Origin of the sequence: Enterobacter sp. Res13-Sevr-PEC09-46 (assembly GCF_015672585.1) — a bacterium.
GTDB lineage: Bacteria > Pseudomonadota > Gammaproteobacteria > Enterobacterales > Enterobacteriaceae > Enterobacter > Enterobacter hormaechei_C.
Genome location: NZ_JADABR010000015.1, coordinates 57,672 through 113,957 on the forward strand (window position 1 = coordinate 57,672; position 56,286 = coordinate 113,957).

Consider the following 56,286-nt stretch of genomic DNA (forward strand, 5'->3'; position numbering starts at 1 on the left):
TGGGATTAGCGCGCGCATTAGCGATTAATCCGGACATCTTATTAATGGACGAAGCCTTCTCAGCGCTCGATCCCTTAATTCGCACCGAGATGCAGGATGAGCTGGTAAAATTACAGGCCAAACATCAGCGCACCATTGTTTTTATTTCTCACGATCTGGATGAAGCCATGCGTATTGGCGACCGTATCGCCATTATGCAAAATGGTGAAGTGGTGCAGGTCGGCACACCGGATGAAATTCTCAATAATCCGGCGAATGATTATGTGCGCACCTTCTTCCGCGGCGTGGATATTAGCCACGTATTCAGTGCGAAAGATATTGCCCGTCGAACACCAAACGGCATTATTCGTAAAACGCCAGGTTTTGGCCCGCGCTCCGCGCTGAAGCTGTTGCAGGACGAAGACCGTGAATACGGTTATCTGGTTGAACGCGGCAATAAATTTGTCGGCGTGGTCTCCATCGACTCTCTGAAAACCGCCCTGAGCGAAAACCTGGGAATCGATGCAGCGTTGATTGACGCTCCGCTTGCCGTGGACGCCGAAACGCCGCTCAGCGAGTTGCTCTCTCACGTGGGTCAGGCGCCGTGCGCCGTGCCGGTCGTCGGTGAAGAACAACAGTACGTTGGCATCATCTCAAAACGGATGCTGCTACAGGCTTTAGATCGCGAGGGGACAAACAATGGCTGATCAATCAAACCCATGGGGCACCACTGAAGCAGCGGACAGCGCGGCGCAATCTGCCGATGCGTGGGGGTCGACGCCTGCGCCTGCCGATGGCGGCGGCGCGGCAGACTGGCTCAACAGCGCACCAGCGCCTGCCCCAGAGCATTTCAATATTATGGATCCGTTCCACAAGACGCTGATCCCGCTGGATAGCTGGGTAACGGAGGGGATCGACTGGGTCGTTACCCACTTCCGTCCGGTGTTCCAGGGGATCCGCATCCCGGTGGATTACATCCTGAACGGCTTCCAGCAGCTGATGCTGGGCATGCCCGCGCCGGTGGCGATTATCCTGTTCTCGCTGATCGCATGGCAGTTCGGCAGCGCGGGTATGGGGATCGCCACGCTCATCTCCCTGATTGCCATCGGCGCGATTGGCGCGTGGTCTCAGGCGATGATCACCCTGGCGCTGGTGCTGACCGCCCTGCTGTTCTGCGTGGTGATCGGCCTGCCGATGGGGATCTGGCTGGCGCGCAGCCCCAGGGCCGCGAAGATTATCCGCCCGCTGCTGGATGCGATGCAGACCACGCCAGCGTTCGTTTACCTGGTGCCTATCGTGATGCTGTTCGGCATCGGTAACGTACCGGGGGTGGTCGTGACCATTATCTTCGCCCTGCCACCGATTATTCGCCTGACCATTCTGGGCATTAACCAGGTGCCTGCGGATCTGATAGAGGCATCGCGCTCGTTCGGCGCCAGCCCGCGTCAGATGCTGTTTAAGGTTCAGCTTCCGCTGGCGATGCCGACCATTATGGCAGGTGTTAACCAGACGCTGATGCTGGCGCTGTCGATGGTGGTGATCGCCTCGATGATTGCCGTTGGCGGGTTAGGTCAGATGGTACTGCGCGGCATTGGCCGTCTCGATATGGGGCTGGCGACCGTCGGCGGCGTCGGGATTGTGATCCTCGCCATCATTCTTGACCGCCTGACCCAGGCTGTCGGTCGTGATTCACGTAGTCGCGGCAACCGTCGCTGGTACACCACCGGCCCTGTCGGGTTACTCACCCGCCCATTTACAAAATAAGGAACAACGATGCGACATAACGTACTTTTTGCCACAGCGTTTGCGACCCTTGTCTCCACCAGCGCAGTTGCCGCTGACCTGCCGGGCAAAGGCATTACCGTGCAGCCGGTGCAGAGCACCATTTCGGAAGAGTCCTTCCAGACCCAGATTGTCAGCCGTGCGCTGGAGAAACTGGGCTATACGGTGAATACCGCCAGCGAAGTGGATTACAACGTGGGCTATACCTCCATTGCCTCCGGTGATGCCACCTTTACCGCCGTGAACTGGCAGCCGCTGCACGACGACATGTATGCCGCCGCAGGCGGTGACAAGAAATTCTACCGCGAAGGCACCTTTGTGACCGGCGCTGCGCAGGGATATCTGATCGACAAGAAAACCGCCGATAAATATCACATCACCAATATTGAACAGCTGAAAGATCCGAAGATCGCAAAACTGTTTGATACCAACGGTGACGGTAAAGCCGACATGATGGGCTGTTCGCCGGGCTGGGGCTGTGAAGCGGTGATTAACCACCAGAACAAAGCCTTCGATCTGGCGAAGACCGTCGACGTGAGCCACGGCAATTACTCTGCGATGATGGCCGACACCATCGCCCGCTTTAAAGAAGGCAAGCCGGTGATCTACTACACCTGGACGCCGTACTGGGTGAGCGACGTGCTGAAGCCGGGCAAAGACGTGGTGTGGTTGCAGGTGCCCTTCTCCTCCCTGCCAGGCGAGCAGAAAGATATCGACACCAAACTGCCAAACGGCATGAACTATGGCTTCCCGGTGAACACCATGCATATTGTGGCGAACAAAGCCTGGGCCGAGAAAAACCCGGCGGCGGCGAAGCTGTTCTCGGTGATGAAACTGCCGCTGGCAGACATTAACGCCCAGAACGCGATGATGCACGCGGGTAAATCATCCGAAGCTGATATCAAAGGCCACGTGGATGGCTGGATCAAAGCCCACCAGCAGCAGTTCGATGGCTGGGTGAAAGAGGCGCTTGAGGCGCAGAAGTAAAACATTTTCCCTCACCCTAACCTCTCCCAGGGGAAGAGGGAACGATGACCACCCTCTCCCCCTGGGAGAGGGTCGGGGTGAGGGGATCAAACCGCACCCAACCTTAACCGCACAATCCACCACGTAACAATTCCCCAACATTCACCATCATTGGTTATTATGTTTCCGGAAAAATAATCACTTAACTCACGATTCCTGAAACTAATGACAAAAACAACTCAAGGGCTTAGCCCCGCACTCATCCTTTTAATGTCCGTGGCAACGGGTCTGGCCGTCGCCAGCAACTATTACGCACAACCACTGCTCGACACCATCGCACGCGCCTTCGATCTTTCAGCCAGCTCCGCCGGGTTTATTGTCACCGCCGCACAGCTCGGCTATGCGGCCGGGCTGCTGTTCCTGGTGCCATTAGGCGATATGTTTGAGCGCCGGATGCTTATCGTCTCCATGACACTGCTGGCGGCGGGCGGGATGTTGATCACTGCCAGCAGCCAGTCGTTAACGATGATGATTATCGGCACCGCGCTGACGGGGCTGTTCTCGGTGGTGGCGCAAATTCTGGTTCCCCTCGCCGCGACGCTGGCTTCCCCGGAAAAACGCGGCAAAGTGGTCGGCACTATCATGAGCGGCCTGCTGCTGGGCATCCTGCTCGCGCGAACCGTTGCCGGGCTGCTGGCGAGCCTCGGCGGCTGGCGCACCGTTTACTGGGTGGCGAGCGTGCTGATGGTTATCATGGCGCTGGCCCTGTGGCGCGGCCTGCCAAAGGTGAAGCAGGAAAATCACCTGAACTATCCGCAGCTCCTCGCCTCCGTTTTCAGCCTCTTTACCCGGGATAAACTCCTGCGCACGCGCGCCATTCTGGGGTGTCTCACCTTCGCTAACTTCAGCATCTTATGGACGTCGATGGCGTTTCTGCTCGCCGCGCCGCCGTTTAACTACTCAGAAGGCGTGATTGGCCTGTTCGGGCTGGCAGGCGCGGCTGGCGCACTGGGCGCGCGCCCGGCGGGTGGGCTGGCCGACAAAGGCAAATCTCATATGACCACCTCCGCAGGGCTGGTTTTACTCCTGCTCTCCTGGGCGGCCATCTGGTACGGACACGTATCTGTGCTGGCGCTGATTGTCGGTATTCTGGTGCTCGACCTCACCGTGCAGGGTGTACATATCACCAACCAGACCGTGATTTACCGCGTGAAGCCGGATGCCCGTAACCGTCTGACGGCCGGGTACATGACCAGCTACTTTATCGGCGGCGCGGCGGGTTCGCTAATCTCAGCCTCCGCCTGGCAGCACGCGGGCTGGACGGGCGTATGCGCCATCGGCGCCATCGTCGCGGCGATAAATCTGCTGGTATGGTGGCGCGGCTATCACCGTCAGGAAGCAATTCACTAAGTTTTACATTGCTTTGGGCCCCCTGGGGTGTAAAGGGGGCCTGCATCTGTTAAGGTAACGGTAATCATTTATCCCAGAAATTTTACTGTGGGTGACATATTTACTACCGGCATGAATAGTTCAGACCCCTGTCCTCACATCCCCTCTTTCGCGGGTACACACCCCACGCTCTCTGTGCTCACCGGGTCACGGATTTACCCGGCGCTTTCTGATGGTGACATACGTTTGGCGGATATAACCGCACAAATAATTCATTTACATTATTTGTCACTGTCGTTACTATATCGGCTGTAATTAATGAGGTTATGCCCAAAATGGATAGTTCGTTTACGCCCATTGAACAAATGCTTAAGTTCCGCGCCAGTCGTCATGAGGACTTCCCGTATCAGGAAATCCTGCTGACCCGCCTGTGCATGCACATGCAGGGTAAGCTGCTGGAAAATCGTAACAAGATGCTGAAAGCGCAGGGGATTAACGAGACGTTGTTTATGGCGTTGATTACGCTGGAGTCTCAGGAAAATCACAGCATTCAGCCGTCGGAACTGAGCTGTGCGCTGGGGTCATCCCGTACCAATGCGACCCGTATCGCGGATGAACTGGAAAAGCGCGGCTGGATTGAACGCCGTGAAAGCGATAACGATCGCCGCTGCCTGCATCTGCAACTGACCGAGAAAGGTCACGAATTCTTGCGCGAAGTGCTGCCACCGCAGCACAACTGCCTGCACCAGCTCTGGTCTGCCCTCAGCACCGCCGAGCGCGACCAGCTTGAGCACATTACTCGCAAGCTGCTCACCCGTCTGGACCAGATGGATGAAGACGGCGTCATCCTTGAGGCGCTGCGCTAACGCGACGATCCGCTCAACATTCCAGATTGCTAAAAAGAAAAACTGACAGGCCAGCACGTGAAACTGCTGGCCTTTCTGACAACAGGTCGGCTCAGCCGATGTGAAAATAAAAAGATCGTGGAGAACAACAATGAGCGCAAATGCGGAGAACACCCTCCCGCAGCAACCGGCCAACAAAAAGGGCAAACGTAAGAGCGCCCTTATTCTGCTGACCTTGCTCTTTATTATTATTGCCGTGGCATATGGGATCTATTGGTTTTTAGTCTTGCGTCATGTTGAAGAGACAGACGATGCATACGTGGCAGGGAATCAGGTTCAAATCATGGCCCAGGTGTCAGGCAGCGTGACGAAAGTCTGGGCTGATAACACCGACTTTGTGAAAAAAGGCGATGTGCTGGTCACGCTCGACCCGACCGACGCCCAACAGGCGTTTGAAAAAGCACAGACGGCGCTGGCCTCCAGCGTTCGCCAGACCCGCCAGCTGATGATCAACAGCAAGCAGCTTCAGGCCAATATCGACGTGCAGAAAACGGCCCTGGCTCAGGCGCAGAGCGACCTCAATCGTCGTGTTCCTCTCGGCACCGCCAACCTGATTGGCCGTGAAGAGTTGCAGCACGCCCGCGACGCGGTGGCCAGCGCACAGGCGCAACTGGACGTGGCGATCCAACAGTACAACGCTAATCAGGCGATGGTGCTGGGTACCTCTCTGGAAAACCAGCCAGCGGTGAAACAGGCGGCGACCGAAGTGCGTAACGCATGGCTTGCCCTGCAACGTACCAAAATCGTCAGCCCGATGACCGGCTACGTTTCCCGTCGTTCCGTACAGCCAGGGGCGCAGATTAGCACCACCACGCCGCTGATGGCGGTCGTTCCGGCAAACAATCTGTGGGTCGATGCGAACTTCAAAGAGACCCAGCTGGCGCATATGCGTATCGGCCAGACCGCGACCGTGGTCAGCGATATTTACGGCGATGACGTCAAGTACACCGGAAAAGTGGTCGGTCTGGACATGGGGACCGGCAGCGCGTTCAGCCTGCTGCCTGCACAGAACGCCACCGGCAACTGGATCAAAGTGGTACAGCGCTTGCCTGTGCGTATCGAGCTGGATCCTAAGCAGCTGGCAGACCATCCGCTGCGAATTGGCCTTTCCACGCTGGTGACGGTCGATACCGCCAACCGCGACGGTCAGATCCTCGCAAGCCAGGTGCGCAGTACGCCAGCTTATGAAAGTAACGCCCGTGAAATTAGCCTCGATCCGGTCAATAAGCTGATCGATGACATCGTGAAGGCAAACGCCGGTTAAGCCGAAGGTGAGCGTTATGCAACAGCAAAAGCCGCAAAAACCGCTGGAGGGGGCGCAGCTGGTCATTATGACCATTGCGCTGTCGCTGGCGACATTCATGCAGGTGCTGGACTCCACCATCGCAAACGTGGCGATCCCTACGATCGCCGGGAACCTTGGCTCATCGCTGAGCCAGGGGACCTGGGTCATTACCTCGTTCGGGGTGGCGAACGCCATCTCCATTCCCATCACCGGCTGGCTGGCGAAGCGCGTCGGTGAAGTGAAGCTGTTCCTCTGGTCGACGATCCTGTTCGTGCTGGCCTCCTGGGCCTGCGGCATGTCCAGCAGCCTGACGATGCTGATTTTCTTCCGCGTCATCCAGGGGATTGTCGCCGGGCCGTTGATTCCGCTGTCGCAGAGTTTGCTGCTGAACAACTATCCGCCCGCCAAGCGCTCCATCGCGCTCGCGCTGTGGTCGATGACGGTGATCGTCGCCCCAATTTGCGGGCCAATCCTCGGCGGCTATATCAGCGATAACTATCACTGGGGCTGGATCTTCTTCATCAACGTGCCCATCGGTGCGCTGGTGGTGCTGATGACGCTACAGTCTCTGCGTGGTCGCGAAACGCGGACCGAACAGCGGCGGATCGACGGCATCGGGCTGGCACTGCTGGTTGTCGGCATCGGCAGCCTGCAAATCATGCTCGACCGCGGCAAAGAGCTGGACTGGTTTGCCTCTACGGAAATCATTGTGCTGACGGTGGTCGCCGTGGTGGCCATCAGCTTCCTGATTGTCTGGGAGCTGACGGACGATAATCCGATAGTCGACCTCTCGCTGTTTAAATCGCGAAACTTCACCATCGGCTGCCTCTGTATCAGTCTCGCCTATATGCTCTACTTCGGCGCGATTGTTCTGCTGCCGCAGCTGTTGCAGGAGGTGTACGGCTATACCGCAACCTGGGCGGGGCTGGCCTCCGCGCCGGTGGGGTTAATTCCGGTTCTGCTGTCGCCGATTATTGGCCGTTTCGCCCATAAGCTCGACATGCGCAGGCTGGTGACGTTCAGCTTCATCATGTACGCCGTGTGCTTCTACTGGCGCGCGTATACGTTTGAACCGGGAATGGACTTTGGCGCCTCCGCGTGGCCGCAGTTTATTCAGGGCTTCGCCGTAGCGTGCTTCTTTATGCCGCTGACCACCATTACGCTTTCCGGCTTACCGCCTGAGCGGATGGCGGCGGCATCGAGCCTGTCGAACTTCACCCGTACGCTGGCGGGCTCCATCGGGACTTCGATCACCACCACGCTGTGGACCAACCGGGAATCGATGCACCATGCTCAACTCACCGAAGCGGTGAACCCGTTCAACCCTAACGCTCAGCAGATGTATAGCCAGCTTGAGGGGATGGGGATGACGGAGCAGCAGGCGTCCGGCTGGCTTGCCCAGCAGATCACCAACCAGGGGCTGATTATCTCGGCAAACGAGATTTTCTGGATATCGGCGGGGATCTTCATCGTCCTGCTGGGGCTGGTGTGGTTTGCCAAACCACCGTTTGGGGCCGGTAGCGGGGGCGGTGGGGCGCACTAGCCCTGTGCACGGGTTGCCGGGTGGCGGCTACGCCTTACCCGGCCTACGATCGTAGGCCCGGTAAGCGCAGCGCCACCGGGCAACAATCGCCCCCCTTGTCCAAAACGCGACAGCGATTGTCAGTTCCGATAAAGCAGCGCGCCTGAAATCGATTCACGATAGTGAAAAGACAACAGGAGCGCACCATGCTGAACACACCCGCCGACAAATACCAGCCTTACCCCACCCTTTCGTTGCCCGACCGCCGCTGGCCGGAGCAGATTATCACCCGCGCCCCGCGCTGGCTCTCGACCGACTTACGCGACGGTAACCAGGCGCTGGCCGAGCCGATGGACAGCGCGCGCAAGCTGCAATTCTGGGATCTGCTGCTGAGCTGCGGGTTTAAAGAAATCGAAGTCGCCTTCCCGTCCGCCTCGCAGACGGACTTCAATTTTGTGCGTCAGCTGATTGAGGAGAACCGCATCCCGGATGACGTCACCATTCAGGTGTTAACGCAGGCGCGGGACGATCTTATCCGTCGCACTTTCGACTCCCTGCGCGGCGCGAAGCAGGCCACCGTTCACCTGTATAACGCCACCGCCCCGCTGTTCCGCCGTCTGGTATTCGGCATGGAGAAAGCGCAAATCGTCGAGCTGGCGACGCGCGCGACGCGCCTGATTCGTCAGCTGTGTGAAGAGAACCCTGACACCCGCTGGCAGTACGAGTACTCCCCGGAAACCTTCTGCTTTACCGAACCGGAGTTTGCGCTGGAGATTTGTGAAGCCGTGGCGGAGATCTGGCAGCCGTGCGCGGCGCGTCCGATGATCCTCAACCTTCCCGCTACCGTCGAAGTGAGTACGCCAAACGTCTATGCCGACCAGATCGAGTATTTCTGCCGTCACTTCAGCCGCCGCAGTGACGTCTGTATCAGCGTGCACCCGCATAACGATCGCGGTACCGGCGTCGCCAGCGCAGAGCTGGCCGTCATGGCCGGGGCTGACCGCGTGGAGGGCTGCCTGTTTGGTAACGGTGAGCGCACGGGCAACGTCTGCCTGGTGACGCTGGCGATGAACCTCTACAGCCAGGGCATTAGCCCGAATCTGGATTTCAGTGATATGAATCGGGTGGTTGAAACGGTAGAAACCTGCAACCAGCTGCCCGTCCATCCGCGCCATCCGTGGGCGGGTCGTCTGGCTTACACCGCCTTCTCCGGCTCGCACCAGGATGCCATCAAGAAAGGTTTCGATGCCCGTAAGCCTGGCGAACGCTGGGAGATGCCCTATCTGCCCGTCGACCCGCAGGATATTGGCTGTACCTATGAAGCGGTGATCCGCGTGAACAGCCAGTCAGGAAAAAGCGGAAGCGCCTGGCTTATTGAGCAAAACCACGGCCTGAAATTGCCTCGCGCCCTGCAACAGGATTTTAGCCAGCACGTGCAGCAGGAAACGGATAACCATGGAAAAGAGATGACGCAGAATGCGCTCTGGCAGCTGTTCCGCGCCCGCTACGGCCTGGTGGCGAGCCCGCCATTAGCGCTGCAATCGTACCGCAGCGACAGCCAGCAGGACGGCCAGCTGCGGCTGACGGCAAGCGTCGCCACGCAAGGGGGCACCCGCCAGCTGGAAGGCCAGGGAAACGGTTTGCTCTCCGCCGCCGCTCACGGCTTAAGCCGCTGGATCAACGCACCGTTTGTGATCAAGGATTATCACGAACATACGTTAGGCGAACGCAGCGACAGCCGCTCGGTGGCCTATATCCGCTGCCTGTTCCAGGATGGGACCAGCCGCTGGGGCGTGGGCATCGACAGCGACGTGGCACGCGCGTCGATTCAGGCGCTTTTTAACGCAGTCAGTCGTTCCTGAAGTAATCGCTGGGTGAGAGACCCATTACCCGGCGAAACATTGCCGTAAAGGCGCTGTGGCTGCCATACCCCAGATCCAGCGCCACGCGTAATACCGGCTGGCCCTGCGCCAGCCGCACTAAGGCTTCCAGCAGTCGCGCCCTTCTCACCCACTCGCCGTAGCTCAGGCCTGTCTGCTGCTGAAAATGGCGGTTCAGCGTGCGTTCGCTCATCCCCACAATACCTGCGGCCTGGGCGCTGCTCCAGCTTTCTCCCGGGGCCATTCGAATCTGCTGGCAGAGGTGGCGCAGCGCTTCGCTTTCCGGCTCGGGCAGGTGAAACGGCAGTACCGGCATGAGGCGAATTTCATCGAGGATCAGCTCATAAACACGTTCATCGCGGCTTCCGGGTGCGTAAGATTCAGGAAGCGTAAGGGAGGTCAGGATCAGCTCGCGCAGCAGGGGCGAGATCTGCACGATCTGGCAGGTCGCCGGAAGATCGGCGCGCGCCAGCGGGTCGATAAACAGCGTGCGGGCAGCAACGTTGCCGGTGATGCGCAAGGCGTGCTGCGTACCCGCAGGTAGCCAGACGCCGCGACCGGGCGGCACCACCCAGCAGCCGGATTCGGTATCGACCCGCACGACGCCGGTGAGGCTGTGCAGGAGCTGCGCGCAGTCGTGCTGATGCCACGGCTCGCTGTCGCCATGAGCATAATCATGCGAAAACGGCACAAGCGGGCGATGGGTAAAGGAGAAGGTGGTGGTTGTCGTCATCAGGATTGTAGGCCCGGTCAGCGAAGCGCCACCGGGCATCCACAGGCACGATACTAAATGTGCAGTTCCTGAAGTTTTTCTTTTGGCAGGGCCAGCTCGTCATTGCTGTTTACACGAACATCACGTTCGATGATATGACGGGCAATCTCCTGAGCTTCTTCCAGAGAGTGCATCTGGTAAGTGCCGCACTGGTAAACGTTCAGCTCAGGGATCTGGTTCTGCTCTTTCACCTTCAGCACGTCTTCCATCGCCGCTTTCCACGCATCCGCGACGCGTTTCTCATCAGGCTGACCAATCAGGCTCATGTAGAAACCGGTGCGGCAGCCCATCGGAGAGATATCGATGATCTCCACGCCGTTGCCGTTCAGGTGGTCGCGCATGAATCCGGCGAACAGGTGTTCCAGCGTGTGAATGCCTTTCTCTGGCATCACTTCTTTATTGGGCACGCAGAAGCGCAGGTCGAAAACGGTGATCGTGTCGCCGTGCGGCGTGTTCATGGTCTTCGCCACGCGGACTGCTGGTGCTTCCATACGGGTATGGTCGACAGTAAAGCTATCTAATAACGGCATACGTCACCTCCGATAGTGATTTTTTTAAAATAAACTGAACTCTTCTACAGAATGCGCGTCTGAGTATATGAAAGACGCGCATTTGTTATCATCATCCCTGAATTCAGAGATGTATATTTTGGCCACAGCGATGTGGCCTTTTTCTTTTGGTTCAGGCCTGCTTCGCCAGAAACGCCTCAAACGACTCCGTATCCGCCGCTTCGACCTCTTTCTGACGCACAACGGACGCATCACGCTCTGCCACAAAATCCGCTTCGCTCAGGATCTCTAACGGCTCCTGCATCAGCATCTCACGGTACTCCGCTGAGAGTGAACGCCCTGTGCCACCAATTCCCTGTTCAATCATAGAACGCAGAATTCGTGCTGAGAATGTCAGTTCCGGGTTATCAAAGCTTTCAACCAGTTCGTCGCAGACCTTCTGGTAAGCTTCGCCGCCGTACACGCTGTCCAGCGTCTGGGCTACGCGCTTCAGGTCATGGAACAGATCCTTCCCTACCTTAGACAGTGGGAACTGAGCCGTTTCACAGCCAATACCTAACGTCAGACCCGGCTTGCGCCCTTCCAGAATCACGCGATTCCAGTTGGCACGGGTACACAGCAGTTCGTCGGAACTCATTTCCGGCGCATCCGCCAGTACGCACCAGACCATAAACAGGTCAAGGAAGCGAACCTGCTGTTCGTCAACGCCAATCGGTGAGAACGGGTTGATATCCAGCGAGCGCACTTCAATGTATTCGATCCCGCCGCGCTGTAGCGCATCCGACGGCGTTTCACCGCTGCGCGTCACGCGCTTCGGACGAATCGGCGCATACAGTTCATTTTCAATCTGCAACACGTTGGTGTTAATTTGCAGGCGCTTACCGTCTTTTTCGAGGCCGATTTTTTCGTACTCTTCCGACGGGGTTTTTATCGCCCGCTTCAAGCCTGCCACATATTCGTGCAGATCGTTAAACGTAATTCCGAGATTACTTTGCGATTTATTGGTATAGCCAAGGTCGCTCAGGCGCAGGGAGGTCGCATACGGCAGGTAATACATGCCACATTCGGTCTTCTCGAACGGCAGCGTGGTCGGTTTCCCTTGCAGGAACGATGAACAGATGGCCGGGGACGCGCCGAACAGATACGGAATAACCCAGCCAAAACGGTAGTAGTTGCGGATCAGGCGGAAGTAGCCCGCGGAGATCGCTTCTTTATCCGTTTCACCGCACTTCGCCTGCCAGAACGCCATCGGCAGAGAGAAATTGTAGTGCACGCCAGAGATCGTCTGCATCAGTGCGCCGTAGCGATTTTTCAGTCCTTCGCGATACAGCGTTTTCAGCCGACCAATATTCGAGGTGCCGTACTGCGCCAGCTCGATATCCTGCCCCTGCTCGATATAGCACGGCATGCTGAGCGGCCACATACGCTCGTCGCCGAGGTTGCGGGCGGTGAAGCGATGCACGTCGCGCATGATCGTCAGCATATGATCAATATCACCGTCTACTGGCGTGATGAACTCCAGCAGCGCTTCGGCGAAATCGGTTGTGATCCATTTATGTGTCAGCGCCGAGCCTAACGCCTTCGGGTGTCCCGTAGTCGCTAAGCTACCATCCGCATTTACGCGCAGCGTTTCGCGCTCAAGCCCACGCTGAATACCCTTCAGTGCCTGAGGGTGATTTTCCAGCCAGGCCAGCGCCTGTGATACGTCCGGGATCAATTTGACCTCCCGCCTGTCAAAAAATTGTCACTCAGCATAATTGTAATGGTTGACGATTGAAGGTCGCGAATTCATTCCACCAATTAGTGCCACCACGTCATACCCTGTAGTGTTACCCATGCCAGTAAAACATAGCGTAACGCCTTGCCAAGGCACAAAAAAAAGAGCACCGGTCCCCAGGAAATGCGCATCCATCCCGCCAGCAGACACAGTAAATCGCCTATTACAGGCATCCAGCTTAATAACAGCGTGGCAGCGCCATAGCGTTTTAGCCAGCCGACTGCCTTTTCCTGCCAGCGAGATTTTTCGCGTAGCGGAAAGAAACGTCCAAGAATAACGTTAGTCAGCCCTCCAAGGCTATTACCCATTGTTGCTATTAAGACCAGCAACCAGGGCTGACTTACGCCGGACAACAGCATCGCCACCAGCACCACTTCCGAATTCCCCGGTAAGAGGGTGGAGCTTAAAAAACTGCTGGCGAATAATGAAGCGAGTGACAGCGCGTCACTCACAGTAAGCGAACGTCCACCGCCGCCATTCCGGCATCACGCGCGGCCTGAATGCCAAAATCAGCATCTTCAAACACCACGCATTTTGCAGGTGGAACACCCATTAATTCTGCACAGAGCAGGAAGGTATCCGGTGCGGGTTTGTGATGTTTAACATGATCGGCGGCAACGACGGCAGAAAAATAGTGGCGCAGGCCAAGGTGGTTGAGTAGCGCTTCAGCAATCGCGCTCTCGCTGCCCGTACCGACAGACATAGGACGACGCCCGTGCCACTCCTTGACGACGTCAATGAGTGGTAAAGGCTGCACGGTGTCTAACAGTATGGCTTTTACCGCGTCGGTTTTTTCACGCGCGAGCTGATGCGGGTCGAGATCGGCCTGATTCAGCTCAATCACGGCCTGTGCGATACGCCAGGTGGGCGATCCATTGAGGGCAATCATCGCCTGTAAATCGAAACGCATACCGTAACGGCCCAGGACTTCGGTCCAGGCCTGACGATGCGTGGGTTCGGTATCCAGGAGGGTGCCGTCCATGTCGAAGATCAAACCGTCATACTGTGCGTACATCGTGCTCTCGCTAAACGATTAACAAAGCATTACTTTATCGTAAAAGGGGATTTTTGTCGCTGATTGCGAAGTGATAACAATGAGAGTGATTAAGAACTAAACATCGAAGGGGATCACAAGAAGAGATGGTGCATCCGGGAGGATTCGAACCTCCGACCGCTCGGTTCGTAGCCGAGTACTCTATCCAGCTGAGCTACGGATGCATCGGGGAAATGCTTTTATAAACAGTAAATGGTGCATCCGGGAGGATTCGAACCTCCGACCGCTCGGTTCGTAGCCGAGTACTCTATCCAGCTGAGCTACGGATGCATCAGGGAACTGCTTTCAGAAATAGTAAATGGTGCATCCGGGAGGATTCGAACCTCCGACCGCTCGGTTCGTAGCCGAGTACTCTATCCAGCTGAGCTACGGATGCATCGGGATTTACTACTGTACTGCTCGATATTCATATCACTTCGAAAGCAATATGAAGTAATAGATGGTGCATCCGGGAGGATTCGAACCTCCGACCGCTCGGTTCGTAGCCGAGTACTCTATCCAGCTGAGCTACGGATGCAAAATGGCGGTGAGGCGGGGATTCGAACCCCGGATGCAGCTTTTGACCGCATACTCCCTTAGCAGGGGAGCGCCTTCAGCCTCTCGGCCACCTCACCACACAACGCCTCTTTCGAGTGCTTCGAGCAACTCGTTAAGAGCTTCTCGTCGCTGCGTGGCGCATATATTACTTTCTGGGACTTATAAGTCAAACAATTTTCCACATGCTTTTTTCGTTTGCACAATTCGCACCCAATTCGCATGTAAAAGCCGCAAAGAGAGTGTTTTATAAGCGGATTTTGCAGGCATCTTCACAGAATTGTGTTGAGAGAAGCGCGTCTTTTGGATGAGATAAAATTATGAGAGTGGTCAAAAACGAAGCGTTTGAAATAGAACGGTAACTTTATGCAGGAAAAATAGCAGGAGGGTTGCGTCTCGCCCGACAGCGAGACGCGACAATATCAGTAACTGGACTGCTGGGATTTTTCAGCCTGGATACGCTGGTAGATCTCTTCACGGTGGACAGATACTTCTTTAGGAGCGTTAACACCAATACGTACCTGGTTACCCTTTACCCCTAAAACTGTCACGGTGACCTCATCCCCAATCATGAGGGTCTCACCAACTCGACGAGTCAGAATCAGCATTCTTTGCTCCTTGAAAGATTAAAAGAGTCGGGTCTCTTGTATCCCGGCATTATCCATCATATAACGCCAAAAAGTAAGCGATGACAAACACGTAAAGTGTAAGCAGTCACGGCATCACATTCTGTTAAACGTAAGTTTAGCCGATATACACAAACTCAACCTGACTTTATCGTTATCGATAGCGCAGTGAGCAAGACGCCATAACGTTACCGCTATGGCGTCTGCTTGTGCTTTGTAGTTATTACAGTTTCGCGCTTACCCAGCTTTCAACGCTGGCTAATGCCGCGGGAAGTGCCGCCGCATCCGTACCACCGGCTTGCGCCATGTCCGGACGACCGCCACCTTTGCCACCCACCTGCTGGGCGACCATGCCAATCAGTTCCCCTGCTTTAACACGATCCGTCACATCCTTAGAGACGCCCGCAATCAGAGAAACCTTACCCTCTGCGACCGTTGCCAGCACGATAACCGTCGAACCAAGCTGGTTCTTCAGATCGTCGACCATGGTACGCAGCATCTTAGGCTCAACGCCCGCCAGATCGCTGACCAGCAGTTTGACGCCCTTAATGTCTACCGCTTTGCTGGAGAGGTTTGCGCTCTCCTGCGCCGCAGCCTGTTCTTTCAGCTGCTGGAGTTCTTTTTCCAGCTGACGGGTACGATCCAGCGCGACACGCACTTTTTCGCCCAGGTTCTGACTATCGCCTTTCAGCAACTGCGCGATCTCGTGCAGCTGGTCGCTCTGCGCATGCAGGCTGGCAATTGCGCCTTCCCCGGTCACCGCCTCAATACGGCGCACGCCTGCCGCCGTCCCCGACTCGGAAACGATGCGGAACAAGCCGATGTCACCGGTGCGGGATGCGTGAGTACCGCCACACAGTTCGGTAGAAAAGTCGCCCATGCTCAGCACGCGAACGCGGTCGTCATATTTCTCGCCAAACAGCGCCATCGCACCTTTCTTCTTCGCTGCCTCAAGATCCATGATGTGGGTTTCGATTGGCAGGTTACGGCGGATCTGGGCATTCACCAGGTCTTCCACCGCACGAATTTCAGACGGCTTCATCGCTTCAAAATGCGAGAAGTCGAAACGCAGCACTTTGTCATTAACCAGAGAACCTTTCTGTGCAACGTGCGTACCCAGCACTTCGCGCAGGGCTGCGTGCATCAGGTGGGTTGCCGAGTGGTTCAGACGAATGCGCGCGCGGCGAGCCTCGTCAACGTTGGCCTGAACGCCCTCGCCCACTTTCAGAGAGCCGGAAACCAGTTTGCCCTGGTGACCAATCGCCTGACCGTATTTCTGGGTATCGCTTACGCTGAAGCTGAAGCCATTGCCTTTCAGTTCGCCTTTATCGCCAACCTGACCGCCCGATTCCGCATAGAACGGCGTTTTATCCAGGATAACAACCGCTTCCTGGCCCGCGCTAATGCTGTCTACGGCTTTACCGTCAACAAACAGCGCGGTTACGTTGCTGGTCAGGGCCAGCTCTTCGTAGCCTTTAAATTCAGACGCGCTATCAACGCGGATCATCGCGTTGTAGTCCGCGCCAAAACCGCTGGATTCACGCGCACGACGACGCTGTTCTTCCATTGCGGCTTCAAAGCCTGCTTCGTCAACTTTGATGTCGCGCTCGCGGCAAACGTCCGCGGTCAGGTCAACCGGGAAGCCGTAGGTGTCGTACAGGCGGAAAGCGGTTTCGCCATCCAGCGTGTCGCCCTTGAGTTTCGCCAGCTCGTCGTCCAGCAGCGCCAGACCGCGCTCCAGCGTACGGGCAAACTGCTCTTCTTCGGTTTTCAGAACCTGTTCAACCTGCGCCTGCTGGCGTTTCAGCTCATCGCCGGCAGAGCCCATCACGCCAATCAGTGGCCCAACGAGTTTATAGAAGAAGGTGTCCTTCGCGCCCAGCATGTTGCCATGGCGGATCGCACGACGAATGATACGACGCAGCACATAGCCACGGTTTTCATTCGACGGGATAACGCCGTCAGCAATCAGGAACGCACAGGAACGAATATGGTCTGCGATAACGCGCAGTGATTTGTTGCTCAGATCGGTTGCGCCCGTTACCTCAGCAACGGCTTTGATCAGGGTGCTGAACAGGTCAATCTCATAGTTGGAGTTAACGTGTTGCAGAACGGCCGCGATACGCTCAAGGCCCATACCGGTATCTACGGACGGTTTTGGCAGCGGCTCCATGGTGCCGTCGGCCTGACGGTTGAACTGCATGAAGACGATGTTCCAGATCTCAATGTAGCGATCGCCATCTTCTTCCGCGCTTCCCGGAGGGCCACCCCAGATGTGGTCGCCATGATCGTAGAAGATCTCGGTGCACGGACCGCAAGGGCCGGTGTCGCCCATCTGCCAGAAGTTATCAGACGCGTAAGGCGCGCCTTTGTTGTCACCGATACGGATGATACGTTCGCGCGGGATACCCACTTCTTTTTCCCAGATGTCGAACGCTTCGTCATCGGTCTCATACACGGTCACCCACAGACGCTCTTTCGGCAGATTGAACCAGTTTTCACCGGTCAGCAGTTCCCACGCGTATTGAATGGCATCGTGTTTGAAATAGTCGCCGAAGCTGAAGTTACCCAGCATTTCGAAGAAGGTGTGGTGGCGCGCGGTGTAACCGACGTTTTCCAGATCGTTGTGTTTACCGCCCGCACGCACGCAACGCTGTGAGGTTGTGGCGCGGGAATAATTACGCTTGTCGAGACCAAGGAACACATCCTTGAACTGGTTCATCCCGGCGTTGGTAAACAGCAGAGTCGGGTCATTGTTCGGTACCAGGGAGCTGCTGGCAACAACCTGGTGTCCCTTACTATGGAAAAAATCGAGAAACGCCTGACGGATCTCAGCGGTGCTCTTGCTCATAATTATCCTGAAATCAAGCTAACGAAATGTCGCAGCAGATCTGTATCTGTAAACAGTTGGACGGACCAGCTACTGGAAAAAGTGGGAATAAGATAAGTTTTCTTTAGTGGGAAGTAAAATCCCGCATGCGTTCAATCGGTAAAATTACGCCAGATATCCTGAATATCTTCCATCAGGAAGCCGCGGTAGAGCAAAAAGCGCTGGATTTTAACTTTTTCTGAAAATTCACGCGGCAGCGGCTCACCGTACTTTCGTACCGCCTGCTCACGCGCCAGTTCGCACCAGTCAATTTCACTTTCGCGCATGGCTTTTTCAATCGATTCACGGGCTACCCCTTTCTGGTTCAGCTCCTGGCGGATACGCGCTGGCCCATAGCCTTTACGACCACGGCTGGCTAGAAAGCGAGCGGCAAAACGGCCGTCATCCAGATAGTGATGCTCGTAGCACCAGGCAACCACGCGGTCATAATCTTCCGCGGTGGCATCAATGTCTTCCGGACCGTTTTTGCTCATGACGGGCGCTGACAGTTTCCGCCGCAGCTCCTGTTCGCTATGGTCACGCACGGCAAGAATACGCACGGCCCGATCCAGCAAGCGTGAGTAGGCTGGTCGGCGTGATGTCGGTTCACTCATAAAAAACCTGTCGATTCAGAAATGCAAAAAGGGCCGCATCAGCAGCCCTTCATTTTTATCCGAGAGGATTAAAAGTCTTCGTTGGTTTCTTCAGCATCCGCGCCGTCGACCACGAAATCAGGTTTAGAGTCCTGGTTGTTCAGCAGGAGTTCACGCACCTTCTTCTCAATCTCTTTCGCCGCCGCCGGGTTCTCTTTCAGCCAGGAGATAGCATTCGCTTTACCCTGACCAATCTTGTCACCGTTGTAGCTGTACCATGCGCCCGCTTTTTCAATCAGCTTCTCTTTCACGCCCAGGTCAACCAGCTCGCCGAGGAAGTTGATACCTTCGCCGTAGAGGATCTGGAACTCAGCCTGTTTGAACGGTGCTGCGATTTTGTTCTTCACAACCTTCACGCGGGTTTCGCTACCGACTACGTTATCCCCTTCTTTCACCGCACCGATACGGCGGATATCCAGACGGACAGAAGCGTAGAATTTCAGAGCGTTACCGCCGGTGGTGGTTTCCGGGTTACCGAACATTACACCAATTTTCATACGGATCTGGTTGATGAAGATCAGCAGCGTATTGGACTGCTTCAGGTTACCCGCCAGCTTACGCATCGCCTGGCTCATCATACGTGCCGCGAGGCCCATGTGAGAGTCACCGATTTCACCTTCAATTTCCGCTTTTGGCGTCAGCGCCGCAACGGAGTCGACGATGATCACGTCAACCGCACCTGAGCGCGCCAGCGCGTCACAAATTTCCAGTGCCTGCTCGCCGGTGTCCGGCTGGGAGCACAGCAGGTTGTCGATATCAACGCCCAGTTTACGGGCATAGACCGGGTCCAGCGCGTGCTCGGCATCGATAAACGCACAGGTTTTACCTTCGCGCTGTGCCGCCGCAACAACCTGCAACGTCAGGGTAGTTTTACCCGAGGATTCCGGACCGTAGATTTCTACGATACGGCCCATCGGCAAACCGCCAGCGCCCAGTGCGATATCAAGAGAAAGCGAACCAGTGGAGATAGTTTCCACATCCATGGAACGGTCTTCACCCAGGCGCATGATGGAGCCTTTACCGAATTGCTTTTCGATCTGGCCCAGTGCTGCCGCCAACGCTTTCTGTTTGTTTTCGTCGATAGCCATTATTACTCCTGTCATGCCGGGAGAAGCAACTGCGCTTCACCATGGACTTCTGTTCTGTTGAGGCAATTATACTGTATAGTCATACAGTATCAAGTATTTTGTAGAAATTGTTGCCAGAGCGTTTTTAACGCGTATTCCGTTGCCTGACGACGCACGCTTTCGCGGTCGCCGCTGAAGCATTCCCGGCGGGTGATCCCTTCACCTTTTGAGGTGGCAAAGCCAAACCAGACGGTGCCGACAGGCTTCACGTCGCTGCCGCCGTCCGGCCCCGCGATACCGCTGATGGAGATAGCGTAATCTGCGCGCGCCTCTTTCAGCGCGCCAATCGCCATCTCGATCACCACCGGCTCGCTGACCGCGCCATGCTGCTCAAGCGTGGCTTCACGCACGCCGATCATCTGCGCTTTCGCCTCGTTACTGTAGGTCACAAAGCCGCGTTCAAACCAGGCGGAACTGCCAGCAATATCGGTAATTGCTTTCGCCACCCAGCCGCCGGTGCAGGATTCTGCGGTCGTGAGAGTCGCGCCGCGCTGTTTCAGCGCCAGCCCCACCACTTCGCTTAGCTGCATCAATTCATGGTCAGTCATTCTCGCTCCAGGCCTTAGAAAAACATGCAGCACAAGATAGCACTTTCTCATCAAATATGGGGATGCGCGTCGGGTTTTACGAGGGGGCTTCAGAAAAAAGCCGATGCGGACGCATCGGCCAGAGAGACGCTTATTTCATGCTGTTAGCGAGGGTGTCCACATTGTGGCGAAACGCCTTGACGTAGGTGTCCGCCACGCCGCCCTTCGCGGACAGCGCTTCCGGGTAAAGTTCACCACCCGGCTGGGCGCCCGTGGCGGTCGCAATCTGCTTCACCAGGCGTGGGTCAAGCTGGTTTTCCATAAACCAGGTTTTCACGCCGTCAGCTTTAATCTGATTGATGATCTCCGCTACCTGCGCCGCGCTGGCTTCACTCTCAGACGACAGCCCCTGCGGCGCCATAAACGTCACGCCGTAGGCGCGGCTGAAATAGCCGAAGGCGTCGTGGCTGGTCAGCACTTTGCGCTTCGCCTGTGGGATGTCGCTGAAACGCTTTTTAGCCCAACCGTCCAGTTGAGAGAGCTGCGCAATATAGGGTTTACCGGTAGCTTCAAGCGCCGCCGTATCTTCAGGATCGGCCTTCACCAGCCCTGAGAGAATATTTTGCGCATACAGCGCGCCGTTCGCCGCGCTGTTCCACGCGTGCGGATCGGTCACGGTTTTACCGTCCTCTTCCAGCGTGTGCGTTTTCACGCCGTCCGAAGCAACCACCAGTTGGCCTTTGAATCCGGAGGCTTTCACCAGACGGTCGAGCCAGCCCTCCAGCCCCAGCCCATTGACCACCACCACGTCAGCTTTACTCAGCGCCGCGCTGTCTTTGGGCGAAGGTTCGAAAGTATGGGGATCACCGTCCGGCCCCACCAGCGTCGTCACCTTCACACGATCGCCGCCAACCTGCTGCGTGATGTCTCCCAGGATGGAAAAGCTGGTCACCACATTAAGCGTTTTCGCCATTACGCCGTGCGTCATCATGCCGAGCGCGAGCGCCACGGCTAATCCTGTACGTTTCATCGTTTCCCCTTGCGTTAAAAAAGCGCCCGCAGGCTATCCGCCAGCCTGCTGCGCGTGCCAAATAAAACTGAAATAAAGAACAATGCGCTGGCGGTCAGCACAATGGAGGGCCCGGCGGGCAGACTCACTGCCCAGGAAAGGCTTAAGCCCAGCCACGCGCAAAAAATACCGCTGATACCCGCCATCAAAAGTAACCCTGGCAGTGTGCGCACCCAGCAGCGTGCCGCCACGGCGGGTAACATCATCAGCCCGACGGCCATCAGCGTGCCGAGCACCTGAAAACCGGCTACCAGGTTGAGCACCAGCAGCGCCAGAAACAGACCGTGTAACATCCCGGGCAGCCAGCGCGCGTTCACCTGCAACCACGCGGTATCAAACGCTTCGCTGACCAGCCCCCGATAAAAAATCGCCAGCGTGAGGAGCGTGAACATGCAAACGCCCGTCACGAACAGGGCTGACGCGCTATCCACGGCGAGAATGGAGCCAAACAGAAGATGAAGCAGATCGACATTTGAACCGCGCAGCGACACCAGCGTGACGCCCAGCGCCAGCGAGCCCAGGTAAAACCCCGCGAAGCTGGCATCCTCTTTAAGCGGCGTGCGGCGGCTGACCAGCCCGGCCACCAGCGCAACGGCGATCCCGGCAATAAACCCGCCGACAGTCATTGCCAGCAGCGACATCCCGCTGAGCAGATAGCCCACCGCGACACCCGGCAAAATGGCGTGAGAAAGGGCGTCCCCCATCAGGCTCATCCGACGCAGTTGAAGAAATACGCCCAGCGCAGTGGTGCTGACGGAGAGCGCCAGGCAAACCACCAGCGCGCGCCGCATAAAGCCGTACTCAATAAACGGCTGGAAGAAGAGATGCCAGATCATGCCACCCTCACCCGCTCGGTTTTCCAGTGCGGCGTATCAGCATCCAGCCGCAGCGTTTGTGGGAAGTGGCGCGAGACGCGTTCGCTGTCGTGCAGTACCGCCAGCAGGGTCTGCCCCTGCATATACATCTCCAGCATCAGATCCATCAGCACGTTGCAGGTCGCTTCATCGACGCCGGTGAAAGGCTCATCCAGCATCACCAGCGGCGCCTGCTGCACCAAAACGCGGGCAAACAGCATGCGCTGAAACTGGCCGCCGGAAAGTTCATCAATGGTGGAGAGCGCCATGGACTCCAGCCCCACGCGCTCCAGCGCGCCAGCAATGCGCATGCGGGTATCCCGACGAAAACCGGCAAACAGAGAAATTGCTGGCCAGCAGCCCATACTCACCACGTCCTGCACGGTCAGAGGAAATTGCGCCTCCAGCGCGTGACGCTGCGCCAGCCAGCCCACCACCGGACGTCTCCCCTGCCAGCGAAACGTACCGCTGACGGGCGGAATAAAGCCGGCGAGCGTTTTCAGCAGCGTGGATTTGCCGCAGCCGTTGGCCCCGACGATAGCGGTCATGCTCCCGCGTTCAATCACGCCGGACAGCGCGCGCGTAACGGGCTGACGTTCGTAACCCGCCACCAGGTCGTTCATCACGATCATGGCAACGCCACCGCCCAGCGCACGGCCAGGCCGAGAAACAGAATGAGCACCAGCGCCAGCAGCAGCCGAACCGGGGATGAGAGCGAAAACAGGGACATGGAAATCTCAATTCAAAAGAATGTTATAACATAACAATAATGAAAGACGATTAAGATGTAAACGGTGGGAGTGAAATGGGAGTGTGGCGAAATGTTTCTGCAAAATTCCCCTCTCCCGTGGGAGAGGGTCAGGGTGAGGGCATCAGGCCGCACCGTGCATGCAGCCATGCCGGGTGGCGGCGTTGCCTTACCCGGCCTACCCGTCAGGGTAACTTACTGGCTAAACGGTGACGCTGCCGGCACACGCGCCTGAGACACCGCCAGCCCCAGCTGCCACACCGCCATCGCATAGTGCGTGCTGTGGTTGTAGCGGGTAATGGTGTAGAAGTTCGGCAGCCCGAACCAGTACTGATAACCGGTTCCGACATCCAGGCGCAGCAGGCTCACCTGGTCAACATTGCCCAGCGGCTGCGACGGCGTTAAGCCTGCCGCTGCCAGCTGCGCCACGCTGTATTTGGTTTTAAATCCGTTTTCCAGACCAAACGCCTCGCCGTTCGCCTGCACCGCCACCTGGCCGCCCGGCGTCCAGCCATGCGCTTTGAAGTAGTTGGCCACGCTGCCAATGGCGTCTTCGGGATCCCACAGGTTGATGTGACCATCCCCGTTAAAATCTACCGCGTACTGCTTATAGGAGGACGGCATAAACTGGCCGTAGCCCATTGCCCCGGCGAACGACCCTTTCAGATCGAGCGGATCGTCCTGTTCGTCTCGCGCCATCAGCAGGAAGGTTTCCAGCTCGGAAGAGAAATACTCGGCGCGGCGCGGGTAGTTGAAGGAGAGCGTCGCCAGCGCATCAAGGATGCGGGTTTTACCCATAATGCGTCCCCAGCGGGTCTCGACCCCAATAATACCGACGATGATCTCCGGCGGCACGCCATAGACCTGCCACGCACGGTTCAGGGCGTCTTCATACTGATTCCAGAACACCACGCCATTCTGCACGTTGTCCGGGGTAATAAACTGTTTGCGATAGCGCAGCCACGCGCCGTTTGGCCCGGTCGGCACCTGGGCTGTCGGCGCCTGCCTGTCCATCAGGCGCAGCACGTAGTCCAGACGCTTCGCCTGAGACAAAATGGCATGCAGCTGCTGGCGGTCAAAACCGTGCTTGCTCACCATTTTATCGATGAACTGTTCGGTCGCAGGGTTATTCGCGAAGTCGCCGCCCATCTGCATCATATTGTGCTGCGGCTCCAGCAGGAATCCTCCGGAAGGCGCGCCCGCCGTTGGCTGAGCGGCTTCGGTCTTGGGTTTGCTACTACAGGCGGACAGGAGAATAAGCGCAGGCAACAGCGCTGCATAACGACGCTTGAACATGTGGCATCCATTTAACGAGTTCGGTAAGAACCCAGTATGGTAAAGCATCCCCAACTCCTCAAGGAAGCGGTACGCACCTCCCCGACGCAAATCCGTGCTTTTTTCCACCAAAAATTATTCACCTCACCAATAAACTTTCAAAATAATACATTTTTCTTTCATTGTGAGATCTGATTAACACTTTAAAACCTTTCAAAGTGATTATTATTAGCCGCAGATAGACAAAAACAAACGCCCTACAGGAGAGAAGAATGATAGAAACCATCACCCACGGCGCCGAGTGGTTCATCGGGCTGTTTCAGAAAGGCGGCGAGGTATTCACCGGCATGGTGACCGGGATCCTGCCCCTGCTGATCAGCCTGCTGGTGATCATGAACGCCCTGATTAACTTTATCGGCCAGCAGCGTATTGAACGCTTCGCCCAGCGCTGTGCCGGCAATCCGCTGTCCCGCTACCTGATCCTGCCCTTCATCGGCACCTTTGTGTTCTGCAACCCGATGACCTTAAGCCTCGGCCGCTTTATGCCAGAGAAGTACAAGCCGAGTTATTACGCCGCCGCCTCCTACAGCTGCCATTCAATGAACGGCCTGTTCCCGCACATTAACCCCGGCGAGCTGTTTGTTTACCTCGGGATTGCCAGCGGTCTCACTACGCTGGGACTGCCGCTCGGCCCGCTGGCGGTGAGCTATCTGCTGGTCGGCCTGGTGACCAACTTCTTCCGCGGCTGGGTAACGGACCTCACTACCGCCATTTTTGAGAAAAAAATGGGCATTCAGCTTGATGAGAAAGTCCAGCTTTCGGGAGCCACAGTATGAACCGGATCCGCATAGATAAAGGCACGGGCGGCTGGGGCGGCCCGCTGGAGTTCGACGCCACCGAAGGCAAAAAGATCGTCTACATCACCGCCGGCACGCGCCCGGCGATCGTCGACACGCTGCGCGAGCTGACCGGCTGGGAAGCAGTCGACGGCTTCAAAGAGGGTGAGCCGCCGGAAGCGGAAATCGGCGTGGCGGTAATCGACTGCGGCGGCACGCTGCGCTGCGGCATCTACCCGAAGCGCCGCATTCCGACGGTGAATATTCACTCCACGGGCAAGTCAGGCCCGCTGGCGCAGTACATCCTTGAGGACATTTATGTCTCTGGGGTGAAGGAGGACAACATCACGCTGGTGAATGGCACATCCGCACCGCAAAAAGCGGCCCCGCGCGAGTACGACACCAGCAAAAAAATCACCGAGCAGAGCGACGGCCTGCTGGCGAAGGTCGGGATGGGGATGGGGTCCGCCGTGGCGGTGCTGTTTCAGTCCGGGCGCGACACCATCGACACGGTGCTGAAAACCATTCTGCCGTTTATGGCGTTCGTCTCGGCGCTGATCGGCATCATCATGGCCTCCGGCCTCGGCGACTGGATTGCCCACGGCCTCGCCCCGCTCGCCAGCCACCCGCTCGGCCTGGTGACGCTGGCGCTGATCTGCTCCTTCCCGCTGCTGTCGCCGTTTCTCGGCCCGGGCGCGGTGATTGCCCAGGTCATCGGCGTGCTGATTGGCGTGCAGATTGGTCTGGGGAACATCCCTCCGCACCTCGCCCTGCCCGCCCTGTTTGCCATTAACGCTCAGGCGGCGTGCGACTTCATCCCCGTCGGGCTGTCACTGGCGGAAGCGCGCCAGGAGACCGTGCGCGTGGGCGTCCCCTCCGTGCTGGTGAGCCGCTTCCTGACGGGCGCGCCAACGGTGCTAATTGCCTGGTTTGTCTCCGGCTTTATTTATCAATAAGAGGTTCCTGCCATGACCGTGATTTACCAGACCACCATTACCCGCATCGGCCAGAGCGCAGCCGATGCGCTGAGCGACCAGATGCTGATCACCTTCCGCGAAGGCGCCCCGGCAGATATCGAAGAGTTTTGCTTTATCCACTGCCACGGCGAGTTAAACGGCGAGCTGAAGGCCGGTGGCCAGCTGGAGCTGGGCAAGGCGCGCTATGCCGTAACCGCCGTCGGTGACGTCGCCGAGCAAAACCTGCGCGAGCTGGGGCACATCACCTTGCGTTTCGACGGCCAGCCGCGGGCGGAGTATCCCGGCACGGTTCACGTTGAGGGGCCGGTTCCACAGGCTGTCACCCCAGGCTGCACGTTAAAATTTATTTCGTAATAAAGGAGAGACACATGAGTCAGGTTGCCGTTGTCATTGGTGGGGGACAAACCTTAGGCGAGTTCCTCTGCCATGGGCTTGCCGCAGAGGGCTACCGCGTGGCGGTCGTGGATATTCAGAGTGAGAAAGCCGCCCGCGTAGCGGACGCCATCAACACCGAATTTGGCGAAGGGATGGCGTATGGATTTGGCGCCGACGCCACCAGCGAGCAGAGCGTGATGGCGCTGGCCCGCGGCGTGGATGAGATTTTTGGTCGCACCGATCTGCTGGTCTACAGCGCGGGGATTGCGAAAGCGGCCTTTATCAGCGATGTCGAACTGGGGGATTTTGATCGCTCGTTGCAGGTGAATCTGGTGGGCTATTTCCTCTGCGCCCGCGAATTTTCCCGTCTGATGATCCGCGACGGTATTCAGGGTCGCATCATTCAGATCAACTCAAAATCGGGGAAAGTGGGCAGCAAGCACAACTCCGGCTACAGCGCGGCGAAGTTTGGCGGCGTCGGGCTGACGCAGTCTCTGGCGCTGGATCTGGCCGAATACGGCATAACCGTGCACGCGCTGATGCTAGGTAACCTGCTGAAATCCCCGATGTTCCAGTCCCTGCTGCCGAAGTATGCCGCCAAACTTGGCATCAAAGCGGAGGACGTCGAACAGTACTACATCGACAAAGTGCCGCTGAAGCGCGGGTGCGATTATCAGGACGTGCTGAACATGCTGCTGTTTTACGCCAGCCCGAAAGCCTCGTACTGCACCGGGCAGTCGATTAACGTCACCGGTGGGCAGGTGATGTTCTGAGTTCATTCCCCGGTGGCGCTGCGCTTACCTGGGCTACAATCCCCGTAGGCCGGGTAAGGCGCAGCCGCCACCCGGCAGTTAAGGAGCCGATATGGTCACCGCACTCATCACCGTCGCCGCCCTCGCCTGGCTTTGCCAGATGGCGTTTGGCGGCTGGCAAATCCATCAGTTTAACCGCGCCTTTGACGCCCTGTGCCAGAAAGGCCGCGTGGGCGTTGGGCGTTCCGGCGGACGCTTTAAACCGCGGGTTGTCGTCGCTATTGCGCTGGATGAAAACAATATGGTTTGCGATTCCCTCATCATGCGCGGCGTAACGGTGTTTGCCCGTCCGACCAAAATCCAGGCGATCGACGGCATTTCGCTGCATGATTTACAACCTGATGTGATCTTCCCCCATGATTCACTCTGTCAGAATGCACTATCATTAGCGCTTAATCTGAAACATGGATAATTTCGTTGTGAAAGTTATAAACTTTCGGAATTATCATTTCGCAACGTAAGGAACGAAGCGCCTATGAAACCACGTCAGCGGCAGGCGGCCATACTTGAGCATCTGCAAAAGCAGGGAAAGTGCTCGGTAGAGGATCTGGCCCACTACTTTGACACCACCGGCACGACAATACGCAAGGACCTGGTGTTGCTCGAAAACTCCGGCGCCGTCATTCGTACCTACGGCGGCGTGGTGCTCAATAAAGACGAAGCCGACCCGCCTATCGACCACAAAACGCTGATCAATACTCACCAGAAAGCGCTGATTGCCGAAGCCGCCGTCAAATTTATCCAGGACGGCGATTCCATTATCCTCGACGCAGGCAGTACCGTCCTACAGATGATCCCGCTGCTCAGCCGCTTTAATAACATCACCGTGATGACCAACAGCCTGCACATCGTCAATGCCCTGTCAGAGTTCGACAGCGAGCAGACCATCCTGATGCCCGGCGGCACCTTTCGTAAAAAATCGGCGTCGTTTCACGGGCAGCTGGCGGAGAATGCCTTCGACCACTTCAGCTTCGATAAGCTGTTTATGGGCACGGACGGCATCGACCTCAACGCGGGCGTGACCACCTTCAACGAGGTGTTCAGCGTCAGCAAAGCGATGTGCAACGCCGCGCGGGAAGTGATTTTGATGGCGGACTCGTCGAAGTTTGGCCGTAAAAGCCCCAACATTGTCTGTAGCCTTGAAAGCGTCGATAAGCTGATTACCGACGCAGGTATCGATCCGGCATTTAAAAAAGCGCTGGAAGCGAAGGGCATCGACGTGATCGTAACCGGAGAGAAAAATGAGTGATTTTCTGTTAAACGCAGGCCGTCAGACCCTGCTGCTGGAGCTACAGGAAGCCAGCCGCCTGCCGGAGCGTCTGGGTGAGGATTTTGTTCGTGCAGCCAACACCATTATCCACTGCGAGGGCAAAGTGATCGTGGCGGGTATCGGTAAATCCGGTCATATCGGCAAGAAGATTGCCGCGACGCTTGCCAGCACCGGCACCCCGGCGTTCTTCGTGCATCCTGCCGAAGCGCTGCACGGCGATCTGGGGATGATCGAAAGCCGCGACGTGATGCTGTTTATCTCCTACTCCGGTTCAGCCAAAGAGCTGGATCTCATCATCCCTCGCCTGCAAGAAAAATCGGTGGCCCTGTTAGCGATGACCGGCAAATCCCGTTCGCCGCTGGCGCTGGCCGCGAAAGCAACCCTGGATATTTCCGTTGAGCGCGAAGCCTGTCCGATGCACCTGGCACCGACCTCCAGCACCGTCAACACGCTGATGATGGGCGACGCCCTGGCGATGGCGGTGATGCAGGCGCGCGGTTTTAATGAGGAAGATTTCGCCCGCTCCCATCCTGCGGGCGCGCTTGGGGCTCGTCTGCTCAACAAAGTTCACCACCTGATGCGCACGGACGATGCCATTCCTCAGGTCAAACTCGACACCAGCGTGATGGACGCCATGCTGGAGCTGAGCCGCACCGGGCTGGGGCTGGTTGCGGTATGCGACAATGACCGCCAGGTGAAGGGCGTCTTCACCGACGGCGACCTGCGCCGCTGGCTGGTGGGCGGCGGCAAGCTGGAGGCGCGGGTATCCGAAGCAATGACCCAGGGCGGGCTGACGCTGAATGCCGACAGCCGCGCGATTGAAGCCAAAGAGGTGCTGATGAAGCGCAAAATCACCGCCGCGCCGGTGGTGGACGAGCACGGCAGGCTGTGCGGCGCGATCAACCTGCAAGACTTCTACCAGGCGGGGATTATTTAACCCTTCAGCCCCAGACGTTTCGCCAGCCTGTGAAGGTTGGCGACGTCCATCTCCAGCGCCCGCGCGCACGCCGCCCAGCTGCGGTTATTCTGCTCCAGCGCGCGGGCGATCATCTGACGCTGGAACGCATCCGTCGCCTCGCGCAGGTTTTCGTTCACGCTCTCAGGTATCACCGGCTTCACGGGCGGCATCGTTTCCTCATGCAGCGCGAAATGGCGCGCATGAATAACCACTTCATCCCCCGAACGCGTTGCCCGCGCCAGCACCACCGCGCGGTGGATCGCATGTTCCAGTTCACGCACGTTACCCGGCCAGCCGTAGCTCAGCAGGTGCGTCCTCGCGCCGGGACTTAGCACCACGCGGGAAAGCCCCATTTTGAGCCGACACTGTTCGCAGAAAAAGCCCGCCAGCAGAACCACATCCTCGCCCCGCTCGCGCAGCGGCGGCACCGTGAGCGGGAACACGCTCAGACGGTGGAACAGATCGGCGCGGAAATTCCCCGCCAGCACCTCTTCGCGCAGATCGCGGTTCGTCGCCGCCAGCACGCGCACATCCACGCGTAAGCTGCGATCGTCTCCCACGCGTTGAATATCGCCATACTGCAACACCCGCAGCAGTTTGGCCTGGAGCGAAAGGGAGAGTTCGCCAATTTCATCGAGGAACAGCGTGCCGTTATCAGCCATTTCGAACTTGCCGCTGCGGTTGCTGATCGCCCCGGTAAAGGCCCCTTTGACGTGTCCGAACAGCTCGCTTTCCGCCACGCTTTCCGGCAACGCCGCGCAGTTGAGATAGACCAGCGGATTCACCGCACGGGGCGAGGCTTCGTGGATCGCTTTTGCCACCAGCTCTTTACCGGTGCCGGTCTCCCCGAAGATCAGCACGTTCAAATCAGACGCGGCGACAATCTCAATCTCTTTTTTGAGCTGCGCCATGCCCGGCGAAAGGCCGATCATTTCGGTGTGCGCCACCTGCTCAAACGCCGTCGGGCTACCCGGAAGAATATTCTGGCTCTCCAGCTGTTCTATCAGCAGGGCGTTGTTCAGCGCCCCGGCCGCCAGCGCAGCAATCAGCCGTAGCTCTTCGTCGCTGAAGGTATCGAACTGATCAGGCGACATGCCGTCGAGGGTTAATGCGCCAATCAGGTTCTGCCCGGCAAACAGCGGCAGGCCGATACAGGCGTGCACCTTCAGGCTCTCCTGTCCGGGGATCAGGCCGTCGTAAGGATCGGGCAGATCGCTGTCTGCCGGGAAACGCACCACGTCACCCGCGCGGGCGATGGTTTCCAGACGCGGGTGGCCCTCCAGGGTAAAGCGCCGCCCGAGTACGTCCTTCGCCAGACCGTCGATAGCCAGCGGAATAAACTGCCGCCCTTCGTAACGCAGCAGCGCCGACGCATCGCAATCCAGCACGTGGCGCAACGTGGAGATCAGCCGCTGAAAGCGGTCCTGATGACCAATACCGGTTTGCAGTTCTATGGCGATCTTCGCCAGCACATCTACGGAAAAGCTCATCTCTGCCTCACTGTCATTTTGACAATACATAGTGTCATATTGACAATTTTTAAGATAGTCAAAATGACTACCCATTAGGGGGCGTTGAAACGAAAACACATTATTTTCAACAAGTTAAAAAGTTGGCACGCAACTTGATATATGACAGTCATCTTATTTGAAAACGCCGTATTAAGTTGAGGTTGCTATGTCTATTCTGGTTAAAAATAACATTCATTGGGTGGGTCAACGTGACTGGGAAGTACGTGATTTTCACGGGACGGAATACAAAACGCTGCGCGGCAGCAGCTACAACAGCTATCTCATTCGTGAAGGTAAAAACGTCCTGATCGATACCGTCGATCACAAATTCAGCCGCGAGTTCGTGCAGAACCTGCGCAGCGAAATCGATCTGAATGAGATCGACTACATTATCATCAACCACGCGGAAGAGGATCATGCCGGGGCGCTGACCGAGCTGATGTCCCACATTCCGGATACCCCGATCTACTGCACCACCAACGCCATTGACTCCATCAACGGCCACCACCACCATCCGGAGTGGAACTTCCACACCGTGAAAACCGGCGACACGCTGGATATCGGCAATGGCAAACAGCTGATCTTCGTGGAAACCCCAATGCTGCACTGGCCGGACAGCATGATGACCTACATGACCGGTGACGCGGTGCTGTTCAGTAACGACGCCTTCGGCCAGCACTACTGTGACGAACGTCTGTTCAACGACGAAGTGGATCAGACCGAGCTGTTCGAACAGTGCCAGCGCTACTACGCCAACATCCTGACCCCGTTCAGCCGTCTGGTCACGCCAAAAATCACCGAGATCCTCGGCTTCAACCTGCCGGTGGATATGATTGCCACCTCCCACGGCGTGGTATGGCGTGAAAATCCAACCCAGATTGTCGAACTGTACCTGAAGTGGGCGGCGGACTATCAGGAAGATCGCATCACCATCTTCTACGACACCATGTCCAACAACACCCGCATGATGGCGGACGCCATTGCCCAGGGCATCAACGAAGTTGACCCGAACGTGGCGGTGAAAATCTTCAATGTGGCGCGCAGCGATAAGAATGAGGTATTGACCAACGTCTTCCGCTCCAAAGGCGTGCTGGTGGGTACCTCCACCATGAATAACGTGATGATGCCGAAAATTGCCGGACTGGTGGAAGAGATGACCGGCCTGCGCTTTCGTAACAAACGCGCCAGCGCCTTTGGTTCACACGGCTGGAGCGGCGGCGCGGTAGACCGTCTCTCCACCCGTTTACAGGATGCCGGTTTTGAGATGTCCCTGAGCCTGAAGGCGAAATGGCGTCCGGATCTCGACGCGCTGGAAATCTGTCGTCAGCACGGTCGCGACATTGCCCGCCAGTGGGCGCTTGCGCCGCTGCCGGAAACCGCACCCGCCGCGGCGGTTACGCCGAAAGCTGTAGCAGAAGCCGCTCCTGCCGCTGCCGACCTCGGCCCTTGCATGCAGTGCAGCGTCTGCCAGTGGATTTACGATCCTGAGCTGGGCGAGCCGTTGCAGGATGTCGCGCCGGGTACGCCGTGGAGCGAGGTGCCGGACAACTTCCTCTGCCCGGAATGTTCCCTCGGGAAAGACGTCTTTGATGAACTGGCAACGGAGGCAAAATGAGCCACGGCATCGTCATTATCGGCTCGGGCTTTGCCGCCCGCCAGCTGGTGAAAAATATCCGCAAACAGGATGCTAACGTGCCGCTGACGGTGATCGCCGCCGACAGCATGGATGAGTACAACAAGCCTGATTTAAGCCACGTCATTAGCCAGAATCAGCGCGCCGACGATCTCACCCGCCAGACGGCGGGGGAGTTCGCAGAACAGTTTAACCTGCGTCTGTTTCCGTACACCTGGGTCACCGATATCGACGCCGACGCCCACGTGGTGAACGCGAAAGATAAAACCTGGCAGTACGACAAACTGGTGCTGGCGACGGGGGCATCGGCGTTTGTGCCGCCGGTTGAGGGCCGCGAGCTGATGGTCACGCTCAACAGCCAGCAGGAGTATCAGGCCAGCGAGACCCTGTTACGCGACGCCACGCGGGTGATGATTGTCGGCGGCGGGCTGATTGGCACCGAGCTGGCGATGGACTTCTGCCGGGCGGGAAAATCCGTCACCCTGGTTGACCACGCGGCCAGCATTCTGTCAGCGCTGATGCCGGCAGAAGTAAGCAGTCGCTTACAGCATCGTCTGACCGACATGGGCGTGCATCTGCTGCTGAAATCGCAGTTGCAGAGCCTGAGCAAAACCGAAACCGGCATTTGTGCGACGCTCGACCGCAACCGCAGCGTGGAAGTGGATGTGGTTATTGCGGCGACGGGGTTGCGCCCGGAAACCGCGCTGGCGCACCGCGCGGGCGCAGAGATCAATCGCGGCGTGAAGGTGGACAGCTACCTGCAAACCACCCGGCCGGACATTTATGCCCTGGGCGACTGTGCGGAAATTAACGGCCAGGTGCTGCCGTTCCTGCAACCGATTCAGTTAAGCGCCATGTTCCTGGCGAAAAACCTGCTCGGCGGCAACGCCCCGGTGAAATTACCCGCCATGCTGGTGAAGGTAAAAACGCCGGAACTACCGCTGCATCTCGCAGGTGAAACGCAGCGTCAGGATCTGGACTGGGAGATTGTCCTTTCGCCTCAGGGCATGGTGGCGCGCGGCACCGATACCGACGGTCAGATGCGCGCCTTTGTCGTCAGCGAAGACAGAATGAAGGAGGCCTTCGCGCTGCTGAAATCGCTACCAGCTTAACCCTCGTCATGCCGGGTGGCGCTCCGCTTACCCGGCCTACAGTACTGCCACGCTTACTTAACCTTTGGATTTTGTTGTCCACCGCCCCGATGTCCCGGGGCTTTTTTTATCGCTACACTTTCAGCGTCAGGAGCGCACCACCAGCGCGTCATAACCGCGCCAGCGATAGTTCGCCATCGAGATCAGCCAGCAGGCGACAAACAGCCCGACCACCACAAATCCGGCATCGCCCAGGTTATCGTTCACCGCGCCAATCAGATCCCACACGCTGCCGCTGAGGGAGAACTTGTCCATCAGCAGACCCAGCGCTTCCAGGCCGCCGATAAACAGCGCCACCACCACCGAAGTCCCGGTGATGGTCATGTTGTAGTACAGCTTGCGCTGCGGCTTGTTAAACGCCCAGCCGTAGGCACCCACCATCAGCAGGTTATCGAGCGTATCGACCAGCGCCATGCCGCTGGCGAAGAGCGCTGGGAAGATCATGATCGACCACACCGACATCCCGCTGGAGGCGCTGGCGGCGGAGATCCCCAGCACGCCAATTTCGGTGGCGGTGTCGAACCCCAGGCCGAACAGGAAACCGACCAGGTACATCTGCCAGCTTTTATTGACGAGGCGGAAGGTTTTGCCGAACAGCCAGTTCATGACGCCGCCCTGTGCAGGCAGCGTGATGTCGCCCTGCACGGGCCTGCCGTGTTTCAGCGCCTGAAAACTGCGCCAGACGCCGCGCAGGATCACCATATTCACCAGCGCCATCGCCAGCAGGAAGGTGGCGGAGACGGCGGTGCCAATCAGGCTGCCGGTTTCGTGGAACCATGCCATGTTTTTCTGAAATGCCGTGGCGGTCGCGGCGATAGCAATGGAGGCCAGCACCACGATGGTGGAGTGTCCGAGGGAAAACCATGCGCCCACGCCGGACGGGCGCTTGCCCTGCTGCATCATTTTACGCGTCACGGTATCAATCGCGGCGATATGGTCGGCATCCACCGCATGACGCAGTCCGTAACACCAGGCCAGCAGGCTGGCCGCCATCAGCGCCGTACTGCCGCTAAAGGTGTGCCACGCCAGCCCCCAGGCCAGCAGGTTAGCCATCCCGAGAGCCAGCAGCAGGCACGCTGCACGAGGTTCATTGCGTAAAAGTCGTAACATTTTAAATCCCTTGTGAACATGATCGGGCGGCAGCAACCACCGCCTGCCCGAAGGAGATCGCTCCGTCGCCTGCGGGCAGGCGCGAAGGAAAAAGAAGCGTGAAATCAGAAAGGTAATGACGAAGGCGCGCGCGCAGCAGGCGGTTGTGAAGGACGCCGCCGCTGAAACACACCGTCGTGAGCGACCGTCGGCGGGCATGCGTTGCCGCCAGTTCGCTCAGCCCTTTTGCCAGCGCATCGTGAAAAGCCCAGGCACGCTCGCCGGGTTCCGCCCGCCAGGTAAGCCACTGTTGCCAGAACAGCGCAAGGTTATCCGTCTGGAGCGTCACGGGATGATCAACCCCTGCGCAGCGTTCGGCCAGCGCCTCCAGCCGGCACGCGGCTTCGCCCTCATAGCGTTGCGTTTCAATGCCCAGCGCACAGGCCACGGCGTCGAACAGACGACCACAGGAGGAGGCCCGCGGCGCATTGATACCGCGCGACACAGCCGTTGCCAGCAGCGGCCAGTTTTGACGCTGTACCACCTCTGTTTCCGGGTACTGCTGCCAGTCAGGTACGAACGCCAGACAGTGGGCGAGCAAATTGCGCCACGGCTGTTTTGCCGCCAGATCGCCCCCCGGCAGCGCAACGGCTGGCAGACCGCCCAGCCGTTCGCAGTCGCGATAGTTCACCCGCAGGCACTCGCCGCCCCACAGCGCGCCGTTCTCGCCCATGCCGATCCCGTCCAGCGTCAGGGCAATAACATCCCCGCCGTCGAGCGGCCAGCCATTCTCCGCCAGACACGCTGCCGCATGCGCATGATGATGCAGCACGGTCTCAACGGGCAGCGCCTGCGTCCGGGCCCACTGTCGGGCGTGATATCCCGGATGGGCATCGCACACCACGCGCTCAGGCTGAAAGGCGTAGATGTCCTGCATCGTCGAGAGCGCACTGCGCCACTGCGCCTCTACCCCCTCGTCGCTCAGATCGCCAAAATGCTGGCTCAGTACCGCCTGGTTGCCACGCACCAGGCAGAAGGTGTTTTTCATCTCCGCGCCGGTGCATAACATGGGCGGAATGTCGCGGAATCCGGCGGGCAATGTGATGGCATCCGGCACAAAACCGCGTGCGCGACGCAGCATCGTGCCCTCCTGGTCCATCACTGAATCATCCATCCGTTGCAGGATGTCGCGGTTGTGCAGCAGGAAGCCGTCAGCGATGTCACTGAGTTCTTCCAGCGCCTGCTGGTTGCTTATGGCGGGTGGATGGCCGCTGAGGTTGCCGGAGGTCATCACCAGCGGGCGCTGGCAGTCCAGCATCAGCAAATGCTGGAGCGGGTTCGCAGGCAGCATCACGCCAACCGTATTCAGCCCCGGCGCAATCTCCTCAGGAAACGCAGGAAGGCAGGCTTTTGGCGTCAGCACAATCGGCGCAGCGGGTGAACGTAACAGCGTCTGGATGGCCTCCGGCAGATCGTCCGCATGCGGGATCATCACCGCCAGCGGCCTGGTCGGGCGCTGCTTGCGTGCCCGTAATTTCCGAATCGCCTGCGGGTTAAGCGCGTCGCAGACCAGGTGAAAACCCCCCAGCCCTTTCACCGCCACAATCCCGCCGCCTTTCAGCATCGCCACCGCCGCGCTTAACGCCGATTCGCGGGTGGCAATAGTGTCTCCGGCTCGCCACTCCAGCTGCGGTCCACAGTCCGGGCAGGCCACCGGCTGGGCGTGAAAACGCCGGTCAGCCGGGTTGCGGTACTCCGTTTCACAGGGCACACAGAGCGGGAATGGCGCCATTGACGTGGCCGGGCGGTCATAGGGCATGGCGCGGATAATGGTAAACCGCGGCCCGCAGTGGGTGCAGTTGATAAAGGGGTAGCGGTAGCGACGTTCGCGGGGATCGCGCATCTCCGCCAGGCATGCGGGACAGGTGGCGGCATCCGGGACGATTTGCGTGTCCATCGCCCCGCTCTCGCTGTGGCGGATGACAAACTCGTCCGGCAGCGTCGTCCAGCTGAACGGCTGTGTTTCAACGCGATCGATGCGCGCCAGCGGTGGGCAGTCCTGGCGCAGTCTCGCGGTAAAGTCACCCCCACTGCCCGCGAGACGCACCAGGACACCCTCTCCGTCGTTGCAGACGTCGCCTGCCAGCCCCAGCTGCTGCGCAAGCTGCCAGACGAAAGGACGAAATCCTACCCCCTGCACCTTGCCGCGTACCCGAAGCTGTACGCCGTTAACGCTCATCGCAATTTAAAACAGCAGCGATGACGAAGTGTCGAACGCCGCGCGGCGGCGTTTTTCGGCGCTCATCTGTTCGAGCTTGTCGCGATCGACGCAGACCAGCGCATGTGTCGGACAGGCTTCCATACACGCCGGACCGGCGTCGCGGTGGTAGCAGAGGTCACATTTATTGGCTTCGGCTTTCTCCGCGCGCACGCTCAGCCCGATACCGCTGTTGCGCACCACCGGGCGAACCACCACCTCCATCGCGCCATACGGACACGCCACCACACAGGTTTTGCACCCGATGCAGCGCTCCTGCATCACATGCACGAAGCCTTTCTCGCGCTTAATCGCCCCGTTCGGACAGACGTTGGCGCACGGCGCATCTTCGCACTGGCGACAGATAGCGGCGGTAGAAATATTCACGCCTTTAATGACGTGGATGCGCGGCAGGAAGGTATCAGGGGTGAGAGAGGCGCAATCCTGCTCTGCCTGATGGGACACCACGCACGCCACTTCACAGGTACGGCAACCAATGCATTTGCTGGCATCGGCCATAATAAAACGGTTCATCTGCTTCTCCGGCATTACTGTTATGCGCGAAGCTATTCATAAACCGTGCCAATATTTAATGCATTGATTTTATAGGGAAATTTAAAAGAGAAGGATCTGTCATCGTCATTAGTGACGATGACAGATGTCGACGTCAGCGATGCAGGCCGTCAATGACGGAGTCGCGCAGGATAAGCTCGCCGGAGAAGGTTTGCTGAGGCTTAAACTCACCGCCGTCGAGCATGAAAATCATACGGCTGATGGTCTCCTGAATCATCTCCGTTACTGGAATACGCACGCTGGAGAGGGACGGCACGATATAGGGCGCGATTGCCACATCGTCAAAGCCGATGACGGACACTGCGCCCGGCGTGGCGACGCCGCTCTCGTGCAGCTGCCTGATGGCGCCAATCGCCATGTCGTCGTTACTCGCCACCAGCGCGGTAAACGTTTCGCCGCGGGTGAGCAACTGAGAGACCGCCGCCGCGCCGCTGGCCGGGTTCCACTTCCCTTCGGCGATCAGCGCGTCGCGAACTGCAATCCCGTGCTGCGCCAGCGCGTCCTTGTAGCCGGAAAGACGCTCCACCCCGGTGGGGGAATCCAGCGAACCGGTGATAAACGCAATCTCCCGGTGGCCTTTCGCAATCAGCTGCGATACTGCGTCCTGACACGACGCTTTATGATCGGACCAGACGCTGTGACTGCTGTTTTTCCGCAAACGGCGGTTGAGCACCATGATCGGCTGCTCGCATTTCTCAATGATCTCGTCCAGCGCTTCCACGCTCAGAAAACGCGGATAGATGATTACCGCGTCGCAGCGCATGTCGAGCAGGTACTGGATCGCCTCGCGCTCCTCTTCGGCGCTGTGCTTGCCGTCCGCCAGGATCAGCTGACGCCCCTTCTCTTCCGTCATCCGCGCGGCGTTAAACAGCAGCTCGCTAAAGTAGACCCCATGGTACAGGGTGTTCGTCACCACCAGCCCCAGAGTCTGGGTGCGTTTGGTCGCCAGGTTTCGCGCCAGCAGATTGGGGCGATACCCGCTCTCTTCGATGGCCTGAAACACGCGGTCTTTCGTCTCCTGGCTGACGTAACCGTTCCCCGACAGTACCCGGGAGACCGTCGCTTTTGATACGCCTGCCCGCTTCGCCACTTCCAGCATCGTGGTCATATTATTATTCCGTCTGAACCTGATGGGCGCAGTGTACTGCACCGCAGAAAAATTGTCGCAGCGGCGTTATCACGCTTTTTACGGCCACGAGTGATCGTCATCACGAAACGAAAAAATGCATAAAAAGTAGTCTTGTTTCATTAAAAGAAACTCATGATGATTATGTGAAACCGGTTTCCTACATTTCACACAACGATAACAGGATCACATCCGATGGCAAAAAATTACGCTGCGCTGGCAAACGACGTTGTCAGCGCGCTGGGCGGTAAAGAGAACATCGTCGCCGTCACCCACTGCATGACACGACTGCGCTTCGTCCTGAAAGACGAAAGTCTCACCGACGCCGCACGCCTGAAAAGCATCAGCGGCGTGCTCGGCGTGGTGCGCAACGACAACCAGTGTCAGGTGATCATCGGCAACACCGTGTCCCAGGCATACCGTGAAGTGGTGAGCCTGCTGCCCGCTAACCTGCAACCTGCCGTAGCGGAAGGTCCACAGAAGCTCACGCTGCGCCGCATTGGCGCCGGGATCCTTGATGCGCTGATCGGCACCATGTCTCCGCTGATCCCGGCGATCATCGGCGGGTCGATGGTCAAGCTGCTGGCGATGATCCTTGAGATGACCGGCGTGCTGGGCAAAGGCGACCCGACGCTGACGATCCTGACCGTTATCGGCGATGGCGCGTTCTTCTTCCTGCCGCTGATGGTGGCGGCGTCCGCGGCGGTGAAGTTCCAAACCAACATGTCGCTGGCAATCGCCATCGCGGGCGTTCTGGTTCACCCGAGCTTTATCGAGCTGATGGCGAAAGCCGCGCAGGGCGAGCACGTTGAGTTCGCCTTCATTCCGGTGACGGCGGTGAAATACACCTACACGGTGATCCCCGCCCTGGTGATGACCTGGTGCCTGTCATACATCGAACGCTGGGTGGATCGCATTACCCCGGCGGTGACCAAAAACTTCCTCAAGCCGATGCTGATCGTGCTGATTGCCGCCCCGCTCGCCATCGTACTGATTGGCCCGCTCGGGATCTGGATCGGCAGCGCCATCTCCGCGCTGGTCTACACCATTCACGGCTATCTGGGCTGGCTCTCCGTTGCCATTATGGGCGCGCTGTGGCCGCTGCTGGTGATGACCGGGATGCACCGCGTGTTTACGCCGACCATCATCCAGACCATTGCCGAAACGGGCAAAGAAGGGATGGTGATGCCGTCGGAAATCGGCGCCAACCTGTCGCTCGGCGGTTCGTCGCTGGCGGTGGCGTGGAAAACCAAAAACCCGGAACTGCGCCAGACGGCGCTGGCCGCGGCGGCCTCCGCCATCATGGCGGGGATCTCTGAACCGGCCCTGTACGGCGTGGCGGTACGCCTGAAGCGTCCGCTGATTGCGATCCTGATCAGCGGTTTTATCTGCGGCGCGGTGGCGGGCATGGCCGGTCTTGCCAGCCACTCGATGGCGGCGCCGGGGCTGTTCACCAGCGTGCAGTTCTTCGACCCGGCCAACCCGATGACCATCGTCTGGGTGTTTGGCGTGATGGGTCTGGCGGTGGTGCTGTCGTTTGTGCTGACCCTGCTGTTAGGGTTTGAGGATATCCCGGTAGAAGACGAAGCCGAAAAAGCACGCGCCCTGCAAACCGCACCGGTACAGAACAAAGCAGCAGAAGCATAAACTGAAAGCGAGGTAAGAATGTCTGTTTTTCCACAAGGATTTTTATGGGGCGGCGCGCTTGCCGCCAACCAGAGTGAAGGGGCTTACCGTGAAGGCGGCAAAGGACTGACGACGGTCGATATGATCCCCCACGGCGCAAACCGTCTGGCGGTAAAAGTCGGCAAGGAAAAACGGTTTTCGTTGCGGGACGACGAATTCTACCCGAGCCACGAGGCGATTGATTTTTACCATCGCTACAAAGAAGACATCGCCCTGATGGCGGAGATGGGCTTTACGGTGTTCCGCACCTCGATTGCCTGGAGCCGCCTCTACCCGAACGGCGACGAACCGCTGCCGAATCAGGAAGGCATTGCCTTCTACCGCGCGGTGTTCGAGGAGTGCAAAAAGTACAACATCGAGCCGCTGGTCACGCTCTGCCACTTCGACGTGCCGATGCACCTGGTGACGGAGTACGGCTCCTGGCGCAACCGCAAAATGGTGGATTTCTTCGCCCGCTACGCCCGCACCTGCTTTGAAGCGTTTAACGGGCTGGTGAAATACTGGCTGACCTTCAACGAAATCAACATCATGCTTCACAGCCCGTTCTCCGGCGCGGGGCTGGTATTTGAAGAAGGTGAAAACGAAGACCAGGTGAAATACCAGGCCGTGCACCACGAGCTGGTGGCGAGCGCGCTGGCGACCAAAATCGCCCACGAGGTGAACCCGGAAAACCAGGTTGGCTGCATGCTGGCGGGCGGCAATTTCTACCCGTACTCCTGCAAGCCGGAAGACGTGTGGATGGCGCTGGAGAAAGACCGCGAGAACCTGTTCTTTATCGACGTGCAGGCGCGCGGCAGCTATCCGGCCTACTCCGCCCGCGTGTTCCGCGAGAAAGGCGTGGTGATTGTGAAAGACCCGGGCGACGATGAACTGCTGAAAAACACCGTCGACTTTGTCTCGTTCAGCTATTACGCCTCGCGCTGCGCGTCGGCGGACATGAACGCGGGCAACACCAGCGCGGCGAACATCGTGAAGTCCCTGCGTAACCCACACATTCAGGTGAGCGAGTGGGGCTGGGGCATCGACCCGCTCGGCCTGCGCATCACCATGAACATGATGTACGACCGCTACCAGAAGCCGCTGTTCCTGGTGGAAAACGGCCTTGGAGCGAAGGACGTCATTGATGAAAACGGCGAGATCAACGACGACTACCGAATCAGCTACCTGCGCGAGCATATTCGCGCGATGGCTGATGCGATTGAGGACGGCGTCCCGCTGCTGGGCTACACCACCTGGGGCTGTATTGACCTGGTATCGGCCTCAACGGGGGAAATGAGCAAGCGCTACGGGTTTGTGTACGTCGACCGGGACGACGCCGGCAACGGCACGCTGGACCGCAAGCGCAAGAAATCATTCTGGTGGTATAAGAAGGTGATTGCGAGTAACGGGGGGGATCTGGCGTAGCCTGTTGCCCTCACCCCAGCCCTCTCCCACAGGGAGAGGGAGATGGGTTTGGTAGGCAGGGTAAGGCGAAGGCGCCACCCGGCACTGCTCAGAGCTGAGGAAATCCTCCATCCCCAACCCACCCGGTAAGCCGTGAATACACCACGTCCACCGCCTCTTTCACCGGCGGCGTCATCGGATAATAAAACCCGACGATGTCCGGCTGAATGCCCAGAAACAGCACCTCGCCCACGTCGTCTTTAATCTGATCCACCAGATAGTTGAGAGGCATGTTGTGGGTGGTCATCATAAACATTTCGGCGATGTCGTCCGGGTCAATCAGGCGGATCTCACCGGGGTTGAGCCCCATATCGGTGGCATCAACGATTAACAGTCTGTCCGGGCGCAGCTCGCGAATGGCCACCACGTCGTTTTCCGGCGCGCTGCCGCCGTCAATCACCACCCAGCTGCCCGGCGGGTTTGCGGCGCACAGTTCCGCCAGCAGCGGACCCGCGCCGTCGTCGCCCATCATGCTGTTGCCGACACACAGTAAAACGTCAGTCACGTAATCTCCTCACCATCAGGTAGATGGCACTCTCCTGATGAATATCGTGCAGCATGCTAAGCAGCGTTTTGCTCCACGCCTGCTGCTCGGGGGTTTGCCTGCTCAGCGCCGCGTCAAAGGCGTTGGCGAGCATCGCAATGTGGTTGGCATCGATGACGATCTCGCCGTATTTCGGCACGCCCTCCATCTTGCGCCGCGCCGTGCTGCCCTCCTCCAGCGTGGCGATCCACGCCAGGTAATCGGCCCACGGGCAGCTCAGCGCCGCCTCCAGGCAGTCGATCACCCCGAGGTGATGCCCAATCGCCAGGCTGTAATAGACCACCTGCTGCGCCGCAGCCGGCGTGGCATCGTTCTCATCAATAAACTTACGGCTCAGCTGGCTGAACACCACCGTTTCACTCATCGGATACGCGCCTCATCCACGATGCTGTTCAGGTTCGCCACGATCTCATTGAGTCGCGGATCGTTTTCCGCCTCCAGCCAGCGCGCCACCTGATGGTCGCCCTGGCTCAGCAGGCGCAGATAATCGTCGGCAATCTGGCGTCCGTAGCGGTAGCCCGCCAGCCTGCGCGCCGTGCGGTCGATCTTCACCCGCAGCGGCTGCACCATATCCGGGTGCAGGATAGTGGCTGGCTGGTTGTCCAGCTCGCCCGGCTCGCGGGCGTGGATTTTCTGCTCCAGCAGGCCGAGCGCCATGGCAAAACCGTACAGCGTCGCGGCGGGCGTCGGCGGGCAGCCCGGAATGTAGACGTCCACCGGCACGATTTTGTCGGTGCCGCCCCAGACGCAGTACAGGTCGTGGAAGATGCCGCCGCTGTTGCCGCAGGCACCGTACGAGATGCAGATTTTCGGGTCCGGCGCGGACTGCCAGGCGCGCAGCGCGGGGGATCGCATGGCGCGGGTGACGGCCCCGGTAAACAGCAGAATGTCCGCATGGCGCGGAGACGGCACCACTTTGATGCCGAAGCGCTCGGCGTCAAACAGCGGTGACAGCGTGGCGAAGATCTCAATCTCGCAGCCGTTGCAGCCGCCGCAGTCCACGCGGTAGACGTAGGCCGAGCGTTTGATTTTTTTCAGCAGCGACGCCTTCATGCTGGCGATGGATTCGTCCACCGTCATCGGCACAGGAATGCCGTTAGCATCGCGCGGGCCCAGTAGGTTTTCCATCAGCTGGCCTCTCTCATATGGCGGGTTAAATCGATGCGGTCAGACGGCAGCAGGCATTTCTGACGCTTGCACTCCGGACAGGTTTCGAAGCTTTCACGGTGATGCTCCGCGCGGACGTCGCCGTTGTGCTTCAGCAGCGCGATGGCGTAGTCGATCTCTTTTTGCACGGCGAACGGACGCTTGCAGACGCGGCAGTTGCACAGCGCAAAGCGCGACTGCTGGAGGAAGTCCTCTTTTTTCCACACCGCCAGCTCGTACTCCTGAGACAGGCGAATGGCGACCGTCGGGCAGACCTCCTCGCAGCGGCCGCAGAAGATGCAGCGCCCGAGGTTAAACTGCCATGCCAGCTCGCCGGTTTTGAGATCCGTTTCCACCGTTAAGGCATTCGACGGGCAGGCGTTGACGCAGGCCGCGCAGCCGATGCACTGCTGCGGGTTGTGCTCCGGCTTGCCGCGAAAGTTTTTATCCACCGGGATCGGCTCCAGCGGATAACTGCTGGTCTGCGCGCCGGTTTTGATCACTTTTTTGATGAAGGTAAACATGGCGAATCCTTATTTCAGCGGCGAGTTCTTACGCTCGATGCTGTAGCGCTCAAGCTCTTTGTACGGCACCACCTGGCTTTTCTTCTTGCGCACGTCCACGACGGTCATGCGGTCGGTGCAGGAGTAGCACGGGTCGAGGCTGCCGATGATCAGCGGCGCGTCAGAGACGGTGTTACCGCGCAGCATGTAGCGCAGGGTTGGCCAGTTGGCGTAGGTCGCCGCACGGCAGCGCCAGCGGTAGAGCTTCTGGTTGTCGCCGGTCATGCTCCAGTGGATGTCGTCCCCGCGCGGCGCTTCGGCAAAGCCGAGGGCAAAGCGGTTTGGAATGTAGGTGAAGCCTTCCACCATCAGCGGGCCGCCCGGCAGATTATCGAGGCCGTAGTCGATCATGTTCAGCGCGGTGAATACCTCGTTGATGCGCACCTTCAGACGGGAGATGACGTCGCAGCCCTGCTCGCTGTGCACGGTCATCGGCAGCAGGCCGTAGCCGACGAACGGGTGATCGGCGCGGGTATCGCGGGCGTGGCCGCTGGCGCGCACCATCGGACCAACGTTACTGAAGTCGCGGGCGATTTCCGGGTCAAGACGACCAATCCCGACGGTGCGCTGCTCAATGTTTGGCGTGCTGAGCAGCATGTCCACCAGCTCCTGCACGTCCCGCCGCATCTGCTGCGCCAGCTGGCGGGTCTGGATCATGTCGTCTTTCAGCAGGTCGCGGCGGATCCCGCCGATCAGGTTCAGGCCGTAGGTTTTACGCGCCCCGGTAAGGATCTCCGCCATCTTCATCGACGCCTCGCGCACACGGAAGAACTGCATAAACCCGGAGTCAAAGCCGACGAAGTGGCAGGCCAGGCCGAGGTTGAGCAGGTGCGAGTGCAGGCGCTCCACCTCCAGCAGAATGGCGCGGATCATCTGCGCGCGTTCCGGCACCACGATCCCCATGCCGTTTTCCACAGAGGTGGTGTAGGCGGTGCTGTGGGCAAAGCCGCAGATGCCGCACACGCGGTCAGAGAGGAACGTGACTTCGTTGTAGCCCATGCGGGTCTCCGCCAGCTTCTCCATGCCGCGGTGGACGTAGAACAGGCGGTAGTCGGCGTCGATAATGTTCTCGCCGTCGACGAACAGGCGGAAGTGGCCCGGTTCGTCGGAGGTAACGTGCAGCGGGCCAATCGGCACCACGTTATTCTTCTTGCTGCCCAGCTCGTTGATGAACTCGTAGGTTTCGCTGTCGGTGGTCGGGGCCGGGCGCTGGCGGTAGTCCATGCTGTCCTTGCGCAGCGGATAGAGTTCATCCGGCCAGTCGTCCGGCAGCACCAGGCGACGCTCGTCAGGCAGGCCAACCGGCACCAGACCATACGTGTCACGCACTTCGCGCTCGCCCCAGACGGCGGCAGGCACGCGCGGCGTGACGGAGGGGTATTCCGGTTTAGCCGGATCGACCTCTACGCGCACGGTGATCCAGCACTTCTCGCCCTGCTCCATCGACATCACGTAGTACACCGCATAGTTGCCGCACAGCTGACGCTCGTCGTTGCCGAACAGCACCGACAGCCAGCCGCCCTGCTGGTAGTAGAGAAACTCCACCACTTCCGGCAGATAGTTCACCTTAATGGTGACGGTGATCTGGTCTTTGGTTTGCCAGGACTCCTCCAGCACCACGCCCGGGAAAGCCTGATGCAATGCGGCGAGATACTGCTGACCTTTCTTTTCTTCAGACATAAACACTCTCTTTAATCACGCCACCAGCAAGGAGACGAACGCTAAAAATGCAAAACCAAAACCGGCCCAGGTGATGCGTGACGTTTCGACAAAACGCAGGCGCGCCATGCTGTTTTCAAACAGGGCAATCACCAGCACGCCGATAAGCAGCTTGAGCGCAGCCACCACCACGGCCAGCAGAAGGCCGCCCGCAGAGAAGTGCGTCATCTGCCCCCACGGGAAGAAAACGCCGACGAACATCTGCAACACCACCAGCTGCTTGAGGCTGATGCCCCACTTCAGCACCGCAAAGCCGTAGCCGCTGTATTCGGTGAGCGGCCCCTCCTGTAATTCCTGCTCCGCTTCCGCGAGATCGAACGGCAGCTTGCCCATCTCGATAAAGGTGGCGAACGCGCAGGCGCAGAGCGCCAGCACCAGCGGGAGCGAACGTGAAACCGGCCAGTGGTAAACGGTGTCGGTGATAAAACTGATGTGGGTCGAGCCTGCAACCTGCGCGGCGACCCACAGCCCCAGCAGCAGAATTGGCTCAACCAGCACGCCGAGCATCGCTTCGCGGCTGGCGCCGATCCCCGTAAACGGGCTGCCGGTATCCAGACCCGCAATCGCAAAGAAGAAACGCGCGATGGCGAAGAGGTAGATCAGCGTAATCAGATCGCCCAGCACCGGCAGCGGCGAAGCCACCGTCACCACCGGCAGCGCGGTGGCGATGGTCAGCATCACGCCCACCATCACAAACGGCGTCAGGCGGAACACCCAGCCCGCGGCATCCGGCGCGACGCTCTGACGGGAGAGCAGTTTGAAGAGATCGCGGTACTCCTGGAGCACGCCAGGTCCGCGACGATTGTGCAGCCGGGCGCGCGCCACGCGCGTGATGCCCGACAGCAGCGGCGCGGCGGCGAACAGCACCAGCGCCTGAAGAATTGCCAGTAACAGACTCATGTCAGGCTCCTCGTGAAATGACAATCACCACCAGCACCGCCAGCTCGATCAGCGCCAGGCGGCGGAACAGTACGGGCACGGCGGCACCCTGCCAGCCCGGCACCCAGCCCACCGGGTTCAGCCAGTGGCGCAGCTTCAGCACGGCGGCAAAGTTCTCCTTCACCGGCATGGCGAAACCGTGGGCGGTGATGACCATCGACTGCTCGTGTTCGTAGCCGCAGGCCCACGCCGCGCCGCGCGAGCGGGAGGCGAGACGGTCGCGTCTGAAGAACAGCATCAGCACGAACGGCAGGAGCGGCGCGGCAATCAGCAGCAGCGCCATCATCGGCTGGGAAACGACGGTATGCGCCGTGACCAGCGGCAGCGGAATGGCGTGGCCCAGCAGCGGCAGCAACCACGGCGCGGCGACGCCGCCCGCGATGCAGCACAGCGCCAGTGCGACCACGCTTACGCCCATCAGTAGCGGTGCGCAGCAGGCGTTCTCAGCCTCACGCGTACGCGGTGCGCCCAGGAAGGTGACTCCGTAAACCTTCGCCATACACATCACCGCCAGCGCGCCGGTGATCGCCAGGCCCACCGCCAGCAGCGGGCCGAGTAAACGCCCGATAAACGCCTCGCTCTGGCCGAGGGCGAAGAAGGACTGATAAATCACCCACTCGCCGGCAAAGCCGTTCAGCGGCGGCAGCGCAGCCATCGCCATCAGCCCGACCAGCATCGCCAGCGAAATGACGGGCATTTTATTGCCAATCCCGCCGAGCTTTTCAATATCGCGGTGCCCGGTGCGGAACCAGACGCTGCCCGCACCGAGGAACAGGGTGCTTTTAAACAGACTGTGGTTGATAAGGTGATACAGACCGCCAATAAACCCGGCGGCAATCAGCGCCGGCTGGTTGAGCGCCAGCCCGGTGACGCCCGCGCCCATGCCGAGCAGGATAATCCCGATGTTCTCCAGGGTGTGGTACGCCAGCAGACGCTGGATGTTGTGCTCCATCAGCGCGTACAGCCCGCCGACGAACGCGGTGATCATCCCCGCAATCAGCAGCGCCACGCCCCACCACAGCGGCGGCTGACCGCCCGTCAGGGTTATCATCAGGATGCCGAACAGACCGACCTTCATCACCACGGTGGAGAACAGCGCAGCGGCCGGGGCTGAGGCATTGGCATGCGCCTGCGGCACCCAGCCGTGCAGCGGGATAATCCCGGCCAGCAGGCCAAAACCGACTACGCCCAACAGCCAGACGTCGTTGCCCAGCGGCTGACCGTTAAGCGCGGCAAAATCCAGCGTGCCGAAACGCTGCCACACCAGCCAGCAGGCCAGCGCCAGCAGCAGCGTACCGAGACGTCCGAGCGCAAACCACAGCTTGCCGGAGGCGCTGCATCCGGTCAGGAACACGCCGCACAGGGCCATGATTTCTGCCATCACCACCAGCGCGCCGAGGTTGCTGGCGATAACGGTACAGACCGCGGCGGCCATCAACAGGTTAACCAGCAGGCCGTTGGCTTTGGTGTGCTGATGTCGGTGCCAGTCGACATTAAACAGGCTGATAAACAGCCCGCACAGGCCAAAGGTTATCAGCCAGATGGCGTTCAGCGGCGTAAGCTCAACGGCGTGGTGAATCAGCGGGATGAGGGTGTCGACGGACTGGCCGTCGATCAGGACAACCCCGCCCGCCGCCAGCGTCATCAGGCTGCCGACCGCCCCACCGATACCGGCGATCACCCCGCTCAGCGTTTTATGGAAGGAGAGGAGCAGCGCCAGGACAGCGGCGGCGGCAAACCAGGCCACACCGCTGGTCATCATAACTATCGCGTTCATTTCGCCCCCTCGTTAAGCGCCCGCAGCAGCGAAAGATCGCCGACGTCGGTATTGATGGTCAGCTCGCGCTTGCGTTTGCTGGTGCGAGCGATGTCGCGGATGTTGACCAGGACCAGCGCCCGGGTCGGGCAGGTCCGCACGCAGGCCGGACCCTGCTCATCGAAGCTGCACAGATCGCACTTCACCGCAACGGCGCGAATGCCCGGCACCCAGTCCAGCAGCGTACTCACGCGTGCCGGAGCCGGTGGCGCAGGCGGCGCTTTCGCAGTATTAGCATTCGCCGGAATATGCAGCGGACGGCTGCCGGAAAACTCAATGGCGCCGAACGGACAGGCGATGCCGCACAGCTTGCAGCTCACGCACAGGCTTTCGTTCAGCTGTACCGCGCCGTCAACGCGGGTGATGGCATTGACAGGACAGACGCCCGCGCACGGGGCGTCTTCACAGTGGTGACAGAGCTGCGGGGCAGACTCTTTCTCATTACGCATGACGCGCAGGCGCGGCATGGACTGTAGCCCGTGCAGGCGGTGCGTTTCTGAGCACGCCGCCTCACAGGTCCGACAGCCAATACAGACCGTCGAGTCAGCAATTACAAAACGGTTCACCGGGTCATCCTCTGGTGATGGTCATTTTTGACGAAAAAAACTGTCTTATCGACACTTCTCGACACTCGCTTTTCAGGCCACGTTCGCGGAGGATTTTCCGTCGATCAGCTGTTTCAGGTTGACTGGCCTGTCATGCTCAACGGCGGCGTAGAGGCCGTTATAAACCGGCGCGATTTTCTCCAGATAGTGCTCCAGCACCTGCTGGCGATCGCGGTTGCTGACGTGACCGTCCACCATGCCGTCCGCCATCAGCTGCGCCCGGGCGATGCAGTGCCTGTCGCCCTCTTTCGTCTCGACGTAGTACTCAATCGTGTGGCTGTTGAAGGTCTCCGCCAGGGTGACGTAAATCGTAAAGTGACCGAACAGGACAAAACGCATATCCCCCTGCGCCGCACAGCTCATGGCGTGATGCAGATGGGCCTTCGACAGCGTGATCCCCTGGATCAGTGAATTGCAGTACAGGTGCCATTGCTCCTGGAGCTGCTGATGACGTTGCGCGATGTAATCCGCTTTTTCGCTAATTTCCCAAATAGTCATAAAAGGTATCCGGTTAATGGAGTTAGCGGCTGTTAAGCAGATTTCGTGCCAGTTTTTAATTTATTGATTTAAATGGATTTTAAAGAGATGCGCACTGTCACCGCCGCGGTGTCGACGTGTCATTTCGACAGCGTTGACATCGTCATGCCGTAACGCAAATCAAGCTGGCACCGTTATTGCATTGAAGGGGCAATTCATTAAGGAGGCGTCATGCACGAAATCACCCTCTGCCAGCGGGCACTGGAACTTATCGAACAGCAGGCAGTGCAAAACCACGCGAAACGCGTCACCGGCGTCTGGCTGAAGGTCGGGGCGTTTTCCTGCGTCGAGACCAGCGCCCTCACCTTCTGTTTTGAGCTGGTGTGCCGCGGCACGCTGGCGGAAGGGTGCGAGCTGCATATCGACGAGCAGCAGGCGGAGTGCTGGTGCGAGCAGTGTCAGCAGTACGTCACGCTGCTGTCATCGAAGGTACAGCGCTGTCCGCAGTGCCAGAGCAGCGGGCTGCGCATCGTGGCGGATGACGGTATGCAGATCCAACGCCTCGAAATCGAGAAGGAGTAATGTATGTGTAGTACCTGCGGTTGCGCTGAAGGCAACCTGTATATAGAAGGGGATGAACACCGTCCCCACTCCGCGTTTCGCTCCGCGCCCTTTTCTCCTGCCCCGCGTCCCGCGGCGGCCCTGACCGGCATCACCTTTGCCCCGCAGCGTTCCGACGCGGGCGACCTGCATTACGGCCACGGCGAAGCGGGTACGCATGCGCCGGGCATCAGCCAGCGCCAGATGCTGGAGGTGGAGATCAACGTGCTGGACAAGAATAACCAGCTCGCCGCCCGCAATCGCGCCCGCTTTGCCGCGCGCGAACAGCTGGTGCTGAACCTGGTCTCCAGCCCCGGCTCCGGTAAAACCACGCTGCTGACCGAAACCCTCAAACGGCTGAATAAACGCGTCTCCTGCGCCGTGATCGAAGGCGACCAGCAAACGGTAAACGACGCGGCGCGCATCCGCGAAACCGGTACGCCTGCGATTCAGGTCAACACCGGGAAAGGGTGCCACCTGGACGCGCAGATGATTGCCGACGCCGCCCCGCGCCTGCCGCTGGCGGATAACGGTATCCTGTTTATTGAAAACGTCGGCAACCTGGTCTGCCCGGCAAGCTTCGACCTCGGCGAGCGACATAAAGTGGCGGTGCTCTCCGTGACCGAAGGGGAAGACAAGCCGCTTAAATATCCGCATATGTTTGCCGCCGCCTCCGTCATGCTGCTGAACAAGGTCGACCTGCTGCCGTACCTGAATTTCGACGTGGATAAGTGCCTGGCTTACGCCCGGGAAGTGAACCCGGACATTGAGATCCTGCTGGTTTCCGCCACGCGCGGCGACGGGATGGACGCCTGGCTGAACTGGCTGGAGAACGAACGATGTGCATAGGCGTCCCCGGACAAATTCATTCCATCGACGGCAATCAGGCCAAAGTGGAGGTCTGCGGCATCCTGCGCGATGTCGACCTGACGCTGGTAGGCAGCCACGATGAGACCGGCGCATCGCGTCTCGGCCAGTGGGTGCTGGTCCACGTGGGTTTTGCCATGAGCGTGATTAATGAGGAAGAAGCCCGCGACACGCTGGATGCGCTACAGAATATGTTTGACGTCGAACCGGACGTGGGCGCCCTGTTGTATGGGGAGGAACGTTAACACATGCGTTACGTTGATGAATATCGCGCGCCTGAGCAGGTGTTGCAGCTTATCGATCGCCTGAAGACCCGCGCCTCGCTGCTGGACTACACGAAAGAAAAACCGCTGCGGATCATGGAGGTGTGCGGCGGACACACCCACGCCATCTTTAAATTTGGCCTCGACCAGCTGCTGCCGGAGAACATCGAGTTTATCCACGGCCCCGGCTGCCCGGTGTGCGTGCTGCCGATGGGGCGCATCGACAGCTGTATCGACATCGCCAGCCGCCCCGGTGTGATTTTTTGCACCTTTGGCGACGCCATGCGTGTACCGGGAAAAAATGGCTCGCTGCTCCAGGCGAAGGCGCGCGGCGCAGACGTGCGGATCGTCTACTCACCGATGGATGCCCTGACGCTGGCGATGGCTAATCCTGAGCGTAAGGTCGTCTTTTTCGGGCTGGGTTTTGAAACCACCATGCCCGCCACCGCCATTACCCTCCAGCAGGCGAAAGCCCGCAACGTCACTAACTTTTACTTTTTCTGCCAGCACATCACGCTTATTCCCACGCTGCGCAGCCTGCTTGAAGCGCCGGATAACGGTATCGACGCGTTTCTGGCGCCGGGCCACGTCAGCATGGTGATCGGCACAGAAGCCTACGGTTTTATCGCTGAACAGTACAATCGTCCGTTAGTGGTGGCTGGTTTCGAGCCACTTGATCTACTGCAAGGCGTGACCATGCTGGTTGAGCAGAAAATAGCGGCCCTGAGTGCGGTGGAAAATCAGTATCGTCGCGTGGTGCCCGATGCAGGTAACAGACGGGCACAGCAGGCCATAGCCGACGTGTTTAGCGTCGAAGGCGACAGCGAGTGGCGCGGACTGGGGCTGATTGCCGAATCCGGCGTGCACCTGACGCCCACGTATCGCGCCTTCGACGCCGAAGCGCATTTCCGCCCGCAGCCGCAGCAGGTGTGCGACGATCCCCGCGCCCGCTGTGGCGACGTACTCACCGGCAAATGCAAACCTCATCACTGCCCGTTATTTGGCAACGCCTGTAACCCGCAAACCGCGTTTGGCGCGCTGATGGTCTCTTCCGAAGGGGCATGCGCCGCGTGGTATCACTATCGCAACCAGGAGTGTGAAGCATGAACACGGTGGAAATGGCGCACGGAAGCGGTGGACAGGCGATGCAGCAGCTGATTAACCGGCTGTTTATGGAAGCCTTTAATAACCCCTGGCTCGCCGAGCAGGAAGATCAGGCGCGTATTGACCTCGCGGCCCTGACCGCCCACGGTGACAGGCTGGCGTTCTCTACCGACAGCTACGTGATTGACCCGCTGTTCTTCCCGGGAGGCGATATCGGCAAGCTCGCCGTCTGCGGCACGGCAAACGACGTCGCCGTCAGCGGCGCGATCCCCCGCTACCTCTCCTGCGGGTTTATCCTCGAAGAAGGGTTACCAATGGAGACGCTCACGGCGGTGGTCAACAGCATGGCGCACACCGCCCGCGAGGCGGGAATCGCCATCGTCACCGGGGATACCAAGGTGGTACAGCGCGGCGCGGCGGATAAGCTCTTCATCAACACCGCCGGGATGGGGGCGATCCCTGCCGACATTCACTGGAGCGCGCAGCAGCTTTGCGCAGGCGACGTGCTGATTGTCAGCGGCACGCTGGGCTGCCACGGGGCAACCATCCTGAACCTGCGCGAAGGCCTGGGGCTGGATGGCGAGCTGCGCAGTGACTGCGCGGTACTCACGCCGCTGATCCAGACGCTGCGCGACATGCCGGGCGTAAAAGCCCTGCGCGACGCCACGCGGGGCGGCGTGAATGCCGTCGTGCACGAGTTCGCGGCAAGCTGCGGCTGCGGGATTGAGCTGACCGAGCGCGGCCTGCCCGTTAAGCCCGCCGTGCGCGGGCTGTGCGAGCTACTAGGTCTAGACCCGCTTAACTTTGCCAATGAGGGCAAGCTGGTGATCGGCGTGGAACGCGCGGCGGCGGAAGCCGTACTTGCACAGCTGCGCGCACATCCTTTAGGGAAAGACGCGGCCATCATCGGCGACGTGGTTGAGCGCAAAGGGGTGCGCCTGACCGGGCTTTACGGCGTGAAGCGCACGCTGGATCTGCCGCACGCTGAACCGTTACCCCGAATTTGCTAGACCGCGCCAAAAGCGGTCAGCGCTGAATTTCTCTTTTTGCCAGTTTCTATTGGAAAGCAACAATGCCGTATACACCGATGAGTGATCTTGGACAGCAGGGCCTGTTTGACATCACGCGCACACTTTTACAACAGCCCGATCTCGGCGCGCTGAGCGATGCCCTGACGCGGCTGGTCAGGCAATCAGCGCTGGCGGACAGCGCCGCCATTGTGCTCTGGCATAGCGCAACCCACCGCGCGAGCTATTTCTCAACGCGTGATAACGGCAAAATCTTCGAATATGAAGATGAAACGTTTCTGGCCCACGGCCCGGTGCGGCGTATCCTCTCCCGCCCGGAAGCGCTGCACTGCAATTTTGACCAGTTTCGCCAGGCCTGGCCGAAGCTGGCAGAGAGCAATCTTTACCACCCGTTCGGCCACTACAGCATGCTGCCGCTGGCGGTGGAAGGGCAAATTTTTGGCGGCTGCGAGTTTATCCGCGATACCGACCAGCCCTGGAGCGAGGCGGAGTACGAACGCCTGCACACCTTTACCCAGATTGTGGCCGTTGTCGCGGAGCAGATCCAAAGCCGCGTCACCAATAACGTGGATTACGACCTGCTGAGCCGCGAGCGCGATAACTTCCGCATTCTGGTTGCCATCACCAACGCCGTGCTCTCCCGCCTGGACATGGATGAGTTGGTCAGCGAAGTGTCAAAAGAGATCCATCACTATTTTAAAATCGATGCCATCAGCATTGCGCTACGCGGCAACCGGAAAGGCAAGCTGAACATCTACTCCACCCACTACCTTGATGAAGCCAACCCGGCGCACGAGCAGAGCGAAGTGGACGAAGCGGGAACGCTGTCCGAGCGGGTATTTAAAAGCAAAGAGATCCTGCTGCTCAATCTCAATGAACAGGATCCGGTAGCCCCCTACGAGCGGATGTTGTTCAACACCTGGGGCAACAAGATCCAGACCCTGTGCCTGCTGCCGCTGATGTCCGGCAACACCATGCTCGGCGTGCTTAAACTGGCGCAGTGCGATGAAGCCGTATTTACCACCGCTAACCTGAAGCTGCTGCGCCAGATCGCCGAGCGTATCTCCATTGCGCTGGATAACGCCCTCGCCTATCAGGAGATCCATCGCCTGAAGGAGCGGCTGGTGGACGAAAACCTGGCGCTGACCGAGCAGCTCAACAACGTGGACAGCGAGTTTGGCGAAATCATCGGGCGCAGCGATGCCATGTACAGCGTCCTTAAGCAGGTGGAAATGGTGGCGCAGAGCGACAGCACGGTGCTGATCCTCGGTGAAACCGGTACCGGGAAAGAGCTGATTGCCCGGGCGATCCACAACCTGAGCAACCGCAATAGCCGCCGGATGGTGAAGATGAACTGCGCGGCGATGCCTGCGGGCTTACTGGAAAGCGACCTGTTCGGCCACGAGCGCGGCGCCTTTACCGGCGCCAGCAGCCAGCGGCTGGGCCGTTTTGAACTGGCGGATAAAAGCTCGTTGTTCCTCGACGAAGTGGGCGATATGCCGCTGGAGCTTCAGCCCAAGCTGCTGCGCGTTTTGCAGGAGCAGGAGTTCGAGCGCCTCGGCAGCAACAAGCTGATCCAGACCGACGTGCGTCTGATTGCCGCCACCAATCGCGATCTGAAAAAAATGGTCGCCGACCGCGAGTTTCGCAGCGATCTTTACTATCGCCTGAACGTCTTCCCGATCTGCCTGCCGCCGCTGCGCGAGCGCCCGGAAGATATTCCGCTGCTGGTGAAAGCCTTTACCGCGAAGATTGCCCGCCGGATGGGGCGAAATATCGACAGTATTCCTGCCGAAACGCTACGCACACTCTCGGCGATGGAGTGGCCGGGGAACGTGCGCGAGCTGGAAAACGTCATTGAGCGCGCGGTCCTGCTGACTCGCGGGAACGTGCTCCAGCTCTCCCTGCCAGAGGTTACTCTCTCTGAAACGACCGTGACCGCAACCGAGCTTGCGAAAGAGGGAGAAGATGAATATCAGCTCATTATGCGAGTGCTGAAGGAGACCAACGGCGTGGTAGCCGGACCGAAAGGTGCGGCGCAACGGCTGGGGCTGAAGCGTACCACCCTGCTCTCGCGCATGAAGCGTCTGGGAATCGATAAAGAGAGCCTGAATTAACCCGTCATTCCGGCGACGTCGCCCTGCGCGTAATTTGTCGCCCACTGCGGCGCGGAGCCGGTTATTTTTTGGGCCGATACTTTTCGGGTAATTCCGGAACCGGACGGCGATCGTCGATCAGATGACGGATGGTCAGAATCGGATGGCGCCATAACATACGTGGCCCTGCCCAGCGCATCACCTGCTTCATCTCTTCCCGTCGGGCGGGCTGATAACAGTGCACAGGGCACTGTTTGCAGGCAGGTTTTTCCTCACCAAACACGCATTTATCCAGCCGCTTATCGGCATAAGCCTTGAGCGCCGAATAGTGCCCCTCTTCTTTTATGGCGTGCGGACACCTGTTTTCGTACAGGGCGATCATTCTGGCGATCGTCTTTTTTTCTCGTGAAATACGTTTACCGGACATAACGTCGTCCTCAACAATAAAGTGCATTTATAATACCCTTTTATCCGCACATTTTCAGTCATTGCATTCCATTTTCTGAAGCGCCCTTCCAGAATTACCCCGCCCCCCGCTGCGTTTTACTGGTATTTTATACAGGCATAAATAACCACCTTTGACCGCATTCACCGGAGAGCTTATGCAAGAGATCGCGATCGCCAAACCCTATCGTCACTTGAAAGTGGGTTACTTCAGAAAACGTCATGAAGACCGTAAAACGAAAATTCCAAAACGCTACAGCGTACACGCAGCGCTGA

Annotated in this window: 55 protein-coding genes and 5 tRNA genes (2 of these 60 running past the window's edge); 26 read left to right on the forward strand and 34 right to left on the reverse strand. The window is 58.8% G+C overall.

The annotated features are described in order from the left end of the window. The 8 genes from proV to leuA form a co-directional block, all read left to right on the forward strand. On the forward strand, positions 1-686 hold the 3' portion of the coding sequence (proV, locus tag IMQ56_RS08280; RefSeq protein WP_047718539.1) for a glycine betaine/L-proline ABC transporter ATP-binding protein ProV. The gene continues 517 nt to the left of window position 1, outside the view; the window shows 686 of its 1,203 coding nt (coding positions 518-1,203); the start codon falls outside the window, past its left edge; its stop codon occupies positions 684-686. Beyond that, entirely contained in the window at positions 679-1,743 is a 1,065-nt protein-coding gene (proW, locus tag IMQ56_RS08285; RefSeq protein ID WP_015571659.1) for a glycine betaine/L-proline ABC transporter permease ProW, read from the forward strand. Before proV ends, proW begins: the two co-directional genes overlap by 8 nt. Positions 1,744-1,752: 9 nt before the next feature. Beyond that, on the forward strand, positions 1,753-2,748 hold the full coding sequence (gene proX, locus IMQ56_RS08290; RefSeq protein ID WP_017382774.1) for a glycine betaine/L-proline ABC transporter substrate-binding protein ProX: 996 nt from the start codon (positions 1,753-1,755) through the stop codon (positions 2,746-2,748). Positions 2,749-2,952: 204 nt separating this feature from the next. Beyond that, the gene (locus IMQ56_RS08295; protein WP_017382775.1) at positions 2,953-4,137 is read left to right on the forward strand and encodes an MFS transporter; all 1,185 of its coding nucleotides are present in this window, start codon (positions 2,953-2,955) and stop codon (positions 4,135-4,137) included. 314 nt (positions 4,138-4,451) lie between these two features. Further along, on the forward strand, positions 4,452-4,982 hold the full coding sequence (gene emrR / locus IMQ56_RS08300; RefSeq protein WP_017694792.1) for a multidrug efflux transporter EmrAB transcriptional repressor EmrR: 531 nt from the start codon (positions 4,452-4,454) through the stop codon (positions 4,980-4,982). Positions 4,983-5,112: 130 nt separating this feature from the next. Beyond that, entirely contained in the window at positions 5,113-6,285 is a 1,173-nt protein-coding gene (emrA, locus tag IMQ56_RS08305) for a multidrug efflux MFS transporter periplasmic adaptor subunit EmrA (protein ID WP_017382776.1), read from the forward strand. 16 nt (positions 6,286-6,301) lie between these two features. Next, on the forward strand, positions 6,302-7,849 hold the full coding sequence (emrB, locus tag IMQ56_RS08310; RefSeq protein WP_006811709.1) for a multidrug efflux MFS transporter permease subunit EmrB: 1,548 nt from the start codon (positions 6,302-6,304) through the stop codon (positions 7,847-7,849). 185 nt (positions 7,850-8,034) lie between these two features. Then, positions 8,035-9,690 carry a 2-isopropylmalate synthase gene (gene leuA, locus IMQ56_RS08315; RefSeq protein ID WP_126498820.1) on the forward strand — a complete coding sequence of 552 codons (1,656 nt, stop codon included), beginning with the start codon at positions 8,035-8,037 and terminating at the stop codon, positions 9,688-9,690. Here the strand turns inward: leuA and IMQ56_RS08320 are convergent. The 19 genes from IMQ56_RS08320 to mltB form a co-directional block, all read right to left on the reverse strand. Then, on the reverse strand, positions 9,677-10,441 hold the full coding sequence (locus IMQ56_RS08320) for a helix-turn-helix transcriptional regulator (RefSeq protein WP_032104524.1): 765 nt from the start codon (positions 10,439-10,441) through the stop codon (positions 9,677-9,679). The genes leuA and IMQ56_RS08320 overlap by 14 nt on opposite strands. A 53-nt stretch (positions 10,442-10,494) precedes the next feature. Next, a complete protein-coding gene (gene luxS / locus IMQ56_RS08325; RefSeq protein WP_017382778.1) occupies positions 10,495-11,010 on the reverse strand; it encodes an S-ribosylhomocysteine lyase in 516 nt (171 codons plus the stop codon). Positions 11,011-11,161: 151 nt separating this feature from the next. After that, a complete protein-coding gene (gene gshA / locus IMQ56_RS08330) occupies positions 11,162-12,706 on the reverse strand; it encodes a glutamate--cysteine ligase (RefSeq protein ID WP_022649137.1) in 1,545 nt (514 codons plus the stop codon). An 83-nt stretch (positions 12,707-12,789) separates the two neighbouring features. Further along, the gene (locus IMQ56_RS08335) at positions 12,790-13,218 is read right to left on the reverse strand and encodes a YqaA family protein (RefSeq protein WP_017692791.1); all 429 of its coding nucleotides are present in this window, start codon (positions 13,216-13,218) and stop codon (positions 12,790-12,792) included. Further along, on the reverse strand, positions 13,215-13,781 hold the full coding sequence (gene yqaB / locus IMQ56_RS08340; RefSeq protein WP_015571665.1) for a fructose-1-phosphate/6-phosphogluconate phosphatase: 567 nt from the start codon (positions 13,779-13,781) through the stop codon (positions 13,215-13,217). The genes IMQ56_RS08335 and yqaB overlap by 4 nt, the downstream gene beginning before the upstream one ends. A gap of 126 nt (positions 13,782-13,907) precedes the next feature. After that, positions 13,908-13,984: transfer RNA gene (locus IMQ56_RS08345), tRNA-Arg, on the reverse strand. Positions 13,985-14,013: 29 nt separating this feature from the next. Beyond that, positions 14,014-14,090, reverse strand: a tRNA-Arg gene (locus IMQ56_RS08350). Between the two features lie 29 nt (positions 14,091-14,119). Continuing rightward, a tRNA-Arg gene (locus tag IMQ56_RS08355) sits at positions 14,120-14,196 on the reverse strand. Positions 14,197-14,260: 64 nt separating this feature from the next. Further along, positions 14,261-14,337: transfer RNA gene (locus IMQ56_RS08360), tRNA-Arg, on the reverse strand. 4 nt (positions 14,338-14,341) lie between these two features. Beyond that, positions 14,342-14,434 (reverse strand) — tRNA-Ser (locus tag IMQ56_RS08365). A 342-nt stretch (positions 14,435-14,776) separates the two neighbouring features. Continuing rightward, the gene (csrA, locus tag IMQ56_RS08370; protein WP_000906486.1) at positions 14,777-14,962 is read right to left on the reverse strand and encodes a carbon storage regulator CsrA; all 186 of its coding nucleotides are present in this window, start codon (positions 14,960-14,962) and stop codon (positions 14,777-14,779) included. A gap of 241 nt (positions 14,963-15,203) precedes the next feature. Further along, positions 15,204-17,831, reverse strand: coding sequence for an alanine--tRNA ligase (gene alaS / locus IMQ56_RS08375; RefSeq protein ID WP_023295315.1), 2,628 nt, complete (start codon positions 17,829-17,831; stop codon positions 15,204-15,206). Between the two features lie 131 nt (positions 17,832-17,962). Further along, positions 17,963-18,463 carry a recombination regulator RecX gene (gene recX, locus IMQ56_RS08380; protein WP_017382782.1) on the reverse strand — a complete coding sequence of 167 codons (501 nt, stop codon included), beginning with the start codon at positions 18,461-18,463 and terminating at the stop codon, positions 17,963-17,965. Positions 18,464-18,531: 68 nt separating this feature from the next. Then, a complete protein-coding gene (gene recA / locus IMQ56_RS08385; RefSeq protein ID WP_015571667.1) occupies positions 18,532-19,590 on the reverse strand; it encodes a recombinase RecA in 1,059 nt (352 codons plus the stop codon). An 89-nt stretch (positions 19,591-19,679) separates the two neighbouring features. After that, a complete protein-coding gene (pncC, locus tag IMQ56_RS08390) occupies positions 19,680-20,177 on the reverse strand; it encodes a nicotinamide-nucleotide amidase (protein ID WP_003862172.1) in 498 nt (165 codons plus the stop codon). A gap of 130 nt (positions 20,178-20,307) precedes the next feature. Continuing rightward, positions 20,308-21,186, reverse strand: coding sequence for a metal ABC transporter substrate-binding protein (locus IMQ56_RS08395; RefSeq protein ID WP_022649141.1), 879 nt, complete (start codon positions 21,184-21,186; stop codon positions 20,308-20,310). A gap of 14 nt (positions 21,187-21,200) precedes the next feature. After that, positions 21,201-22,061 (reverse strand): metal ABC transporter permease, encoded by an 861-nt coding sequence (locus IMQ56_RS08400; protein ID WP_015571669.1) that lies wholly within the window; start codon positions 22,059-22,061, stop codon positions 21,201-21,203. Next, positions 22,058-22,711, reverse strand: a complete 654-nt coding sequence (locus IMQ56_RS08405; RefSeq protein WP_033487571.1) for an ATP-binding cassette domain-containing protein — start codon at positions 22,709-22,711, stop codon at positions 22,058-22,060. The genes IMQ56_RS08400 and IMQ56_RS08405 overlap by 4 nt, the downstream gene beginning before the upstream one ends. 311 nt (positions 22,712-23,022) lie before the next feature. Continuing rightward, the gene (gene mltB, locus IMQ56_RS08410) at positions 23,023-24,123 is read right to left on the reverse strand and encodes a lytic murein transglycosylase B (protein ID WP_195759145.1); all 1,101 of its coding nucleotides are present in this window, start codon (positions 24,121-24,123) and stop codon (positions 23,023-23,025) included. Between the two features lie 251 nt (positions 24,124-24,374). Between mltB and srlA the strand changes: the two genes are divergently transcribed. From srlA to gutQ, 7 genes are all read left to right on the forward strand, one after another. Then, a complete protein-coding gene (srlA, locus tag IMQ56_RS08415; protein ID WP_015571673.1) occupies positions 24,375-24,938 on the forward strand; it encodes a PTS glucitol/sorbitol transporter subunit IIC in 564 nt (187 codons plus the stop codon). Then, positions 24,935-25,894: a PTS glucitol/sorbitol transporter subunit IIB gene (locus tag IMQ56_RS08420; RefSeq protein WP_045328227.1), complete on the forward strand. Its 960-nt coding sequence runs from the start codon at positions 24,935-24,937 to the stop codon at positions 25,892-25,894. The genes srlA and IMQ56_RS08420 overlap by 4 nt, the downstream gene beginning before the upstream one ends. A 12-nt stretch (positions 25,895-25,906) precedes the next feature. Further along, the gene (srlB, locus tag IMQ56_RS08425) at positions 25,907-26,269 is read left to right on the forward strand and encodes a PTS glucitol/sorbitol transporter subunit IIA (RefSeq protein WP_017692786.1); all 363 of its coding nucleotides are present in this window, start codon (positions 25,907-25,909) and stop codon (positions 26,267-26,269) included. A gap of 14 nt (positions 26,270-26,283) precedes the next feature. Further along, a complete protein-coding gene (gene srlD, locus IMQ56_RS08430; RefSeq protein ID WP_023304309.1) occupies positions 26,284-27,063 on the forward strand; it encodes a sorbitol-6-phosphate dehydrogenase in 780 nt (259 codons plus the stop codon). 91 nt (positions 27,064-27,154) lie between these two features. After that, the gene (gene gutM, locus IMQ56_RS08435; protein ID WP_023304310.1) at positions 27,155-27,514 is read left to right on the forward strand and encodes a transcriptional regulator GutM; all 360 of its coding nucleotides are present in this window, start codon (positions 27,155-27,157) and stop codon (positions 27,512-27,514) included. 63 nt (positions 27,515-27,577) lie between these two features. Continuing rightward, on the forward strand, positions 27,578-28,351 hold the full coding sequence (locus IMQ56_RS08440) for a DNA-binding transcriptional repressor (RefSeq protein ID WP_015571676.1): 774 nt from the start codon (positions 27,578-27,580) through the stop codon (positions 28,349-28,351). Next, positions 28,344-29,309, forward strand: coding sequence for an arabinose-5-phosphate isomerase GutQ (gutQ, locus tag IMQ56_RS08445; RefSeq protein WP_015571677.1), 966 nt, complete (start codon positions 28,344-28,346; stop codon positions 29,307-29,309). Before IMQ56_RS08440 ends, gutQ begins: the two co-directional genes overlap by 8 nt. Here the strand turns inward: gutQ and norR are convergent. Then, the gene (gene norR / locus IMQ56_RS08450; protein WP_017382788.1) at positions 29,306-30,820 is read right to left on the reverse strand and encodes a nitric oxide reductase transcriptional regulator NorR; all 1,515 of its coding nucleotides are present in this window, start codon (positions 30,818-30,820) and stop codon (positions 29,306-29,308) included. The genes gutQ and norR overlap by 4 nt on opposite strands. Positions 30,821-31,007: 187 nt before the next feature. Between norR and norV the strand changes: the two genes are divergently transcribed. Next, positions 31,008-32,456, forward strand: coding sequence for an anaerobic nitric oxide reductase flavorubredoxin (gene norV / locus IMQ56_RS08455; RefSeq protein WP_017692783.1), 1,449 nt, complete (start codon positions 31,008-31,010; stop codon positions 32,454-32,456). After that, positions 32,453-33,586 carry an NADH:flavorubredoxin reductase NorW gene (gene norW, locus IMQ56_RS08460; protein ID WP_039269942.1) on the forward strand — a complete coding sequence of 378 codons (1,134 nt, stop codon included), beginning with the start codon at positions 32,453-32,455 and terminating at the stop codon, positions 33,584-33,586. Before norV ends, norW begins: the two co-directional genes overlap by 4 nt. Positions 33,587-33,712: 126 nt before the next feature. Here the strand turns inward: norW and IMQ56_RS08465 are convergent, their stop codons facing one another. From IMQ56_RS08465 to IMQ56_RS08480, 4 genes are all read right to left on the reverse strand, one after another. Continuing rightward, complete coding sequence (locus IMQ56_RS08465) at positions 33,713-34,735, reverse strand: HoxN/HupN/NixA family nickel/cobalt transporter (RefSeq protein WP_047062417.1); 1,023 nt, start codon at positions 34,733-34,735, stop codon at positions 33,713-33,715. Position 34,736: 1 nt separating this feature from the next. Then, a complete protein-coding gene (gene hypF, locus IMQ56_RS08470; RefSeq protein ID WP_196063844.1) occupies positions 34,737-36,953 on the reverse strand; it encodes a carbamoyltransferase HypF in 2,217 nt (738 codons plus the stop codon). 6 nt (positions 36,954-36,959) lie between these two features. Further along, positions 36,960-37,505, reverse strand: coding sequence for an electron transport protein HydN (gene hydN, locus IMQ56_RS08475; protein ID WP_017382793.1), 546 nt, complete (start codon positions 37,503-37,505; stop codon positions 36,960-36,962). Between the two features lie 133 nt (positions 37,506-37,638). Next, positions 37,639-38,676, reverse strand: coding sequence for a LacI family DNA-binding transcriptional regulator (locus IMQ56_RS08480; protein ID WP_347340658.1), 1,038 nt, complete (start codon positions 38,674-38,676; stop codon positions 37,639-37,641). A 189-nt stretch (positions 38,677-38,865) separates the two neighbouring features. Between IMQ56_RS08480 and ascF the strand changes: the two genes are divergently transcribed. Together ascF and IMQ56_RS08490 are read left to right on the forward strand one after the other, a co-directional pair. After that, positions 38,866-40,317: a PTS cellobiose/arbutin/salicin transporter subunit IIBC gene (gene ascF / locus IMQ56_RS08485; protein ID WP_196063846.1), complete on the forward strand. Its 1,452-nt coding sequence runs from the start codon at positions 38,866-38,868 to the stop codon at positions 40,315-40,317. An 18-nt stretch (positions 40,318-40,335) separates the two neighbouring features. Then, entirely contained in the window at positions 40,336-41,760 is a 1,425-nt protein-coding gene (locus IMQ56_RS08490) for a 6-phospho-beta-glucosidase (RefSeq protein WP_196063847.1), read from the forward strand. Positions 41,761-41,848: 88 nt separating this feature from the next. Here the strand turns inward: IMQ56_RS08490 and hycI are convergent, their stop codons facing one another. The 9 genes from hycI to hycA form a co-directional block, all read right to left on the reverse strand. Next, a complete protein-coding gene (gene hycI, locus IMQ56_RS08495; protein ID WP_047726648.1) occupies positions 41,849-42,304 on the reverse strand; it encodes a hydrogenase maturation peptidase HycI in 456 nt (151 codons plus the stop codon). Then, a complete protein-coding gene (locus tag IMQ56_RS08500; protein WP_062938000.1) occupies positions 42,297-42,707 on the reverse strand; it encodes a formate hydrogenlyase maturation HycH family protein in 411 nt (136 codons plus the stop codon). Before IMQ56_RS08500 ends, hycI begins: the two co-directional genes overlap by 8 nt. Then, positions 42,704-43,471, reverse strand: a complete 768-nt coding sequence (locus tag IMQ56_RS08505; RefSeq protein ID WP_032669323.1) for an NADH-quinone oxidoreductase subunit B family protein — start codon at positions 43,469-43,471, stop codon at positions 42,704-42,706. The genes IMQ56_RS08500 and IMQ56_RS08505 overlap by 4 nt, the downstream gene beginning before the upstream one ends. Continuing rightward, a complete protein-coding gene (locus tag IMQ56_RS08510; RefSeq protein WP_003862138.1) occupies positions 43,471-44,013 on the reverse strand; it encodes a formate hydrogenlyase complex iron-sulfur subunit in 543 nt (180 codons plus the stop codon). The genes IMQ56_RS08505 and IMQ56_RS08510 overlap by 1 nt, the downstream gene beginning before the upstream one ends. 9 nt (positions 44,014-44,022) lie before the next feature. Continuing rightward, positions 44,023-45,732: a formate hydrogenlyase subunit HycE gene (gene hycE / locus IMQ56_RS08515; protein ID WP_196063848.1), complete on the reverse strand. Its 1,710-nt coding sequence runs from the start codon at positions 45,730-45,732 to the stop codon at positions 44,023-44,025. Between the two features lie 15 nt (positions 45,733-45,747). Next, positions 45,748-46,671 carry a respiratory chain complex I subunit 1 family protein gene (locus tag IMQ56_RS08520; RefSeq protein WP_047054367.1) on the reverse strand — a complete coding sequence of 308 codons (924 nt, stop codon included), beginning with the start codon at positions 46,669-46,671 and terminating at the stop codon, positions 45,748-45,750. 1 nt (position 46,672) lies between these two features. Further along, positions 46,673-48,487 (reverse strand): formate hydrogenlyase subunit 3, encoded by a 1,815-nt coding sequence (gene hycC, locus IMQ56_RS08525; RefSeq protein ID WP_196063849.1) that lies wholly within the window; start codon positions 48,485-48,487, stop codon positions 46,673-46,675. Further along, entirely contained in the window at positions 48,484-49,092 is a 609-nt protein-coding gene (locus tag IMQ56_RS08530) for a 4Fe-4S dicluster domain-containing protein (protein WP_017382803.1), read from the reverse strand. Before IMQ56_RS08530 ends, hycC begins: the two co-directional genes overlap by 4 nt. A 72-nt stretch (positions 49,093-49,164) precedes the next feature. Further along, positions 49,165-49,629 carry a formate hydrogenlyase regulator HycA gene (gene hycA, locus IMQ56_RS08535; protein ID WP_017382804.1) on the reverse strand — a complete coding sequence of 155 codons (465 nt, stop codon included), beginning with the start codon at positions 49,627-49,629 and terminating at the stop codon, positions 49,165-49,167. Between the two features lie 210 nt (positions 49,630-49,839). Here hycA and hypA point away from each other — a divergent pair, with 210 nt between their 5' ends. From hypA to flhA, 6 genes are all read left to right on the forward strand, one after another. Beyond that, positions 49,840-50,190 carry a hydrogenase maturation nickel metallochaperone HypA gene (gene hypA, locus IMQ56_RS08540; RefSeq protein WP_015571694.1) on the forward strand — a complete coding sequence of 117 codons (351 nt, stop codon included), beginning with the start codon at positions 49,840-49,842 and terminating at the stop codon, positions 50,188-50,190. A 3-nt stretch (positions 50,191-50,193) separates the two neighbouring features. Next, positions 50,194-51,057 carry a hydrogenase nickel incorporation protein HypB gene (hypB, locus tag IMQ56_RS08545; RefSeq protein ID WP_063404456.1) on the forward strand — a complete coding sequence of 288 codons (864 nt, stop codon included), beginning with the start codon at positions 50,194-50,196 and terminating at the stop codon, positions 51,055-51,057. Further along, positions 51,048-51,320 (forward strand): HypC/HybG/HupF family hydrogenase formation chaperone, encoded by a 273-nt coding sequence (locus IMQ56_RS08550; RefSeq protein ID WP_003862132.1) that lies wholly within the window; start codon positions 51,048-51,050, stop codon positions 51,318-51,320. Before hypB ends, IMQ56_RS08550 begins: the two co-directional genes overlap by 10 nt. A gap of 3 nt (positions 51,321-51,323) precedes the next feature. After that, positions 51,324-52,445 (forward strand): hydrogenase formation protein HypD, encoded by a 1,122-nt coding sequence (gene hypD / locus IMQ56_RS08555; protein ID WP_032671927.1) that lies wholly within the window; start codon positions 51,324-51,326, stop codon positions 52,443-52,445. After that, positions 52,442-53,452, forward strand: a complete 1,011-nt coding sequence (gene hypE, locus IMQ56_RS08560; protein WP_023295335.1) for a hydrogenase expression/formation protein HypE — start codon at positions 52,442-52,444, stop codon at positions 53,450-53,452. Before hypD ends, hypE begins: the two co-directional genes overlap by 4 nt. Before the next feature lie 62 nt (positions 53,453-53,514). Beyond that, on the forward strand, positions 53,515-55,587 hold the full coding sequence (gene flhA / locus IMQ56_RS08565; protein WP_032669319.1) for a formate hydrogenlyase transcriptional activator FlhA: 2,073 nt from the start codon (positions 53,515-53,517) through the stop codon (positions 55,585-55,587). A 61-nt stretch (positions 55,588-55,648) separates the two neighbouring features. Here the strand turns inward: flhA and IMQ56_RS08570 are convergent, their stop codons facing one another. Beyond that, positions 55,649-55,993, reverse strand: a complete 345-nt coding sequence (locus tag IMQ56_RS08570; protein ID WP_022649174.1) for a nitrous oxide-stimulated promoter family protein — start codon at positions 55,991-55,993, stop codon at positions 55,649-55,651. Positions 55,994-56,168: 175 nt separating this feature from the next. Here IMQ56_RS08570 and IMQ56_RS08575 point away from each other — a divergent pair, with 175 nt between their 5' ends. Then, positions 56,169-56,286, forward strand: the 5' portion of a protein-coding gene (locus IMQ56_RS08575; protein ID WP_017692767.1) for a SymE family type I addiction module toxin. The gene runs 113 nt beyond the window's last position; the window shows 118 of its 231 coding nt (coding positions 1-118); it begins with the start codon at positions 56,169-56,171; the stop codon falls past the right edge of the window.

What these genes read in the sequence shown, in the direction of transcription:
- proW (WP_015571659.1), top strand. Translation starts at nt 679, where the DNA reads ATGGCTGATCAATCAAACCCATGGGGCACCACTGAAGCAGCGGACAGC.
- proX (WP_017382774.1), top strand. Translation starts at nt 1,753, where the DNA reads ATGCGACATAACGTACTTTTTGCCACAGCGTTTGCGACCCTTGTCTCC.
- IMQ56_RS08295 (WP_017382775.1), top strand. Translation starts at nt 2,953, where the DNA reads ATGACAAAAACAACTCAAGGGCTTAGCCCCGCACTCATCCTTTTAATG.
- emrR (WP_017694792.1), top strand. Translation starts at nt 4,452, where the DNA reads ATGGATAGTTCGTTTACGCCCATTGAACAAATGCTTAAGTTCCGCGCC.
- emrA (WP_017382776.1), top strand. Translation starts at nt 5,113, where the DNA reads ATGAGCGCAAATGCGGAGAACACCCTCCCGCAGCAACCGGCCAACAAA.
- emrB (WP_006811709.1), top strand. Translation starts at nt 6,302, where the DNA reads ATGCAACAGCAAAAGCCGCAAAAACCGCTGGAGGGGGCGCAGCTGGTC.
- leuA (WP_126498820.1), top strand. Translation starts at nt 8,035, where the DNA reads ATGCTGAACACACCCGCCGACAAATACCAGCCTTACCCCACCCTTTCG.
- IMQ56_RS08320 (WP_032104524.1), bottom strand. Translation starts at nt 10,441, where the DNA reads ATGACGACAACCACCACCTTCTCCTTTACCCATCGCCCGCTTGTGCCG.
- luxS (WP_017382778.1), bottom strand. Translation starts at nt 11,010, where the DNA reads ATGCCGTTATTAGATAGCTTTACTGTCGACCATACCCGTATGGAAGCA.
- yqaB (WP_015571665.1), bottom strand. Translation starts at nt 13,781, where the DNA reads ATGTACGCACAGTATGACGGTTTGATCTTCGACATGGACGGCACCCTC.
- csrA (WP_000906486.1), bottom strand. Translation starts at nt 14,962, where the DNA reads ATGCTGATTCTGACTCGTCGAGTTGGTGAGACCCTCATGATTGGGGAT.
- alaS (WP_023295315.1), bottom strand. Translation starts at nt 17,831, where the DNA reads ATGAGCAAGAGCACCGCTGAGATCCGTCAGGCGTTTCTCGATTTTTTC.
- recX (WP_017382782.1), bottom strand. Translation starts at nt 18,463, where the DNA reads ATGAGTGAACCGACATCACGCCGACCAGCCTACTCACGCTTGCTGGAT.
- recA (WP_015571667.1), bottom strand. Translation starts at nt 19,590, where the DNA reads ATGGCTATCGACGAAAACAAACAGAAAGCGTTGGCGGCAGCACTGGGC.
- pncC (WP_003862172.1), bottom strand. Translation starts at nt 20,177, where the DNA reads ATGACTGACCATGAATTGATGCAGCTAAGCGAAGTGGTGGGGCTGGCG.
- IMQ56_RS08395 (WP_022649141.1), bottom strand. Translation starts at nt 21,186, where the DNA reads ATGAAACGTACAGGATTAGCCGTGGCGCTCGCGCTCGGCATGATGACG.
- IMQ56_RS08400 (WP_015571669.1), bottom strand. Translation starts at nt 22,061, where the DNA reads ATGATCTGGCATCTCTTCTTCCAGCCGTTTATTGAGTACGGCTTTATG.
- IMQ56_RS08405 (WP_033487571.1), bottom strand. Translation starts at nt 22,711, where the DNA reads ATGATCGTGATGAACGACCTGGTGGCGGGTTACGAACGTCAGCCCGTT.
- mltB (WP_195759145.1), bottom strand. Translation starts at nt 24,123, where the DNA reads ATGTTCAAGCGTCGTTATGCAGCGCTGTTGCCTGCGCTTATTCTCCTG.
- srlA (WP_015571673.1), top strand. Translation starts at nt 24,375, where the DNA reads ATGATAGAAACCATCACCCACGGCGCCGAGTGGTTCATCGGGCTGTTT.
- IMQ56_RS08420 (WP_045328227.1), top strand. Translation starts at nt 24,935, where the DNA reads ATGAACCGGATCCGCATAGATAAAGGCACGGGCGGCTGGGGCGGCCCG.
- srlB (WP_017692786.1), top strand. Translation starts at nt 25,907, where the DNA reads ATGACCGTGATTTACCAGACCACCATTACCCGCATCGGCCAGAGCGCA.
- srlD (WP_023304309.1), top strand. Translation starts at nt 26,284, where the DNA reads ATGAGTCAGGTTGCCGTTGTCATTGGTGGGGGACAAACCTTAGGCGAG.
- gutM (WP_023304310.1), top strand. Translation starts at nt 27,155, where the DNA reads ATGGTCACCGCACTCATCACCGTCGCCGCCCTCGCCTGGCTTTGCCAG.
- IMQ56_RS08440 (WP_015571676.1), top strand. Translation starts at nt 27,578, where the DNA reads ATGAAACCACGTCAGCGGCAGGCGGCCATACTTGAGCATCTGCAAAAG.
- gutQ (WP_015571677.1), top strand. Translation starts at nt 28,344, where the DNA reads ATGAGTGATTTTCTGTTAAACGCAGGCCGTCAGACCCTGCTGCTGGAG.
- norR (WP_017382788.1), bottom strand. Translation starts at nt 30,820, where the DNA reads ATGAGCTTTTCCGTAGATGTGCTGGCGAAGATCGCCATAGAACTGCAA.
- norV (WP_017692783.1), top strand. Translation starts at nt 31,008, where the DNA reads ATGTCTATTCTGGTTAAAAATAACATTCATTGGGTGGGTCAACGTGAC.
- norW (WP_039269942.1), top strand. Translation starts at nt 32,453, where the DNA reads ATGAGCCACGGCATCGTCATTATCGGCTCGGGCTTTGCCGCCCGCCAG.
- IMQ56_RS08465 (WP_047062417.1), bottom strand. Translation starts at nt 34,735, where the DNA reads ATGTTACGACTTTTACGCAATGAACCTCGTGCAGCGTGCCTGCTGCTG.
- hypF (WP_196063844.1), bottom strand. Translation starts at nt 36,953, where the DNA reads ATGAGCGTTAACGGCGTACAGCTTCGGGTACGCGGCAAGGTGCAGGGG.
- hydN (WP_017382793.1), bottom strand. Translation starts at nt 37,505, where the DNA reads ATGAACCGTTTTATTATGGCCGATGCCAGCAAATGCATTGGTTGCCGT.
- ascF (WP_196063846.1), top strand. Translation starts at nt 38,866, where the DNA reads ATGGCAAAAAATTACGCTGCGCTGGCAAACGACGTTGTCAGCGCGCTG.
- IMQ56_RS08490 (WP_196063847.1), top strand. Translation starts at nt 40,336, where the DNA reads ATGTCTGTTTTTCCACAAGGATTTTTATGGGGCGGCGCGCTTGCCGCC.
- IMQ56_RS08500 (WP_062938000.1), bottom strand. Translation starts at nt 42,707, where the DNA reads ATGAGTGAAACGGTGGTGTTCAGCCAGCTGAGCCGTAAGTTTATTGAT.
- IMQ56_RS08505 (WP_032669323.1), bottom strand. Translation starts at nt 43,471, where the DNA reads ATGGAAAACCTACTGGGCCCGCGCGATGCTAACGGCATTCCTGTGCCG.
- IMQ56_RS08510 (WP_003862138.1), bottom strand. Translation starts at nt 44,013, where the DNA reads ATGTTTACCTTCATCAAAAAAGTGATCAAAACCGGCGCGCAGACCAGC.
- hycE (WP_196063848.1), bottom strand. Translation starts at nt 45,732, where the DNA reads ATGTCTGAAGAAAAGAAAGGTCAGCAGTATCTCGCCGCATTGCATCAG.
- IMQ56_RS08520 (WP_047054367.1), bottom strand. Translation starts at nt 46,671, where the DNA reads ATGAGTCTGTTACTGGCAATTCTTCAGGCGCTGGTGCTGTTCGCCGCC.
- hycC (WP_196063849.1), bottom strand. Translation starts at nt 48,487, where the DNA reads ATGAACGCGATAGTTATGATGACCAGCGGTGTGGCCTGGTTTGCCGCC.
- hycA (WP_017382804.1), bottom strand. Translation starts at nt 49,629, where the DNA reads ATGACTATTTGGGAAATTAGCGAAAAAGCGGATTACATCGCGCAACGT.
- hypA (WP_015571694.1), top strand. Translation starts at nt 49,840, where the DNA reads ATGCACGAAATCACCCTCTGCCAGCGGGCACTGGAACTTATCGAACAG.
- hypB (WP_063404456.1), top strand. Translation starts at nt 50,194, where the DNA reads ATGTGTAGTACCTGCGGTTGCGCTGAAGGCAACCTGTATATAGAAGGG.
- IMQ56_RS08550 (WP_003862132.1), top strand. Translation starts at nt 51,048, where the DNA reads ATGTGCATAGGCGTCCCCGGACAAATTCATTCCATCGACGGCAATCAG.
- hypD (WP_032671927.1), top strand. Translation starts at nt 51,324, where the DNA reads ATGCGTTACGTTGATGAATATCGCGCGCCTGAGCAGGTGTTGCAGCTT.
- hypE (WP_023295335.1), top strand. Translation starts at nt 52,442, where the DNA reads ATGAACACGGTGGAAATGGCGCACGGAAGCGGTGGACAGGCGATGCAG.
- flhA (WP_032669319.1), top strand. Translation starts at nt 53,515, where the DNA reads ATGCCGTATACACCGATGAGTGATCTTGGACAGCAGGGCCTGTTTGAC.
- IMQ56_RS08570 (WP_022649174.1), bottom strand. Translation starts at nt 55,993, where the DNA reads ATGTCCGGTAAACGTATTTCACGAGAAAAAAAGACGATCGCCAGAATG.